This window comes from Sphingopyxis sp. (genome assembly GCF_041916015.1).
Classification (GTDB): Bacteria; Pseudomonadota; Alphaproteobacteria; order Sphingomonadales; family Sphingomonadaceae; genus Sphingopyxis.
Map to the genome: position 1 here is coordinate 1 of NZ_JAYSAH010000009.1, position 54,331 is coordinate 54,331.

Annotated in this window: 60 protein-coding genes (1 of these 60 cut by a window edge); 30 read left to right on the forward strand and 30 right to left on the reverse strand. The window is 66.4% G+C overall.

The genetic code is table 11. From position 1 onward, the window contains the following. From fusA to rpsL, 3 genes are all read right to left on the reverse strand, one after another. On the reverse strand, nt 1-1,449 hold a 1,449-nt coding region (gene fusA / locus ACE3SL_RS01010; protein WP_374523899.1), incomplete at its 3' end, for an elongation factor G. A gap of 96 nt (nt 1,450-1,545) precedes the next feature. Beyond that, complete coding sequence (rpsG, locus tag ACE3SL_RS01015) at nt 1,546-2,016, reverse strand: 30S ribosomal protein S7 (protein WP_350033319.1); 471 nt, start codon at nt 2,014-2,016, stop codon at nt 1,546-1,548. Between the two features lie 135 nt (nt 2,017-2,151). Further along, nucleotides 2,152-2,523: a 30S ribosomal protein S12 gene (gene rpsL, locus ACE3SL_RS01020; RefSeq protein ID WP_374523900.1), complete on the reverse strand. Its 372-nt coding sequence runs from the start codon at nt 2,521-2,523 to the stop codon at nt 2,152-2,154. 306 nt (nt 2,524-2,829) lie between these two features. Here rpsL and ACE3SL_RS01025 point away from each other — a divergent pair, with 306 nt between their 5' ends. From ACE3SL_RS01025 to dapD, 3 genes are read left to right on the forward strand one after another with little or no spacing between them, the layout of a single operon-like run. Beyond that, complete coding sequence (locus ACE3SL_RS01025; RefSeq protein WP_374523901.1) at nt 2,830-3,345, forward strand: DNA-deoxyinosine glycosylase; 516 nt, start codon at nt 2,830-2,832, stop codon at nt 3,343-3,345. A gap of 10 nt (nt 3,346-3,355) precedes the next feature. Beyond that, complete coding sequence (locus ACE3SL_RS01030; protein WP_374523902.1) at nt 3,356-4,033, forward strand: pyrimidine 5'-nucleotidase; 678 nt, start codon at nt 3,356-3,358, stop codon at nt 4,031-4,033. After that, nucleotides 4,030-4,872 (forward strand): 2,3,4,5-tetrahydropyridine-2,6-dicarboxylate N-succinyltransferase, encoded by an 843-nt coding sequence (gene dapD, locus ACE3SL_RS01035; protein WP_374523903.1) that lies wholly within the window; start codon nt 4,030-4,032, stop codon nt 4,870-4,872. Before ACE3SL_RS01030 ends, dapD begins: the two co-directional genes overlap by 4 nt. A gap of 38 nt (nt 4,873-4,910) precedes the next feature. On the opposite strand, the gene gpmA is transcribed toward dapD, so the two are convergent. Continuing rightward, nucleotides 4,911-5,597: a 2,3-diphosphoglycerate-dependent phosphoglycerate mutase gene (gene gpmA / locus ACE3SL_RS01040; protein WP_374523904.1), complete on the reverse strand. Its 687-nt coding sequence runs from the start codon at nt 5,595-5,597 to the stop codon at nt 4,911-4,913. Between the two features lie 192 nt (nt 5,598-5,789). On the opposite strand from gpmA, the gene ACE3SL_RS01045 reads away from it, so the two are divergent. Further along, nucleotides 5,790-6,242, forward strand: coding sequence for an Hsp20 family protein (locus tag ACE3SL_RS01045; RefSeq protein ID WP_374523905.1), 453 nt, complete (start codon nt 5,790-5,792; stop codon nt 6,240-6,242). Between the two features lie 102 nt (nt 6,243-6,344). On the opposite strand, the gene ACE3SL_RS01050 is transcribed toward ACE3SL_RS01045, so the two are convergent. From ACE3SL_RS01050 to ACE3SL_RS01105, 12 genes are all read right to left on the reverse strand, one after another. After that, the gene (locus ACE3SL_RS01050; protein ID WP_374523906.1) at nt 6,345-6,812 is read right to left on the reverse strand and encodes a GNAT family N-acetyltransferase; all 468 of its coding nucleotides are present in this window, start codon (nt 6,810-6,812) and stop codon (nt 6,345-6,347) included. Next, nucleotides 6,809-7,924 carry a M14-type cytosolic carboxypeptidase gene (locus ACE3SL_RS01055; RefSeq protein ID WP_374523907.1) on the reverse strand — a complete coding sequence of 372 codons (1,116 nt, stop codon included), beginning with the start codon at nt 7,922-7,924 and terminating at the stop codon, nt 6,809-6,811. Before ACE3SL_RS01055 ends, ACE3SL_RS01050 begins: the two co-directional genes overlap by 4 nt. Then, a complete protein-coding gene (locus tag ACE3SL_RS01060) occupies nt 7,921-8,532 on the reverse strand; it encodes a DUF4136 domain-containing protein (protein ID WP_374523908.1) in 612 nt (203 codons plus the stop codon). The genes ACE3SL_RS01055 and ACE3SL_RS01060 overlap by 4 nt, the downstream gene beginning before the upstream one ends. 69 nt (nt 8,533-8,601) lie before the next feature. Continuing rightward, nucleotides 8,602-9,261 (reverse strand): cell wall hydrolase, encoded by a 660-nt coding sequence (locus tag ACE3SL_RS01065; protein WP_374523909.1) that lies wholly within the window; start codon nt 9,259-9,261, stop codon nt 8,602-8,604. A gap of 196 nt (nt 9,262-9,457) precedes the next feature. After that, the gene (locus ACE3SL_RS01070) at nt 9,458-9,796 is read right to left on the reverse strand and encodes a DUF1491 family protein (RefSeq protein WP_374523910.1); all 339 of its coding nucleotides are present in this window, start codon (nt 9,794-9,796) and stop codon (nt 9,458-9,460) included. A 143-nt stretch (nt 9,797-9,939) separates the two neighbouring features. Next, a complete protein-coding gene (locus ACE3SL_RS01075) occupies nt 9,940-10,404 on the reverse strand; it encodes a PTS sugar transporter subunit IIA (protein ID WP_374523911.1) in 465 nt (154 codons plus the stop codon). Nucleotides 10,405-10,618: 214 nt separating this feature from the next. Beyond that, nucleotides 10,619-11,194: a ribosome hibernation-promoting factor, HPF/YfiA family gene (gene hpf, locus ACE3SL_RS01080; RefSeq protein ID WP_374523912.1), complete on the reverse strand. Its 576-nt coding sequence runs from the start codon at nt 11,192-11,194 to the stop codon at nt 10,619-10,621. Between the two features lie 43 nt (nt 11,195-11,237). Then, a complete protein-coding gene (gene dnaQ, locus ACE3SL_RS01085) occupies nt 11,238-11,933 on the reverse strand; it encodes a DNA polymerase III subunit epsilon (RefSeq protein ID WP_374523913.1) in 696 nt (231 codons plus the stop codon). A gap of 19 nt (nt 11,934-11,952) precedes the next feature. Then, entirely contained in the window at nt 11,953-12,576 is a 624-nt protein-coding gene (coaE, locus tag ACE3SL_RS01090; protein WP_374523914.1) for a dephospho-CoA kinase, read from the reverse strand. Beyond that, the gene (gene aroE / locus ACE3SL_RS01095) at nt 12,573-13,385 is read right to left on the reverse strand and encodes a shikimate dehydrogenase (protein WP_374523915.1); all 813 of its coding nucleotides are present in this window, start codon (nt 13,383-13,385) and stop codon (nt 12,573-12,575) included. Before aroE ends, coaE begins: the two co-directional genes overlap by 4 nt. Continuing rightward, nucleotides 13,382-13,981: a Maf family protein gene (locus tag ACE3SL_RS01100; protein ID WP_374523916.1), complete on the reverse strand. Its 600-nt coding sequence runs from the start codon at nt 13,979-13,981 to the stop codon at nt 13,382-13,384. The genes aroE and ACE3SL_RS01100 overlap by 4 nt, the downstream gene beginning before the upstream one ends. After that, nucleotides 13,978-14,790, reverse strand: coding sequence for a pyruvate, water dikinase regulatory protein (locus ACE3SL_RS01105; protein ID WP_374523917.1), 813 nt, complete (start codon nt 14,788-14,790; stop codon nt 13,978-13,980). The genes ACE3SL_RS01100 and ACE3SL_RS01105 overlap by 4 nt, the downstream gene beginning before the upstream one ends. Before the next feature lie 341 nt (nt 14,791-15,131). Here ACE3SL_RS01105 and hemE point away from each other — a divergent pair, with 341 nt between their 5' ends. The 7 genes from hemE to ACE3SL_RS01140 all read left to right on the forward strand — a co-directional run bounded on the left by hemE (nt 15,132) and on the right by ACE3SL_RS01140 (nt 20,215). Beyond that, the gene (gene hemE / locus ACE3SL_RS01110; protein WP_374523918.1) at nt 15,132-16,157 is read left to right on the forward strand and encodes a uroporphyrinogen decarboxylase; all 1,026 of its coding nucleotides are present in this window, start codon (nt 15,132-15,134) and stop codon (nt 16,155-16,157) included. A gap of 21 nt (nt 16,158-16,178) precedes the next feature. Further along, a complete protein-coding gene (locus ACE3SL_RS01115) occupies nt 16,179-16,622 on the forward strand; it encodes a CopD family protein (protein WP_374523919.1) in 444 nt (147 codons plus the stop codon). 194 nt (nt 16,623-16,816) lie between these two features. Next, nucleotides 16,817-18,073: a transcription termination factor Rho gene (gene rho / locus ACE3SL_RS01120; protein ID WP_136176184.1), complete on the forward strand. Its 1,257-nt coding sequence runs from the start codon at nt 16,817-16,819 to the stop codon at nt 18,071-18,073. 9 nt (nt 18,074-18,082) lie between these two features. Next, nucleotides 18,083-18,376: an antibiotic biosynthesis monooxygenase gene (locus ACE3SL_RS01125; protein ID WP_374523920.1), complete on the forward strand. Its 294-nt coding sequence runs from the start codon at nt 18,083-18,085 to the stop codon at nt 18,374-18,376. Further along, nucleotides 18,376-19,044, forward strand: coding sequence for a YjbE family putative metal transport protein (locus tag ACE3SL_RS01130; protein ID WP_374523921.1), 669 nt, complete (start codon nt 18,376-18,378; stop codon nt 19,042-19,044). The genes ACE3SL_RS01125 and ACE3SL_RS01130 overlap by 1 nt, the downstream gene beginning before the upstream one ends. Nucleotides 19,045-19,048: 4 nt before the next feature. After that, nucleotides 19,049-19,762 (forward strand): TerC family protein, encoded by a 714-nt coding sequence (locus ACE3SL_RS01135; RefSeq protein WP_374523974.1) that lies wholly within the window; start codon nt 19,049-19,051, stop codon nt 19,760-19,762. Between the two features lie 51 nt (nt 19,763-19,813). Then, nucleotides 19,814-20,215, forward strand: a complete 402-nt coding sequence (locus tag ACE3SL_RS01140; protein ID WP_374523922.1) for a DUF1489 family protein — start codon at nt 19,814-19,816, stop codon at nt 20,213-20,215. Here ACE3SL_RS01140 and ACE3SL_RS01145 read toward each other — a convergent pair. From ACE3SL_RS01145 to ACE3SL_RS01155, 3 genes are read right to left on the reverse strand one after another with little or no spacing between them, the layout of a single operon-like run. Further along, nucleotides 20,212-21,789: an FMN-binding glutamate synthase family protein gene (locus ACE3SL_RS01145; protein WP_374523923.1), complete on the reverse strand. Its 1,578-nt coding sequence runs from the start codon at nt 21,787-21,789 to the stop codon at nt 20,212-20,214. The two genes, ACE3SL_RS01140 and ACE3SL_RS01145, sit on opposite strands and share 4 nt — an antisense overlap. Nucleotides 21,790-21,801: 12 nt before the next feature. After that, nucleotides 21,802-22,200, reverse strand: a complete 399-nt coding sequence (locus ACE3SL_RS01150; RefSeq protein WP_374523924.1) for a nuclear transport factor 2 family protein — start codon at nt 22,198-22,200, stop codon at nt 21,802-21,804. Next, on the reverse strand, nt 22,197-22,898 hold the full coding sequence (locus ACE3SL_RS01155) for a dienelactone hydrolase family protein (RefSeq protein WP_374523925.1): 702 nt from the start codon (nt 22,896-22,898) through the stop codon (nt 22,197-22,199). The genes ACE3SL_RS01150 and ACE3SL_RS01155 overlap by 4 nt, the downstream gene beginning before the upstream one ends. Before the next feature lie 96 nt (nt 22,899-22,994). On the opposite strand from ACE3SL_RS01155, the gene ACE3SL_RS01160 reads away from it, so the two are divergent. From ACE3SL_RS01160 to ACE3SL_RS01200, 9 genes are all read left to right on the forward strand, one after another. Continuing rightward, nucleotides 22,995-23,303, forward strand: a complete 309-nt coding sequence (locus ACE3SL_RS01160; RefSeq protein ID WP_374523926.1) for a DUF6489 family protein — start codon at nt 22,995-22,997, stop codon at nt 23,301-23,303. A gap of 35 nt (nt 23,304-23,338) precedes the next feature. Continuing rightward, a complete protein-coding gene (gene mnmE / locus ACE3SL_RS01165; RefSeq protein WP_374523975.1) occupies nt 23,339-24,643 on the forward strand; it encodes a tRNA uridine-5-carboxymethylaminomethyl(34) synthesis GTPase MnmE in 1,305 nt (434 codons plus the stop codon). A gap of 75 nt (nt 24,644-24,718) precedes the next feature. Beyond that, complete coding sequence (gene mnmG, locus ACE3SL_RS01170) at nt 24,719-26,581, forward strand: tRNA uridine-5-carboxymethylaminomethyl(34) synthesis enzyme MnmG (RefSeq protein ID WP_374523927.1); 1,863 nt, start codon at nt 24,719-24,721, stop codon at nt 26,579-26,581. After that, nucleotides 26,578-27,228: a 16S rRNA (guanine(527)-N(7))-methyltransferase RsmG gene (gene rsmG, locus ACE3SL_RS01175; RefSeq protein ID WP_374523928.1), complete on the forward strand. Its 651-nt coding sequence runs from the start codon at nt 26,578-26,580 to the stop codon at nt 27,226-27,228. Before mnmG ends, rsmG begins: the two co-directional genes overlap by 4 nt. After that, nucleotides 27,228-28,010 carry a ParA family protein gene (locus ACE3SL_RS01180; protein WP_374523929.1) on the forward strand — a complete coding sequence of 261 codons (783 nt, stop codon included), beginning with the start codon at nt 27,228-27,230 and terminating at the stop codon, nt 28,008-28,010. Before rsmG ends, ACE3SL_RS01180 begins: the two co-directional genes overlap by 1 nt. Nucleotides 28,011-28,043: 33 nt before the next feature. Beyond that, nucleotides 28,044-28,964 (forward strand): ParB/RepB/Spo0J family partition protein, encoded by a 921-nt coding sequence (locus ACE3SL_RS01185; RefSeq protein WP_374523930.1) that lies wholly within the window; start codon nt 28,044-28,046, stop codon nt 28,962-28,964. A gap of 309 nt (nt 28,965-29,273) precedes the next feature. Then, entirely contained in the window at nt 29,274-29,768 is a 495-nt protein-coding gene (locus tag ACE3SL_RS01190; RefSeq protein WP_374523931.1) for a DUF4402 domain-containing protein, read from the forward strand. A 215-nt stretch (nt 29,769-29,983) separates the two neighbouring features. Continuing rightward, nucleotides 29,984-30,814 carry a molecular chaperone gene (locus ACE3SL_RS01195; protein ID WP_374523932.1) on the forward strand — a complete coding sequence of 277 codons (831 nt, stop codon included), beginning with the start codon at nt 29,984-29,986 and terminating at the stop codon, nt 30,812-30,814. A 22-nt stretch (nt 30,815-30,836) separates the two neighbouring features. Further along, the gene (locus tag ACE3SL_RS01200) at nt 30,837-33,638 is read left to right on the forward strand and encodes a collagen binding domain-containing protein (RefSeq protein WP_374523933.1); all 2,802 of its coding nucleotides are present in this window, start codon (nt 30,837-30,839) and stop codon (nt 33,636-33,638) included. A gap of 8 nt (nt 33,639-33,646) precedes the next feature. On the opposite strand, the gene ACE3SL_RS01205 is transcribed toward ACE3SL_RS01200, so the two are convergent. Together ACE3SL_RS01205 and ACE3SL_RS01210 are read right to left on the reverse strand one after the other, a co-directional pair. Continuing rightward, a complete protein-coding gene (locus tag ACE3SL_RS01205) occupies nt 33,647-34,015 on the reverse strand; it encodes a glycine zipper 2TM domain-containing protein (protein WP_374523934.1) in 369 nt (122 codons plus the stop codon). A gap of 128 nt (nt 34,016-34,143) precedes the next feature. After that, entirely contained in the window at nt 34,144-34,770 is a 627-nt protein-coding gene (locus ACE3SL_RS01210) for a glutathione S-transferase family protein (RefSeq protein ID WP_374523935.1), read from the reverse strand. 79 nt (nt 34,771-34,849) lie between these two features. Here ACE3SL_RS01210 and ACE3SL_RS01215 point away from each other — a divergent pair, with 79 nt between their 5' ends. The 4 genes from ACE3SL_RS01215 to ACE3SL_RS01230 all read left to right on the forward strand — a co-directional run bounded on the left by ACE3SL_RS01215 (nt 34,850) and on the right by ACE3SL_RS01230 (nt 39,476). After that, a complete protein-coding gene (locus ACE3SL_RS01215) occupies nt 34,850-35,575 on the forward strand; it encodes a helix-turn-helix transcriptional regulator (protein ID WP_374523936.1) in 726 nt (241 codons plus the stop codon). 77 nt (nt 35,576-35,652) lie between these two features. Continuing rightward, nucleotides 35,653-37,167 (forward strand): NAD(P)/FAD-dependent oxidoreductase, encoded by a 1,515-nt coding sequence (locus tag ACE3SL_RS01220; RefSeq protein ID WP_374523937.1) that lies wholly within the window; start codon nt 35,653-35,655, stop codon nt 37,165-37,167. Nucleotides 37,168-37,191: 24 nt separating this feature from the next. Continuing rightward, nucleotides 37,192-37,626 (forward strand): GtrA family protein, encoded by a 435-nt coding sequence (locus ACE3SL_RS01225; RefSeq protein ID WP_374523938.1) that lies wholly within the window; start codon nt 37,192-37,194, stop codon nt 37,624-37,626. Then, nucleotides 37,623-39,476, forward strand: coding sequence for a hypothetical protein (locus ACE3SL_RS01230; RefSeq protein WP_374523939.1), 1,854 nt, complete (start codon nt 37,623-37,625; stop codon nt 39,474-39,476). The genes ACE3SL_RS01225 and ACE3SL_RS01230 overlap by 4 nt, the downstream gene beginning before the upstream one ends. Before the next feature lie 2 nt (nt 39,477-39,478). Here the strand turns inward: ACE3SL_RS01230 and msrB are convergent, their stop codons facing one another. The 4 genes from msrB to ACE3SL_RS01250 form a co-directional block, all read right to left on the reverse strand. After that, the gene (msrB, locus tag ACE3SL_RS01235; RefSeq protein ID WP_374523940.1) at nt 39,479-39,967 is read right to left on the reverse strand and encodes a peptide-methionine (R)-S-oxide reductase MsrB; all 489 of its coding nucleotides are present in this window, start codon (nt 39,965-39,967) and stop codon (nt 39,479-39,481) included. Nucleotides 39,968-40,025: 58 nt separating this feature from the next. Next, nucleotides 40,026-41,282 carry a cytochrome P450 gene (locus ACE3SL_RS01240; RefSeq protein ID WP_374523941.1) on the reverse strand — a complete coding sequence of 419 codons (1,257 nt, stop codon included), beginning with the start codon at nt 41,280-41,282 and terminating at the stop codon, nt 40,026-40,028. A 68-nt stretch (nt 41,283-41,350) separates the two neighbouring features. Further along, nucleotides 41,351-42,646: an ABC transporter permease gene (locus ACE3SL_RS01245; RefSeq protein WP_374523942.1), complete on the reverse strand. Its 1,296-nt coding sequence runs from the start codon at nt 42,644-42,646 to the stop codon at nt 41,351-41,353. Continuing rightward, entirely contained in the window at nt 42,643-43,605 is a 963-nt protein-coding gene (locus ACE3SL_RS01250; RefSeq protein ID WP_374523943.1) for an ABC transporter ATP-binding protein, read from the reverse strand. The genes ACE3SL_RS01245 and ACE3SL_RS01250 overlap by 4 nt, the downstream gene beginning before the upstream one ends. A gap of 66 nt (nt 43,606-43,671) precedes the next feature. Here ACE3SL_RS01250 and queG point away from each other — a divergent pair, with 66 nt between their 5' ends. Further along, nucleotides 43,672-44,724, forward strand: a complete 1,053-nt coding sequence (gene queG, locus ACE3SL_RS01255; protein WP_374523944.1) for a tRNA epoxyqueuosine(34) reductase QueG — start codon at nt 43,672-43,674, stop codon at nt 44,722-44,724. A gap of 12 nt (nt 44,725-44,736) precedes the next feature. Here queG and ACE3SL_RS01260 read toward each other — a convergent pair whose 3' ends face one another. Together ACE3SL_RS01260 and ACE3SL_RS01265 are read right to left on the reverse strand one after the other, a co-directional pair. Next, nucleotides 44,737-45,087: a hypothetical protein gene (locus tag ACE3SL_RS01260; RefSeq protein WP_374523945.1), complete on the reverse strand. Its 351-nt coding sequence runs from the start codon at nt 45,085-45,087 to the stop codon at nt 44,737-44,739. A gap of 26 nt (nt 45,088-45,113) precedes the next feature. Then, on the reverse strand, nt 45,114-45,791 hold the full coding sequence (locus ACE3SL_RS01265; RefSeq protein WP_374523946.1) for an EI24 domain-containing protein: 678 nt from the start codon (nt 45,789-45,791) through the stop codon (nt 45,114-45,116). Between the two features lie 222 nt (nt 45,792-46,013). On the opposite strand from ACE3SL_RS01265, the gene ACE3SL_RS01270 reads away from it, so the two are divergent. After that, complete coding sequence (locus ACE3SL_RS01270) at nt 46,014-47,012, forward strand: adenosine kinase (protein ID WP_374523947.1); 999 nt, start codon at nt 46,014-46,016, stop codon at nt 47,010-47,012. 3 nt (nt 47,013-47,015) lie between these two features. On the opposite strand, the gene ACE3SL_RS01275 is transcribed toward ACE3SL_RS01270, so the two are convergent. From ACE3SL_RS01275 to tsaD, 3 genes are all read right to left on the reverse strand, one after another. Next, nucleotides 47,016-48,494: a lipopolysaccharide biosynthesis protein gene (locus ACE3SL_RS01275; protein WP_374523948.1), complete on the reverse strand. Its 1,479-nt coding sequence runs from the start codon at nt 48,492-48,494 to the stop codon at nt 47,016-47,018. A 130-nt stretch (nt 48,495-48,624) separates the two neighbouring features. Beyond that, nucleotides 48,625-49,617: an NAD(P)H-dependent glycerol-3-phosphate dehydrogenase gene (locus ACE3SL_RS01280; protein ID WP_374523949.1), complete on the reverse strand. Its 993-nt coding sequence runs from the start codon at nt 49,615-49,617 to the stop codon at nt 48,625-48,627. Beyond that, entirely contained in the window at nt 49,614-50,648 is a 1,035-nt protein-coding gene (tsaD, locus tag ACE3SL_RS01285) for a tRNA (adenosine(37)-N6)-threonylcarbamoyltransferase complex transferase subunit TsaD (RefSeq protein ID WP_374523950.1), read from the reverse strand. The genes ACE3SL_RS01280 and tsaD overlap by 4 nt, the downstream gene beginning before the upstream one ends. Nucleotides 50,649-50,709: 61 nt before the next feature. On the opposite strand from tsaD, the gene hemC reads away from it, so the two are divergent. The 4 genes in view from hemC to ACE3SL_RS01305 are tightly spaced (at most 35 nt apart) and all read left to right on the forward strand, a layout consistent with a single transcriptional unit that may run on beyond the window. Next, a complete protein-coding gene (gene hemC / locus ACE3SL_RS01290; protein WP_374523951.1) occupies nt 50,710-51,663 on the forward strand; it encodes a hydroxymethylbilane synthase in 954 nt (317 codons plus the stop codon). Further along, nucleotides 51,660-52,346 carry a uroporphyrinogen-III synthase gene (locus ACE3SL_RS01295; RefSeq protein WP_374523952.1) on the forward strand — a complete coding sequence of 229 codons (687 nt, stop codon included), beginning with the start codon at nt 51,660-51,662 and terminating at the stop codon, nt 52,344-52,346. The genes hemC and ACE3SL_RS01295 overlap by 4 nt, the downstream gene beginning before the upstream one ends. 22 nt (nt 52,347-52,368) lie before the next feature. Next, nucleotides 52,369-53,268: a hypothetical protein gene (locus tag ACE3SL_RS01300; RefSeq protein ID WP_374523953.1), complete on the forward strand. Its 900-nt coding sequence runs from the start codon at nt 52,369-52,371 to the stop codon at nt 53,266-53,268. A 35-nt stretch (nt 53,269-53,303) separates the two neighbouring features. After that, nucleotides 53,304-54,331 carry the 5' portion of an acyl-CoA dehydrogenase gene (locus ACE3SL_RS01305; RefSeq protein ID WP_374523954.1) on the forward strand. The gene runs 175 nt beyond the window's last position, so the window shows 1,028 of its 1,203 coding nt (coding positions 1-1,028); the start codon lies at nt 53,304-53,306; its stop codon lies off the right edge, out of view.

Here is a 54,331-nt window from a genome sequence, read left to right on the forward strand (position 1 = left end):
CGCGCCGACGTTCGCTTCGACCTTGAATTCGCGCTTCATGCGATCGACGAGGATGTCGAGGTGAAGCTCGCCCATGCCCTTGATGATCGTCTGGCCCGATTCATGGTCGGTCGACACGCGGAACGAGGGGTCCTCGGCGGCCAGGCGGTTGAGCGCGATGCCCATCTTTTCCTGGTCGGCCTTGGTCTTCGGTTCCACCGACAGCTCGATGACCGGCTCGGGGAATTCCATCCGCTCGAGGATGATCGGCGCGTTGTTGGCGCAGAGCGTGTCCCCGGTGGTGGTTTCCTTGAGGCCGGCGAGCGCGACGATGTCACCCGCGAATGCTTCCTCGATGTCTTCACGCGAGTTGGCGTGCATCAGGAGCATACGGCCGATCTTTTCCTTCTTGTCCTTGACCGAGTTCAGATAGCTGCCCTTGGTCAGGGTGCCCGAATAGATGCGGGCGAAGGTGAGCGAACCGACGAACGGGTCGTTCATGATCTTGAACGCGAGCATCGACAGCGGCGCGTCGTCGGCCGTCGCACGCGAATCGGGTTCGTTCGTGTCGGGGTTGATGCCCTGAACGTCTTCGATGTCGAGCGGCGAAGGCAGATAGTCGACGACCGCGTCGAGCAGCGTCTGGACGCCCTTGTTCTTGAACGCCGAGCCGCAGAGGACGGGCACGAAAGCCTGGTTCAGCGTGCCCTTGCGGATCAGCGCCTTCAGCGTCGCGACGTCGGGCAGCGTGCCTTCGAGATAGGCTTCCATCGCATCGTCGTCCTGTTCGACGGCGAGTTCGACGAGCTTTTCGCGATATTCGGCAGCCTTGTCGGCGAGTTCGGCCGGGATGTCTTCATAGAAGAATTCGGCGCCGAGGCTTTCATCCTTCCAGATGATCGCGCGTTCGTTGACGAGATCGACGAGGCCCTTGAAGTCCGATTCCGCGCCGATGGGCAGATAGAGGACTGCCGGAACCGCACCCAGGCGATCGATGATCGTCTGGACGCAATAATAGAAGTTCGCGCCGGTGCGGTCGAGCTTGTTGATGAAGCACATCCGCGGCACCTTGTACTTGTCCGCCTGGCGCCACACGGTTTCCGACTGCGGCTCGACGCCGGCAACGCCGTCGAACGCAGCGACCGCGCCGTCGAGGACACGCAGCGAGCGTTCGACTTCGATGGTGAAGTCAACGTGGCCGGGGGTGTCGATGATGTTCAGGCGATGCTCGGGACCCTTGCCCTCATCGGCCTTCCACAGACAGGTCGTGGCGGCCGACGTGATCGTGATGCCGCGTTCCTGTTCCTGCTCCATCCAGTCCATCGTTGCAGCGCCGTCATGCACTTCGCCGATCTTGTAGGACTTGCCGGTGTAATAGAGAATGCGCTCGGTCGTCGTGGTCTTGCCGGCGTCGATGTGCGCCATGATACCGAAATTGCGATAGCGTTCGAGCGGATGGCTGCGTGCCATGATCTTTTCCTTGGATTTGGGGGGAGGCCTTTGGAGCCGCCCCCGATATAGGAAGTTTTGTTGCGATTGCGAGACGGGCCAGAGACCCGCCTGCGCTTACCAGCGGTAGTGGCTGAAAGCGCGGTTCGCTTCCGCCATGCGGTGCGTGTCTTCGCGCTTCTTGACCGCGTTGCCGCGGTTGTTCGACGCGTCGAGCAGCTCACCCGACAGGCGCGCGGCCATGGTGGTCTCGCTGCGGTTGCGCGCCGCGGTGATCAGCCAGCGGATCGCGAGCGCCTGCGCGCGGTCCGGACGAACCTCGACGGGAACCTGATAGGTCGCACCGCCGACGCGGCGGCTGCGGACTTCGATGTTCGGACGGATGTTCGCGAGCGCTTCGTGGAACACGCCGAGCGGTTCCTTCTTGGCGCGGGCTTCGACCGCTTCGAGCGCACCGTAAACGATGCTTTCGGCAACGGCCTTCTTCCCGTCCAGCATGACGCTGTTCATGAACTTCGAGAGCACGACATCCCCGAAACGGGGATCGGGCAGGATTTCGCGGCGTTCAGGACGACGACGACGAGCCATGGGATATTTCCTTTACAACAGCATCCCGGCGCAGAGCGCTCACGGGATGATCGATTTCAGCTTCAACCGAGGGACTGGATCCCGGACAAAATCGCCTGTCGCGATTTTTCCGGGATGACCGTCACCCCGTGACGGTCACTTCGGACGCTTGGCGCCGTACTTCGAACGGCTCTGCTTGCGGTCCTTCACACCCTGGGTGTCGAGCACGCCGCGCAGGACGTGGTAGCGCACGCCGGGAAGGTCGCGCACACGGCCGCCGCGGATCAGCACGACGCTGTGTTCCTGGAGGTTGTGGCCTTCGCCGGGGATGTAGGAAATGACTTCGCGGCTGTTGGTCAGACGGACCTTGGCCACCTTGCGGAGCGCCGAGTTCGGCTTTTTCGGGGTCGTCGTATAGACACGGGTGCAAACGCCGCGCTTCTGCGGGTTCGCTTCCATCGCCGGGACCTTGGACTTCGCCTTCTGCGGCGTCCGGCCCTTGCGGACCAGCTGGTTGATCGTGGGCATGAATGCTTCACCTTCAAGTGTCCGCCCATAAGAGCGAACGGTTACTGTACCGCGGTGGATGAAGCTCCGGCCGATAACCCGCCAAAAATGGCGAAAAGCGGCAGACCTTATAACAGCAAAAGACCCCGGCGGACTCTTGTCGTCCTCCGGAGGCTCCATCCGCGCCAGCAATGTTCAAGCGCTGTTGTAACTGAAAGAGGCGGCAGACCGCCCTTTTCGGTCGAGCGCGCCCCTAGCGGCGATTCCCGTCCGGGTCAAGGGGCAGGCAATATTGTTGCGCCGGACCGAACATCCTATCGATCGCCCATGACCGCCATCCGTCACGCCAGCTTTGCCCCGCACGTCGCCGCCGACACGCGCCTGCTGATCCTCGGCAGCCTGCCCGGCGCGCGGTCGCTCGCCGAACGGCAATATTATGCGCATCCGACAAACCAGTTCTGGCGGCTGCTGGGCGCGGTCGTCGAACGGCCGCTGGCCGACATGGCCTATGGCGACCGGCTGGCCGCGCTGCGCAGGGCCAAGGTCGGCCTGTGGGACGTGATTCGCACCGCCCGGCGGCGAACGAGCAGCGATTCGGATATCCGCGAGGCCGAGGCGCACGATCTTGCCGCGCTGGTCGCCGGCTTGCCCGACCTTCGCACGATCGCCTTCAACGGCGGCAAGGCCGCGGCGATCGGGCGCCGCCGGCTCCCGCCGCTCGAGGCTATTGCACTCATCGACCTGCCATCGAGCAGCGCCGCGCACACGATCGGCTTCGCGGCGAAGCTGACGCAATGGATGCGCCTTCGCGCCGCGCTTGCCGCCACCCGACCGAGCGGGTAAGCGCCGCGCCATGCCCGTGCCGATCGACCATATCGACAGCTGGATCTTCGATCTCGACAACACGCTCTATCCGCCGTCGGCAAAGCTGTTCGACCTGATCGACGAACGCATGGGCGCCTTCATCATGCGGCTGCTGGACGTCGATGCGGTCGAGGCGCGGCGGGTGCAGAAGCAATATTTTCACGACCATGGCACGACGATGGCGGGGCTGATGCGCCATCATGGGATCGATCCCGAGACGTTTCTGGTCGATGTCCACGACATCGCGCTCGACCGGCTGGCGATCGACGCGCGGCTGCGCGCGGGGCTCGAGCGCCTGCCGGGACGCCGGCTGGTCTTCACCAACGCCGACGCCGATTATGCCGCGCGCGTGCTCGAAGCGCGGGGGATCGCCGATCTGTTCGACGGCATCTGCGACATCCGCATCACCCGTTACACGCCCAAGCCCGAACCGGCCGCCTATGCGATGATGGTCGATCATCTCGGGGTCGATCCGCGGGCCAGCCTGTTCGTCGAGGATATGGCGCGCAACCTGACGCCCGCCAAAGCGCTCGGCATGACGACCGTGTGGCTGGACAATGGCAGCGAAAGCGGCCATCGCGGCCATCTGCCAGACCATGTCGATTTTCACGTCAGCGACATCGCCGACTGGCTCGATACGCTTCCGGAACATTGGGGAATTTCATGACCACCGACCTGCAATCGACGATCGAAGCCGCGTGGGATGCGCGCGACACGCTGGGGCTGACCACGGCCGGCGCGGTGCGCGAGGCAGTCGAAGCCGCGATCGCCGGGCTCGATAACGGCAGCTATCGCGTCGCCGAACGGGACGCGGACGGCGCGTGGCAGGTCAACCAGTGGCTCAAGAAGGCGGTCCTGCTGTCGTTCCGCCTCAATGACATGGAGATCATCGAGAGCGGGCCGGGCGGCGCGACCTGGTGGGACAAGGTGCCGTCGAAATTCGCCGGCTGGGACGCGAACCGCTTTCGCGACGCCGGTTTCCGCGCGGTGCCCGGATCGATCGTCCGCCGCGGCGCCTATATCAGCAAGGGCGCAGTGCTGATGCCGAGCTTCGTCAACATCGGCGCTTATGTCGGCGACGGGTCGATGGTCGACGCCTGGGCGACGGTAGGAAGCTGCGCGCAGATCGGCGCGAACGTCCATCTGTCGGGCGGCGCGGGGATCGGCGGCGTGCTCGAACCGTTGCAGGCGGGGCCGGTGGTGATCGAGGACGGCGCCTTCATCGGCGCGCGCGCCGAGGTCGCCGAGGGCGTGATCGTGCGCGAGGGCGCGGTGTTGTCGATGGGTGTCTATCTCGGCGCCTCGACCAAGATCGTCGACCGCGCAACGGGAGAGGTGTTCGTCGGCGAGGTGCCGGCCTATTCGGTCGTCGTGCCGGGTTCGCTGCCGGGCAAGCCCCTCCTTGACGGGACGCCGGGGCCGTCGCTTTACTGCGCGGTAATCGTCAAGCGCGTCGATGCGCAGACGCGCGCGAAGACCGGGATCAACGAGCTGCTGCGCGACTGATCCTGTCGTCGCCCCCGCGACGGCGGGGGCGACGATTCTTACCGCTCGCTGAGATAATAACGTTCGCGCGCGGTCAGATCGTCGTCGAGATCATAGACGATCGGTTGTCCGGTCGGGATTTCCAGCCCGGTGATGTCGGCGTCCGAAATACCCGACAGATGCTTGACCAGCGCGCGCAGGCTGTTGCCGTGCGCCGAGATCAGCACCGTCTTGCCGGCCTTGAGCTCGGGCGCGATCGCGCTTTCATAATAGGGCAGGACGCGGGCGATCGTGTCCTTGAGGCTCTCGGTGTTCGGAATCGCGATGCCCGCGTAGCGTGGATCGGCCGACAGGTCATAAGGCGAATCGGCGGCGAGCGGCGGCGGCGGAGTGTCGAAGCTGCGCCGCCAGATCTTTACCTGTTCGTCGCCATGCTTCGCCGCGGTCTCGGCCTTGTCGAGCCCGGTGAGCCCGCCATAATGGCGTTCGTTGAGGCGCCAGTCCTTGGTGACCGGCAGCCACAGCCGGCCCATCGCCTCGAGCGCCAAGTTGAGCGTCTTGATCGCGCGCGTCTGAACCGAGGTGAAGCAGGTGTCGGGCGCGATGCCCTTTGCCTTCATCAGCTCACCCGCCGCCCACGCCTCCGCCGCGCCCTTTTCGGTGACATCGACGTCCCACCAGCCGGTGAAGCGGTTTTCGAGATTCCACTGCGACTGGCCGTGGCGGATGAGGATGAGCTGCGGCATGTTCGGTCCTTCGGCTGGAGGGGATTCGCCGCGCCCCATAGCGCGGGTTTTTGCCGAACGCCAATCGCCCCCTTGAAATGGTTTCGGCCGTTACCAGATTCGCCTCATCCGGCCGCCGATACGGGGCCGGGTGGCGATCGCGACGGCATGTCGTGATCCCGTGACTTCGCTTTGCAAGGAAGGAATGACATCATGCGTAACAGCTTCGACTGGACCCCTTATCGCCGCTCGACCGTCGGCTTCGACCGACTGTTCGATTTCCTCGAATCGAGCGGTTCCGCGGACAATTATCCGCCCTTCGATATCGAGAAGATCGCCGACGACCATTTCCGCATCACGGTCGCGGTCGCGGGCTTCAAGAATGACGAGATCGACATCACCGCGCAGCAGAACATGCTGACCGTCAGCGGCCGCAAGGCGCCGGCGAAGGAAGGCGAAGGCCGCCAGCTTCTCTACAGCGGCATCGCGACGCGCGCGTTCGAGCGCCGCTTCCAGCTCGCCGACTTCGTGCGGGTCGATAAGGCCGATCTCGCCGACGGGCTGCTCATCATCGACCTGGTGCGCGAAGTGCCCGAGGCGATGAAGCCGCACAAGATCGCGATCGGCGGCACATCGCCGGTGATCGAGGACAAGAAGGCCGCCTGAGGCCTTTGAACCTTGCCCTTCGGGGCATCAGAACGGGGTCCGGCTCCCTCTCCCGGACCCCGTTTTCATAGGGTGTGTTCGCGTCTTCGCGGGGACGCCGCGTTAGAGCCGCCGGGTCATGAAGCGGCTGAACGGGTCCGGCCGATAATCGGCGAAGGGCTCGCAATCCTCGAAACCGTAACGCCGATAGAGCGCCAGCGCGGGTTCGAAGGCCGCGCCCGATCCGGTTTCGAGGCTGAGCCGCTCGACGCCGCGCTCCCGCGCTTCGGCGATGATATGGCCGAGCATCCGCGCGGCGACGCCCTGGCGGAGGAAAGCGTCGGCGGTGCGCATCGACTTGATTTCGCCGTGCGCGCCATTCAGCATCTTGAGCGCGCCGCAGCCTGCCAGCACCCCCTCCTTGTGGATCGACCAGAAGGTCACGCCGCCCGCGCGCAGCCCGTCGAAATCGAGGAAGTGACAGCTTCCGGCCGGCGAACTGGCAAGCATCCCCGCGAAATGCCGTTCCAGCAGCGCCCGAACGGGCGCGCCCGACAGATCATCCTCGACGATCCGCCAGCTATCGATCACAGCATCTGGTCGAGCGTCTGCAGGCAGGCGTGCGCGAGCAGCTTCGAACGTTCGGGCGACCAGCCCTGCACCGGATCGGGGAGGTCGCGATTGTCCTTGAACGGCATTTCGAGCGTCATCGACACCGCACCGAAGCGCTCGGCGAGTTGCGTCGTCGACATCGTCAGATTGGCCTGCCCCGGCGCCGACAATTCATAACCGAGATCGACCTGGAAATCGGGCGTGTTCGCCGCGAGCGCGGTCTGGAACGCCTGATATTTGGCCGCCTGCTCCGCTTTGAGCGAGGGAATACCCTCAAACCCCGCGAGAAAAACCGCGGGAATCGCTTCGTCGCCATGGACGTCCATCGCCCAGTCGACGCCGCTTTCGTCCATCGCGTTCCGCACGCACAGCACTTCGGGGCTGCGCTCCGCGGTCGGATTGTCCCATTCGCGGTTGAGGTTCACCCCGGCATAGTTGGTGCGCAGATGCCCGCGGCGCGAACCGTCGGGGTTCATGTTCGGAACGATGTGGAAACGGCACTTTTGCAGCAGCGAGCGCGCCCACGGGTCGGCGGGATCGGTGAGCTTGTCGAGCGCGCCCTCCATCCACCATTCGGCCATCGACTCGCCCGGATGCTGGCGCGCATAAAGCCAGACCTGCGTCGCGCCGGTGCCCATCTCGATACAGTCGATCGGCTGGCCTTCGAGGCTAGTGCCGAGGCAGCGATAGGTCACGCCTTCGCATGTCGCGACCGACGCGATCAGATCATGGTGCCTTTCCATCGAATAGGGCGCGAAATAGGCGAGCCAGAGGATCGGGCTTTCGGCGGTGTGGCGGACGGTCAGCGTCCCCGCCGCCGAATCATAGTCGGTATCGAGGCGGAACCAATGCTCGCGATCGTGGCTTGCTGAGACGGCATAGCCCGGCCAGCCGTCGGGATAGGCCGACCCGGCAAGACCGCCGATCGCCAGCTCGAGCGCGTCGCCGACCCGGCACGCGACGCGAAAGTGGAACCATTGGTAGAAATCGGATTCGCGATCCTTGCGGATCGACAGGCGCGCCGAGGTGCCGTCGACCGATTCCACGACGATATTGCCGCTGTCGAAGGCGGCGTTGATGCTGATGGTCATGGGACGCTGATAGTGCGTCCCGATTCGCCGGGGAAGTCCTTGAATAGAGCTTCGGCCAATTTAGCGGCGGCGAGCGACGGCTGCGCGGCGGGCGCCTTCACCGGCACCGCGGTCAGCGCGCGGCCTTCCCAGATCGCCTGTCCGGTCGCGGCATCGTCGATGCGCACCGACAACTGGAGATCGGCCATGCGCTTCGGTCCGCCGCCGAGATTGATCCCGAGCCCGAGCCCGACCCCCGATCCATAGCTGCCGGTCGAACCGCCGACCCCGACCGAGACGGGCGAGCGGCGGGCGGCGGGCGCCTGCTCGCTGCGCTCGAACGCGATGCGGACGAGCAAGGGCGCCTTTTCGTTGCTGCCTGCCGCGACGAGTCCCTGCCGCTGGAGCTGCTGATCGACCGCAGCACGGTAGCTGTTCCATTCGAGCGAGGGCATGGCCGCCGCTGCGCCGTCGAGTGGCGCCGTCGCAACAGCGTAGCGCGTGCCCGGCGCCCAGCCGGGAACGGCGTTATGGAAGCGGGTGACTTCGACGGGCGGGACCGCGGTCGCGCAGCCGCCGAGCGCAAGCGCCGCTGCACCGAGCAGGGCGACGGAAAGATGACGCATCATCTGCGCATCATGCGCCACAAAAAATGGCCTGGCAATGAACGGGATGCGGGTCGCACCCCGTTCAGGGAATCAACGATAGAAGATATGATTGTCGATCGACGCGACGCGCGTCTTGCGCCAGCCCGGCGACACATAGCGCGCGTGGAAGAAGAGTGCGCCCGGCGCCTGCGTCTTCCAGCTGCCGTCGCGCGCGATCTGGGCGATGGCGACGGCGTTGGTCCACTGGGCCGCGTTGCGGATCGCGGGCATCTTGCCGCCGCGCACGAAGCTGAACTGGCTCGGCTGGTGGACCACGCCGCACAGGCTCCTGGGGAAGCGGCCCGACTTGGCGCGGTTGATCACGACATGCGCGACCGCGAGCTGGCCCGCGAGCGATTCGCCGCGTGATTCGAAATAGACCGCGCCGGCGAGGCAGCGCAGTTCAGGGTCGATGTCCGCCGGACGATCGGTCGCGGCGACGAGCTCGGCAAGCGAATCGACGTCCAGCGCCGGCTTCACATCGGCGGCGGGTTCATCGCTATTCTGGGGAAGGGTGACGACCGGCTGTTCGCTTGTCGTCGTGGCATCCGCCGGGTCCGCGGCCGACGCATCGGCGCCCGGCAGGGTGATGGCGGGAATATTCGCGCTTTCCGCGAGATCGCTCGCGAAGCCCGGTTCGGCCAGCAGCAGCATGGCGGTTGCGGTCATGCCGACGGCAGCCATGCTGGCGGCGTTCAATATGCGACTCATATTATCCGTCAAAAGGGCGGCTGATGGACCGAAATCTCAAGACAGGCGGGTGAGCTAATCCGGCTCTATGCCGCCTGGGGCCATCATCCGACTGCGTGTCCGAAGCGTTTTTCGGGGCACCCCGCCAAGCAGGGCAACCCACGCAACGACCTACGCGTTATGGAATGCGCGCCAGTTATTGTGCAGCGCAACAGAGTCAAGTTAACGCAGCCCACTCCGCGACGAGCCGTGGCGCATCTGCGATATCCAGTTCGACCATCCACAGGTCGGGATCGGCGTGGCGCCGCCTTGACTGGTAGTCTGCGCGCGATTCCCCATCCTTTGGGTCGTCGGGGCCGACCGCCTCCCAGATATAGTTGCCATCAGGGCCAAACCTCCGCTCGAGCAGGGGACCGGGCGTACCGCGTTCGCTGCATTGAACGAGGATGATGCCCGAAGTTTCATCGCCTTTCGCCAGCACGGTAGCGAAGCCCCCGGCGCTTTCAGTCCGGCGGAGCAAGAGATCGACAAGAAAACGGCTTGTAAGCCGGGTCATGAGAAAAGTCTCTTGTCTGTGTCAGCTACGCTGAAACGATACGGCACCGGCCCGCTCCCCCACCCGGCCTCCCTACTCTAGTAATCTATGGGAGGCCGGGTGGGGGGAGCGGGCCGGTGCCGTATCCACGTCAGTGGATCAATCTACGCCGCATCGCGCGTTTCGGTGTCGAGCAGCATCGCATAGAGCGCTTCGTCGCTCTTCGCGCCGCGCAGCCGTTCGGCGATGCTTTCGTTGCGGAGCATCCGCGAGACGCCCGCGAGCGCCTTCAGATGATCGGCGCCCGCATCGAGCGGCGACAGCAGCACGAAGAGCAGGTCTACGGGCAGGCCATCGACCGCCTGAAAATCGATCGGCCGCGCGAGTTGCAGGAACAGGCCGCGCACGCCCGACAGATCGGCCATCTTGGCGTGGGGCAGGGCGATGCCGCGCCCGAAGCCCGTCGATCCCAGCCGTTCGCGTTCGAGCAGCGCCTCGCTGACCTCGCCCGCGTCGAGCCCAAGCGAACGCGCGGCAAGATCCCCGACGAAGGGGAAGAGCGCCTTTTTCGAGTCGAGCTGCACATGCGCACGCACGGTCGCAGGATAGAGAAGGGAAGATAGATTCATCGTCAGGTCAAATCTGCATAGCCGCCGGGACAGGCACCCGGGTCTTCAAAGTTCGCGATCGATCGGGGAATGTGCTGGCCCCGGCACCCGGCCCGCGATCGAGCATCGGGCTTCGTTGGGCGCGGCCCTTAGGCCGGATGGCGGAGAAAATCCAGCCCCTATCGCAAGGCTTTCGGTGGAACCGGGCCAAAGGAGGCCCGGTTTCCCGACCAGCCTAGCGGGGTTCGACCCAGCCGATCGTCCCGTCGTCGCGGCGATAGACCATATTATGGCTGCCCGTCTTGCTGTTCACGAACAGCAGCGCGTTGGTGTTGCGAAGATCGAGCATCATTACCGCGTCGGACACGCTGCTCGTCGGAATATCGACGCGCGTTTCGGCGATGATCGCGGGCGCATCGCCGGCCTCATCCTCGTCGGCGCCGCCGTCGAAGACGACATAGCTGGCATTGTCCTCGATATCGTCGATCGAGGGTGCCGACTGGCCATTGGCACCGTTGCGGTCCTTCAGCCGCCGCATATAGCGTCGAAGCTGTTTCTCGATGCGGTCGGCGGCACCTTCGAAGGCGACGTGCGCGTCCTGCGCCTGGCCATGACCCTTCAGCACCAGTCCCTGCATCACATGCGCGACGATGTCGCACTGAAAGCTGTCGTGCGGCCCCTTGCCGAAGGTCGCGTGCGCGCCGATCGCGCGGGAGAAATATTTGTCGGCAATCGCGTTCATCCGGTCCGACACATGCGCCTGCAGCGCAACGCCGGTTTCGATCTGGTGCCCAGAGACGCGGATTTCCATTTTTCTTCTCCTTCCAGAATCATGACGGCGGCCGGGACCGCCGTCACGGACTATCGTGCCACAAGGCTCCACTGAGCGTGGCGACGAATTCGGCGTGCCGCGCCAGCTCGGCGGCGGTCGCGGCGTGCGGGCGGGGTTCGCGAAAGGCGCGTTGCGGCGCCGCGGCGCGAACCGGATCGGCGGACAGGGCGCATGCAGACGCGCTCGCCGCAAGACCGAGGCCGATCTGGCGGCCGCCGGTCATTTCGATGTAGAGATGCGCGAGCAGTTCGGCGTCGAGCAGCGCGCCATGCTTGATCCGGTGGCTGCGGTCGATGCCGTAGCGCGTGCAGAGCGCGTCTAGGCTGTGCTTCGCACCGGGATGAAGCTTGCGCGCCATCTGGACGGTGCAGCACATGCGGCCCATGTCGATCGCCGGACGGCCGGCGCGCGCGAGCTCGGCATTGATGAAGCCGAAGTCGAAGGCGGCATTATGCGCAACGAGCGGCGCGTCGCCGAGAAATTCGATCAGCTCGTCGGCGCGAGTCGCGAAGAGCGGCTTGTCCGACAGGAACTGGATCGACAGCCCGTGCACCGCTTCCGCCGCGGCGGGCATGTCGCGCTCGGGGTTGAAATAGGCGTGAAAGGTAACCCCCGTCTCGCGGCGGTCGATCAGCTCGACGCACCCGATTTCGACCAGCCTGTCTCCGGCTTTGGGATCGAATCCCGTGGTTTCGGTATCGAAAATAATCTCGCGCATTGAGCGGTCAATCTGGACCCTATCGGGCGCGGAAACAAGAGGCGATGGCGCGAATCTGGCGGTGCGTCTCGCTTTTCGGGCGGCCCGTTTCGATGATGAAATCGGCGCGCGCGCGCTTCACCCGGTCGGGCACCTGCAGGCGGCGGATCGCCTTCAGCTTGGCGCGGGTCATCCCCGGCCGGCGCATCACCCGCTTCGTCTGCATCCACGCCGGCGCCGATACCACCGCGATCGCACCGACCCTGCGCCAGCCGCCTTTTTCAAAAAGCAGCGGAATATCGAGAATCACGACATCGCGCGCGCGGTGGCGCATCAGGAACTTGCGCTGCGCCTTCGCTACCGCCGGATGAACGATCGCTTCCAGCGCCGCGAGCTCGTGAGTGTTGCCGAGAACGCGGGCACCGAGTTTTTGCCGGTCGACGCCATTCGGTCCGGTGGTGCCGGGAAAGCGTTCCTCGATCGCGGCAACGAGCGCGCCGCCATGCCCTTGCAGCTTGTGCACCTCGGCATCGGCGTCGAACACCGGCACCCCCTCACGCTCGAACATCGCCGCCGCGGTCGATTTCCCCATGCCGATCGATCCGGTAAGCCCGAGGATGAACGGGCGGCGGAGCCGCGCGCCGGGATGGCCGAATCGGCTCATGCGGTCAGCAGCGCGCGCAGTTCCTCGTCGCGGCCTTCGGGGGGCGAGCGGCCGAAGAAGAGTTCGAAGGCGAGCGCCGCCTGGCCGATCAGCATGTCGAGCCCGTCGATCGTGTCGAGCCCGCGCGCCTCCGCGGCTTTCAGCAATCCGGTTTGCAGGGGCGAATAAACAAGGTCATAGACGATCGCATCCTCGGGAAGCGGCGACAGGTCGAGGTCGAGCGGCGGCTGGCCGGTCATGCCGAGGCTGCTCGAATTGACGAGCAGTGCCGCCGGGGGAAGTGCCGCGTCGAGGCCGGCCACCTCACCCTTGAGGCCAAAGGTCGCGAGCAGACCCATCGCCTTGAGCGGCGAGCGGTTGAGGATCGTCACATGCCCCGCACCAGCCCGTGCCAGCGCGAAGAGTACAGCGCGCGCCGCGCCGCCAGCACCGACGACCGCGACCGGAGCACCTTCGAGATCGAGGTCGGCGAGCGGGACATAAAAGCCCGCGGCGTCGGTGTTGGTACCGATCAGCGAACCATCGGGTTGCCGGACCACCGTGTTCATCGCACCGATCGTCCCGCGAATGTCGCCGGGATCATCGACGAGATCCATCACCGCGATCTTGTGCGGGATGGTGACGTTGCAACCGCGCCAGTCGGGGTCGGAGCGGCGCTCGGCGATATAGGCAGAAAGATCGTCGGGTTTCACATGCGCACGGCGATAATCACCCTCGATCCCGAGCGCCTTTAGCCAGAAGCCGTGAATCAGAGGCGATTTGGATTGTGCAATCGGATCGCCGATCACTTCAGCAAACGGGACACTCATGAGGGCGCCAGCCCGGTCGCGCGCAGCCACGCCAGCAACGGCAGCATCGGCATCCCGATGATGGTCCAGGGGTCGCCCTCGACCCGGTCGAATAATTGCACACCCGCTCCCTCGATCTCGTAGCAGCCCACGGTCCAGCGGATGCTGTCCCAGTTCCGCGCCACATAGTCGGCGATGAACCCCTCCGACAAGGGGCGCACCCAGAGCTTCGCCTCGCCGATCGCGCGCCAGACCGGCGCCCCATCCCGTGCGGCGACCGCGGCGCTGAACAGGCGGTGCCGGGTTCCTGCCATGCGGCGAAGATGATCGGCGGCTTCTTCGGGACTTGCCGGCTTCGCCAGCATCGACCCGTCGTCGAGCGCAAGCGTGGAATCGGCGCCGAGCACAGTCACCCCCGGCAGCCGCGACGAGATCTTGACCGCCTTCGCTTCGGCGAGCGCGTCGGCGATGTTGCGCGGGGTCTGGCCCGCAGCAAGCAACGAAGCCGTCAGCGCCTCCTCGTCGACATGCGCAGCGCTCGTCTCGAAATCGAGCCCGGCGGCGCGGAGCATCGCGGCGCGGCCGCTGCTTTGCGAAGCGAGCAGGAGTTGTGTCATGCGTCGGCGCGATCTTCGACCAGCTTGATCACCGCCGCGGCGGTTTCCTCGATCGAACGGCGCGTCACGTCGATCACCGGCCAGCCATTGTCGGCGAACATCCGCCGCGCATAGGCGATCTCGGCCTTCACCCGCTCATCGTCGACATAGGCGGTCTCGGGCGCCTGGTTGAGCGAGAGCAGCCGGTTGCGGCGCACCTGGACGAGCCGGTCGAGCCCCGTCGTCAGCCCGACGACGAGCGGCCGCTTCAAATTGTAGAGCGCTTCCGGGGGCGGCGATTCGGGCACGATCGGGATATTCGCGGTCTTGTAGCCGCGATTTGCGAGATAGATGCTCGTTGGGGTCTTCGAGGTGCGCGACACGCCGGCGAGGACGATGTCGGCCTGCTCCCAATTCTCCCAGCCGATGCCATCGTCGTGCGCGACAGTGAACTGAATCGCCTCGACCCGTGCGAAATAGGCGGCGTCGAGCTGGTGCTGGCGGCCGGGGCGCGCCTTCGCTTCCTGCCCCAGCATTCGCGACAGCGCATCGGTCACCGCGTCGAGCGCCGGAACGACCGGCAGGTTGAGTGCAGCAGCGCGCCGTTCGAGGCTCGCGCGAAGCTCGCCGCTGACCAGCGTGAACAGGATCATGCCCGGGCTCGCCTGCACTTCGGCGATAATCCGGTCGAGATGCGATTCCGAACGGACCATCGGCCAGAAATGGCGCACCACCTCGACATCGTCGAACTGCGCGATCGCCGCCTTGGCGATATTTTCGAGCGTCTCGCCCGTGGAATCGGATATGAGGTGCAGATGGAGCCGGCTCATCGCACCATCCTTTCGCCGCGGCGGAGGAAAAGGCAAGCGGCGCTTTGTCGTCATCGCGCTCTGTGGATAAGTATCGGCATAACCGCCGGGACAAGTTCGGCAGCGAAGATTCCTCCCCGATGCTGCCGATTCCGCTCCATGGCTTGTCCACAAGGGATGAAATTTATCCACAGGCTGTGAATTAGGGGAACAGACACCAGCGACTCCGCGACGTTACCCGTGACGCAGGGAGTCAAGCTGTTGGCAAAAGGGACGCCCGCGCCTAAAGCCCACGCTGTCCGCCGACCAACAATCCACCACAATTATCTTTAAATATATATGAAGAGAGAAAGAGGGGCCGCGTGAAGGCGTCGTCGAAGAACCTGCTGGCAACGCTGCGCGGGGTGCCGCAGGAGCAGCCCGCACTGTGGCTGATGCGCCAGGCTGGACGTTATCTCCCCGAATATCGCGCGCTCCGCGAAACCAAGGGCGGCTTCCTCGAGCTTTGCTACGACAGCGAAGCCGCGGCCGAGGTCACGCTCCAGCCGATCCGCCGGTTCGGCTTCGACGGAGCGATCCTCTTTTCCGACATTCTCGTCGTCCCGCACGCGCTCGGGCAGAATTTGTGGTTCGAGGCGGGCGAGGGGCCGCGGCTCGCGCCGCCGCTGGTCGACAGCGCGCTCGCGGCGCTCGAAGCGATGCCACAGCGGCTCGACCCGGTGTACCGTACCGTCGCGCGCGTCGCCGGCGCGCTGCCGTCCGAAACGACGTTCCTCGGCTTTGCGGGCAGCCCGTGGACCGTGGCGACCTATATGGTGGGGGGGCAGGGGTCGAAGGATCAGGCCGCGGCGCGGCGGATGGCTTTCGGCGATCCGGCTGCGTTCGGTGCAATCATCGACGCGATCGTCGATCTTTCGGTGACCTATCTGTCGGGGCAGATCGAGCAGGGCGTCGAGGCAGTACAGCTTTTCGACAGCTGGGCGGGCAGCCTCAGCCCCGCGCAGTTCGAGCGCTGGGTGATTGCGCCCAATGCCGAAATCGTCCGCCGGCTGAAGGCGCTCCATCCCGACACGCCGATCATCGGTTTTCCGAAGGGGGCGGGCGGCAAGCTCGCATCCTATGCGAACGAGACCGGGGTCGATGCGATCGGGCTCGACGAGACGGTCGATCCCGTCTGGGCCGACAGCGTCCTGCCGTCGCATCTGCCGGTGCAGGGCAATCTCGACCCGCTCGCGCTCGTCGCGGGCGGTAAGGCGCTCGACGCCGCGATCGATCGCATCCTTGCAGCTTTCCCGTCGCGGCCCCATATCTTCAATCTCGGCCATGGAATCGTGCCCGATACGCCGATTGCCCATGTCGAGCATCTGATCCGGCGCGTTCGCGGCTAGTTCGAAATTTGGGCGGGGTTTATGGCAGGTTTTCTGGGGGTAACGATGCTCTGGGTCAAAGCGGCGCACGTCATCTTCGTGATCTTTTTCATGGCCGGCCTGTTCATGATGCCGCGCTTCTTCGTCTATCATCACCAGTGCGCGGTCGGGTCCGACGAGGACAGGAAGTGGATCGAGCGCGAGGATCGGCTGCGCAAGATCATCCTCAATCCCTCGATCATGCTCGTCTGGATTCTGGGGCTGATGCTCGCTTTCAACGGCGATTATTGGCGCGAAGGCTGGTTTCACGCCAAATTGCTGCTCGTCATCCTGCTGTCGGGCTATCACGGCTGGCTGATCGGCTATTTCAAGAAATTGAAGCGCGGCGAACGTCCGCTGACCGAACGGCGGCTGCGATTGCTGAACGAGGTCCCTGGTGTCGCCGCGGCGATCATCGTCATACTGGTGATCGTGCGTCCCTTTTAACCCACCGTCCCGGCGCAGCGCAGATTGACTTGCGCAAAAGCCGGTTCTAGGGGCCGATCGAACCCGCTTTCCGCGGGCGGCGCGCCTTGCGTCGAAGCTATCGATAACGGCCGTCCCCCGGCCGGATAGGCACCTGCCGGTGCGACGAACTTAAAGTCTATTTTTCTCCCGATTTTTCTACCCGGAATCCATCCATGCATCTTAAAGAACTCAAGACCAAAGCCCCCGCCCAACTCGTCGAAATGGCTGAGGAACTGGGCGTCGAGGGCGCCTCGACGCTGCGCAAGCAGGACCTGATGTTCTCGATCCTCAAGGAGCTCGCCGAAGAGGGCGAGGAAATCATCGGATCGGGGACGATCGAGGTCCTCCCGGACTCGTTCGGTTTTCTGCGCTCGTCCGACGCCAATTATCTCGCGGGCCCCGACGACATCTATGTCTCGCCGAACCAGGTTCGCAAATATGGTCTGCGCACCGGCGACACGGTCGAGGGCGAGATTCGCGCCCCGCGCGACGGCGAGCGCTATTTCGCGCTGACCAAGCTGATCAAGGTCAATTTCGACGATCCCGAGGCGGTGCGTCACCGCGTCAACTTCGATAACCTGACGCCGCTCTATCCGAACCAGAAGCTGTCGCTCGATACGGTCGATCCGACGGTGAAGGACAAGTCGGCGCGCGTGATCGACCTCGTCAGCCCGCAGGGCAAGGGCCAGCGCGCGCTGATCGTCGCGCCGCCGCGCACCGGCAAGACGGTGCTGCTGCAGAATATCGCCAAGGCGATCACCGACAACCATCCCGAGGTTTATCTCATCGTCCTCCTGGTCGACGAACGTCCCGAGGAAGTCACCGACATGCAGCGCAGCGTGAAGGGTGAGGTCGTGTCCTCGACCTTCGACGAACCCGCGACGCGCCACGTCCAGGTCGCCGAGATGGTGATCGAAAAGGCCAAGCGCCTCGTCGAGCACAAGAAGGATGTCGTCATCCTGCTCGACTCGATCACCCGCCTCGGCCGCGCCTACAACACCGTCGTGCCGTCATCGGGCAAGGTGCTGACCGGCGGTGTCGATGCCAATGCTCTGCAGCGGCCAAAGCGTTTCTTCGGCGCCGCGCGCAACATCGAGGAGGGCGGTTCGCTCTCGATCATCGCGACCGCGCTGATCGATACCGGCAGCCGCATGGACGAGGTCATCTTCGAAGAATTCAAGGGCACGGGTAACAGCGAAATCGTCCTCGACCGCAAGGTTGCCGACAAGCGCATCTTCCCGAGCCTCGACGTCGGCAAGTCGGGCACCCGCAAGGAAGAATTGCTCGTCGAGAAGGACAAGCTCAGCAAGATGTGGGTGCTGCGCCGCATCCTCATGCAGATGGGCACCGTCGATGCGATGGAGTTCCTGCTCGACAAGATCAAGGACAGCAAGACGAACGAAGATTTCTTCGATTCGATGAACCAGTAGTCCGCGCGCGTGGCTGTGGTCGAACTTGCCTTGCTGCCGGTTCGACCGGGCCATGAAGCGGCGTTCGAATTGGCGGTCGCCGAGGCGCGGCCGCTCATCACCGCGTCCCCGGGTTTCCTCGGCCTCGAAATCCGCCCGCCGCTCGAAGCAGGCGGGCCCTATCTGCTGATCGCGCATTGGCGCTCGGTCGCGGACCATCGCGAGGGGTTCCGGCGTTCGGACCGGTACGAGCGGTGGCGTGCGCTGCTCCATCCCTTCTATGACCCTGTGCCTGCGGTCAGCTATTTCGGAGAGCCGCTGTAATGGATTTTTCGGCGATGGACTTTTCGGCGATCTTTACCGGCCCCGGGCTTATCCTGCTCGGGCAGATCATCCTCGGCGACCTCACCATGGCGGGCGACAATGTTCTGATCATGGGCACGATCGCCGGTCGCCTTCCCGAGCGCGATCGCAAGCGGGTGTTGATGCTCGGCGTCGGCATGGCGCTGATTTTCCTGATCAGTTTCGCGCTGGTCGCGACGCAACTTCTGAAGATCACCGGCCTCGTCTTCGCAGGCGGGCTGCTGTTGCTGTGGGTCGCGTACAATATGTATCGCGAGATCCGGCCGGCCAAGCCCGAGGAAGCCATCGACGATCCCGCGACCCCCGAAGTCGAGGGCCCGCCGGCGCGCACGACCTTCTTCAAGGCCGCGGTTGCGATCATGATCGCCGACCTGTCGATGAGCATCGACAATGTCCTGCTCGTCGCATCGATCGCGCGCGAAAATCCGGCCTTGCTGTTCGTCGGCATGACCTTCACGGTGATGGTCATGGGGCTGGCGGCGAACTATGTCGCGAAGCTCTTGCAGCGCTATCACTGGATCGCCTGGGTCGGGTTGGTCGTGATCCTCTATGTGGCGCTGAAAATGATTTATGACGGCTGGGTCGATCCCGAGATCGGTCTTGGCCATTTGTTCGGATGGGTGCGTTGACATGATGCTGGAGATATTGGCGTCCGCCGCGAGTGCGGCCCCGGCGGGAATCTGGGACGCGATCGTCCATGATTTTTCGAACATCACCGAACCCGCGGCTTTCACCGCCTTTCTTCAGGTCTTGCTGATCGACCTCGTTCTCGCCGGCGACAATGCGATCGTCGTCGGCGCGCTCGCGGCGGGTCTGCCGGCCGATCAGCGCCGGAAGGTGATCCTGATCGGCGTCGGCGCCGCGCTGGTGCTGCGCATCGGCTTCGCGCTTGTCGTTCAGCAACTGCTTGGTATCGTCGGGCTCGTCCTCGCGGGCGGCATCCTGCTGCTCTGGGTGGCGTGGCGCATGTGGCGCGATATCCGCAGCGGCCATGGCGAATCGGCCGGATCGCCCGAGATCGAGGGCGACGAGGATTCGGGCCTGAAACCCGCCAAGAGCTTTGCGTCGGCAGCGTGGGGCGTCGCGATCGCCGACGTATCGATGAGCCTCGACAATGTCCTCGCGGTCGCCGGCGCGGCGCGCGAGCATCCGGGCATCCTCATCGTCGGTCTGGTCTTCGCGGTCGCAATGATGGGTGTGGCGGCGAATGTGATCGCCAAATATATCGAGCGCTATCGCTGGATCGCGTGGGTCGGCCTGCTCGTCATCCTCTATGTTGCGTTGAAGATGATCTGGGACGGCTGGCACGATGTCCATCCGCATTTCATGAGCCTGATCGGCGGTTGATCGAGCCGGGAGCGGCTTGAAAGGCGGGGGCTCGCGCCCATCTAGGACGTCATGTCCCAGCTTCACATGACCCGCGTTGCCGTCGGCTGCCCCGACTATCCGTCGCTCGCCGACCGGATCGCGTCGCGGGCCGAAGGGGGCGAGATCCGCTTCGCCACGCGGTTCAAGCCGAAGCGTGCGGACGAACTCGTCGGCGGAAGGCTACATTTCATCGTTCGTCACACGCTCGTCGGCCGGGTCGAAATATTGCGCTTCGAGGATCGCGACGACGGGCGGATCGACATCGTCTGCGCGGGACTGCTCGAACGCGTCCACCCGCAACCGAAGCGCGCGCATCAGGGCTGGCGCTATCTGACCGACACTGACGCCCCGAAGGGCGTCGACAATGGCGACGGGATCGGCGACCTGCCGCCCGAGCTCTACCGCGAGCTTGCCGAACTGAGTCTGATCTAAAGCGCCGCGCGAAAGCTGTTTGCGCGCGCCATTGCCCAGTAGCGCGCGCCCGAGACCGACTCGGGGTCTTCCAGAAGCACGCCGCGGTCATAGAATTTATAGATGCGGTCGATCGAATCCGACCGCGCCGAATTGACCCGTTCGCTCAGGTGATGTGGCTGGATTTGCCACGGGCTGTCGAGCCCCATCGCGCAGCTGATGTCCCACAGCGCCGACACCGTCGCGGCCTGAAAGCGGCGGACGCGTTCGGCCTTGTCGGCGACGACGAGGCCGCGCTGGCGGCCGGGGTCCTGCGTCGCGATGCCGGTCGGGCATTTGTCGGTATGGCATTTGAGCGACTGGACGCAGCCGAGCGTGAACATGAAGGCGCGCGCGGCGTTCGACCAGTCGGCGCCGAGCGCGCAGTTGGTCGCGAGCCCCGCCCCCGAATGCACCTTGCCCGACGCGGCGAGCTTTATCTCTTCCTTGAGCCCGCAGCCGACGAGCGCGTTGCGCACGAAGATCAGCCCCTCGCGGAGCGGCATGCCGAGGCTGTTCGAAAATTCGACCGGCGCCGCGCCGGTGCCGCCCTCGGCGCCGTCGACGACGATATAGTCGAGCCGGACCCCGGTCTCGATCATCGCCTTCATGACGGCATAAATCTCGTGCGGCTGGCCGACGCAGAGCTTGATCCCGACGGGTTTGCCGCCCGCCAGGTCGCGCAGTTTCGCGGCCCATTCGACCATCTCGATCGGCGTTGAAAAGGCCGAGTGGGCGGCAGGGGAGATGCAATCCCGCCCTTCGGGGACGCCGCGCGTCGCGGCGATCTCGGCGCTGACCTTGGCGCCGGGCAGCACGCCGCCGTGGCCCGGTTTCGCGCCCTGGCTGAGCTTGATCTCGACCATTTTGACCTGATCGTCCTGCGCGCGATCGCGAAAGCGTTCGGGGTCGAAGCGGCCGGTTTCGTCGCGGCAGCCGAAATAGCCGCTACCGAGCTCCCACACGATGTCACCGCCGTGCATGGCATGATAGGGGCTGAAGCCGCCTTCGCCGGTGTCCTGATAGAAATTGCCGAGCTTCGCGCCGAGGTTGAGCGCCTCGATCGCGTTGGCGCCGAGCGAACCGAAGCTCATCGCCGAGACATTGAGCAGCGCGGCGTCATAGGGCCGCGAGCATTGCGGGCTGCCGACCTTTACCCGTTGGGTACGGTCATGCGCGTGCTTCGGCGCGATGCTATGGCTCATCCATTCATATTCGTCCGAATAGACATCGAGCTCGGTGCCGAAGGGATGCGAATCGAGATCGCCCTTGGCGCGGGCATAAACGAGGTCACGCTCGTTGCGGGAGAAGGGCCGGCCCTCGAGCGGGCTTTCGACGACATAGGAATAAAGGAAAGGCCGCAGCGCCTCGAACAGCCAGCGGATGCGTGCGATCAGCGGATAGTTGCGGCGCAGGCTGTGCTTGCGCTGGAGCGCATCGTAAAGCGCAAGCAGCAGCAGCGGCACCCAGATAAGCAAGGTCCAGCGCGCCGGTCCCCACCAGACAGAAAGTGCCGCGAGCAGGGCAAGAATGGGGAAGGCGATCCAGCGGCGCATTGCGGACCGGGATCAGTTCGCCTGCGCCGCGAGCATCGCCGCCATCTTCTCCCACACTTTGTTGATCGCTTTGAGTGGGCGAACCATCACCTTGAAATCACTTATCTTTCCTTCATCATTCCAGCGAATGATATCGACGCCGTTGATCTGGATGCCGTCGAGTTCGGTCGCGAACTCCAGCATCGCCTGATCGCCGTCGACGATCTCGCGCAGATAGCGGAAATCGTCGCCGCCGAGGGCATGGCTCGCGGCGTGGAGATAGGCGAAGACCTTGTCGCGCCCCTCCTGCGGGGTGTGGACGACGGGCGAATGGAAGACTGCGTCGTCGGCGAGCAGATCGCGCAGCGCCTGTGGGTCGCCGCCGCCCGCCATATAGGCATGCCAAGCGACGACTCCGTCGCGCGCCTTCATGCGAGTTTCTCGGCAAAGAAGGCGCGGGTGCGGCCATCGGCGAGCTCTGCGCCCTCTTTGTTGCGGCGGTTGCCTGAGGTTGCGGCGAAACCATGGTCGAGCCCCGGATAGTCGTGGAGCGTCACCTTCGGATTGGGGTCGAGCGCCTCGTGGATCTTCGCCTGCGCCGCGGCATCGACGAAATGATCCTCGGTCGGAATGTGGAGCATCAGGGGGTTCGAGATCGCGTGGCTTTCGTTCAGCATCTGATCGATCATCACGCCATAATAGCCGACCGAGGCGTCGATGTCGGTGCGCGCGGCGGCCATATAGGCGAGGCGGCCGCCGAGGCAAAAGCCGACGCAGCCGACCTTGCCGGCGCCTTCGCCGCGCGCCCAGCGGATCGCCGCTTCGATATCCTTCACACCCGTGTCGGCATCATATTGGCCGAAATAGCCGAACGCCTCGTTCATTTCGGCCTCGACATCGGGATTGAGCTCGACGCCGGGAGCGAAGCGCCAGAAGATATCGGGGGCGATCGCGAGATAGCCTTCGGCAGCCCAATCGTCGCATTTCTTGCGGATGCCCGCGTTCACCCCGAAGATTTCGGGGATGACGATGATCGCGCGCGACGAATCGGCGTCGGGGCGCGCGACATAGGCGGGAATATCGCCTTCGCCGTTCAGCGCGGCGATGGTCGTGTTCGTCGGTGCAGACATTGGGGGAGCTCCTGTCTCTTGCTTCTTGGCTGTGAAAGCGCGAAGCTAGCCGCCGTCAGGGCGCGGCTCAAGCGCCGAAAAGGGGAAGGGCGGACGATGAAGTTCAATATCGAGATCGATTGTACCCCCGAAGAAGCACGACGGCTGTTCGGGCTCCCCGACCTCGAGCCGCTGCACGACATCTATCTGTCGCGCGTCAAGGAATTGATGGCGAAAGGCATCACCCCCGACATGGTGCAGGCGATGGTCAAGAGTTGGGTGCCGATGGGCGAAAGCGGGCTTGGCCTCGTCCAGTCGCTCCTGGGGCAGTTCGGCGGCGGATTGATGGGCGGCACGGCGAAATCGGCGGGAAAGAGCGCCGATGCGGGCGATGACGACAAGGCCGCCAAGGGGCGCAAGAGCTGAACCAAGCCCCTATCCAACTCTTTGTAAGCGACACGATTTTCGCGCTGTCGAGCGGGATGCCGCCGGCGGCGATCGCTGTCGTGCGGGTGAGCGGACCGGCGGCGGGCACGGCGCTTGAAACCTTGGCCGGGCGGTTGCCGGCGCCGCGCCACGCTTCGTTAGCCGCGCTAAAGGATAGCAAGGGAGCGCTGCTCGACCGCGCATTGATCTTCTGGTTTCCGGGTCCGGCAACCGCGACGGGAGAGGACCTTGCCGAACTGCATCTGCACGGCGGCCGCGCGGTGGTGGCGGCGGTCGAACATGCGCTTGCTGCGATGCCCGGCCTGCGCCGCGCCCAGCCGGGCGAGTTCACGCGGCGCGCCTTTCTGGGTGGCCGGATCGATCTCGCCGAGGCCGAAGGGCTTGCCGACCTGCTCGCGGCCGAGACCGAAAGCCAGCGCGTGCAGGCGCTCGGGATGGCGAGCGGGCATGTCTCGCGCGCGGTGGCGGGCTGGCAGGAGCGGCTGATCGGGCTGATGGCGGGGGCAGAAGCCGAGCTCAACTTCGCCGATGAGGATGATGTCGAGGTCTATGAAGGGGCGGGGGCACGCCTGATGGACGGGATGAAGGCGCTCGCGGCGGAGCTGGGCGAATGGCTGGCGCGGCCCGCGGCGGAGGTGATCGCCGAAGGACTGTCGGTGGTGATCGCCGGGCCGCCGAATGCAGGAAAATCGACCCTGATCAATGCTTTGGCCCGGCGCGAGCTGGCGATCGTATCGTCGGTCGCGGGAACGACGCGCGACATAATCGAAACATCGCTTGCGCTCGACGGGATTGCGATGCGCTTTTCGGACACGGCCGGGATTCGCGGCGAGGGTGGCGATGCGATCGAAGCGATCGGGATCGATCGCGCGAGGGCGGCGGTCGAGGCGGCTGACATATTGCTCTGGCTCGGACCGGTAAAGGAGGCGCCCAACCATCCGCGTGCGATCCTGATCGCGGCACAGGCCGACCGCTGGCGGGGCGACGCCGGGGCGGAAGCCGAGGCGGCGCATTGCGACCTCGTCCTGTCGGCGGCGACGGGTGGGGGGATGGACAAGCTTCACGCCATGATCGTGGAAATGGCGCGAACCTTGCTGCCGCGCGAGGGCGAACCTGCGCTGCGCCAGCGCCAGCGTGCGGCGCTTACCGAAGCCAAACAATGGCTTGCGATCGAGCCGGGCACACGCGAGGCGGACGATCTGATCCTGATTGCCGAGCGGCTCCGGCTTGCGGCAACCGCGCTCGACCGCATCACCGGGCGTGCGGGAGTCGAGGATATGCTCGACGCCTTGTTCGGGCGCTTCTGCATCGGCAAATGATGTTCCACGTGAAACATTCTATCGGTCGCAGCCCGGTGGATTTGCCGGGTGCATTGCGCTAAGGGCGCCGCAATCATGCAGAATAGCGCAACATTCGATGTCATCGTTATTGGCGGCGGGCACGCCGGCACCGAGGCCGCCGCCGCCGCCGCGCGGCTTGGTGCGCGCGTGGCGCTTGTCAGCTTCGACCCCGCGCTGATCGGCACAATGTCGTGCAACCCGGCGATCGGAGGGCTCGGTAAAGGGCATTTGATGCGAGAGGTCGATGCGCTCGACGGCTGGATGGCGCGCGCCGCGGACCGCGCGGCGATCCATTACCGGATGCTCAATGCGTCGAAGGGTGCGGCAGTGCAGGGACCGCGCGTCCAGGCCGATCGTACACTGTATCGCCATGCGATTCAGGAGCTGCTTGCGGGTGAAGAGAATATCACGGTTGTTTCCGGCGAAGCAGCGGCGCTCAAGCTGTCGGCCGATGGCGCCCGCATCGAAGGAATTGCGCTCGGCGATGGCACCGTCCTTTTTTCCGGTGCTGTCGTGCTTGCGACGGGCACCTTCCTCGGCGGTCGTTTGTTCCGCGGCGAGGAGCGGATGGAAGGCGGACGCATCGGCGAGGCCGGCGCGCACCGGCTTGCCGAGCAGCTACGCGCTGCGAAGTTGCCGATGGCGCGCCTCAAGACGGGAACGCCGCCGCGGCTCGACGCGCGGACGATCGACTGGGCGCGGCTCGAAGAACAGCCCTCGGACGGCGGCGACTGGACCTGTTCCACGTGGAACAGCAAGCGGACGGTGCCGCAGATTTTCTGCGCGATCACACGCACCAACGCCGAGAGTCATGCAATCATCGCGGCGAATCTTGATCGCTCGCCCTTGTTCACGGGTGCGATCGGTGCGGCGGGTCCGCGCTATTGCCCGTCGATCGAGGACAAGATTCATCGATTCGCCGATCGCGACGGGCACCAGGTGTTCCTCGAGCCCGAAGGGCTCGATTCGCACCTCGTCTACCCGAACGGAATTTCGACCTCGCTGCCCGCCGATGTTCAGCTTGCGATGCTGCGCACGATGGAGGGGCTCGAACGCGTCGAGATGACGGTTCCCGGCTATGCGGTCGAATATGATCATATCGATCCGCGCGTGCTGGACCGCGCCCTGCAGGTTCGCGCGATCGGCGGGCTCTATTGCGCGGGGCAGATCAACGGCACGACCGGCTACGAGGAAGCGGCGGCCCAGGGACTCGTCGCGGGGGCCAATGCGGCGCTCGCAGCGCAGGGGCGCGAGCCTTTGATTCTCGATCGGTCCGAATCCTATATCGGGGTGATGGTCGACGATCTGGTGCTGCAGGGGGTGACCGAACCCTATCGGATGCTCACCGCGCGCGCCGAATATCGGCTGCGGCTGCGCGCCGACAATGCCGCGACGCGGTTGACGCCAAAAGGGATTGCGCTGGGCCTCGTGCGGCCGGCGACCGCCGCGCTGTTCGCTGCGCGGCAGGCCGGGCGGGTGAGGGCCGGGGCGATACTCGACGTGCCGGTCGTGTCCGCGGACTATGCCGCCATCGGGTTGGCGATCCCGGGCGACGGCGTCGTTCGCAAACGGGTCGAGCTGCTGCGGTTTCCCGAGGTCACGATGGCGACGCTCAAGCAGTTCGCGCCCGAACTCGAGGCGATCGACGACGATATCCTGACCGAACTCGCCGAGGACGCGCATTACGCGCCCTATGTTGCACGGCAGGAGGCCGAGCTTCGGTCGCTCGCGGCGAACGAGGCGATCCTGCTCGACCCGGCGCTCGACTATCGCGCAATCGGCGGGTTGTCGCGCGAGATGGTCGAGCGGTTGACCAGGGCGCGACCCGAAACACTGGGGCAGGCGGGACGGATCGATGGAGTGACCCCGGCGGCGCTGACTGCGATCATGGTGCATAGCCGGCGGCGCGCAGCGTGACCCTTTTGCTCGATAGCGAAGAGGGCGCGCGCGCCTGGATCGGCGAGGCCTTCGCTCCCACGGCGCGGCAGTGGCAACAGCTCGATCGCTTTGGGGCGATGCTGGTTGCCGAGAATGCGCGGCAGAATCTGATCTCGGCCTCGACGATCCCGACCTTGTGGGTGCGGCACATCGCCGACAGCGCGCAGCTTTTGTCGTTCGATCGCGACAATGAAGGGCTCTGGATCGATCTCGGCAGTGGGCCGGGCCTGCCGGGGCTTGTTGTTGCAATCTTGTGTGATCGACCGATGTTGCTCGTCGAATCGCGCAAGCGGCGGTGCGATTTCCTGCGGGCGGTCGTTGCCGAATTCGATCTGCGGCATGTCGAGGTTGCTGAAGCGCCGCTTGAGCGGATCGAGACACGCCCGGCGTCGACCATAAGCGCCCGAGCCTTCGCGCCGCTCGACAAGCTGATCGGCTTATCCACCCGTTTTTCCAACGAATCGACGCGGTGGCTGCTGCCAAAGGGCCGAAACGCGGTTAAGGAACTGGCATTGCTGCCCGAGGCATGGCAGAGAATGTTTCACGTGGAACAGAGCCGCACCGACGCGGAAAGCTGGATTTTGGTTGGTGTCGGGCAGATCGGCGCAAAACAGCGAGGAAAGTGATGATCCGTATCGCGGTGGCGAACCAGAAGGGCGGGGTCGGCAAGACGACGACCGCGATCAATCTGGCAACCGCGCTCGCGGCGACCGGCTGGCGTACGCTGATCATCGATCTCGATCCGCAGGGCAACGCTTCGACCGGGCTCGGGATTTCGCAGGCGCAGCGCGAATATTCGAGCTACGATCTACTCCGCGGAGAGGCGCCGCTTGCCGATTGCGCGGTGCATACCGCTGTCCCGAGACTCGACATCGTCCCCGCTACCGTCGACCTGTCGGGCGCTGAAATCGAGCTGATCGAGTTCGCCGACCGCTTGCACCGGCTGCAGCAAGCACTGTCGAGCGCCGAGGCAGGGCAATGGGACATCTGCTTGATCGACTGCCCGCCGTCGCTTGGGATGCTGACGCTCAACGCGCTGATCGCGGCCGAATCGCTGCTCGTGCCGCTGCAATGCGAATTTTTCGCGCTCGAAGGGCTCAGCCAGCTTCTGACCACGGTCGAGCGCGTGCGCGGGCGCTTCAATCCGCAGCTCTTCATTCTCGGCGTCGCGCTCACCATGTTCGATCGCCGCAACCGGCTGACCGATCAGGTATCCGACGACGTGCGCGAAGTGCTCGGCCCGGTGGTTTTCGAGACGGTGATCCCGCGCAATGTTCGTCTGTCGGAGGCGCCGAGCCACGGGTTGCCGGCGCTGATCTATGACCATCGCTGTGCGGGATCGGCGGCCTATATCGCGCTCGCCCGCGAGCTGATCGATCGCCTTCCCAATATCCGTAAGGCCGCATAAGTGTCTGATAATGAAAAAGAAAATGGTAGTTCGATGCCGCGCAAGCGGCCCTCCGGGCTTGGGCGCGGGCTGAACGCGCTGTTCGGCGACGCGGCGGTCGAGGCGCCGGTGCTCGCGACTCCGGGAGCGGCGACAAAAGCGGCACCGGTGTCGGGCGACGCGGTCCAGCATGTTTCGGTTGGCGCGATTCGCCCGCTGCCGAACCAGCCGCGGCGCCATTTCGACGAGGCGGCGATCGCCGAACTCGCCGATTCGATCGGCGCGCGCGGGCTGCTTCAGCCGATCATCATCCGCGCCTCGCCTGACGGACAGGGCTATCAGCTTGTCGCGGGCGAACGGCGCTGGCGCGCGGCGCAGCGCGCAGGGCTGCACCAGATTCCGGCGCTCGTGCGCGACCTCGACGATGCCGCGACCTATGAGATCGCGCTGGTCGAGAATATCCAGCGCCAGGACCTGAACGCGATCGAAGAGGCGGGTGCTTATCGGCGCCTGATCGACGATTTCGGCCATAGCCAGGAGGCGCTCGCCAAGCTCGTCGGAAAATCCCGCAGCCATGTTGCAAATCTGATGCGGCTGCTCGACCTGCCGCAGAGCGTGCAGGATCTGGTCGGCGACGGTGCGCTGTCGATGGGACATGCACGCGCACTGGTCGGCATCGACGGCGCCGAGGAAATCGCGCGCCGGGTCGTGAAGGACGGCCTGTCGGTCCGCGCGGTCGAGGCGCTGGTGCGCGAAGGCAAGGGCGGGGGCCGCAAAGCGCCGCTTGAATATAAGGGTCTCGACGGCGGGCGCGATCCCGATATCGTCGCGGTCGAGCGCCATCTGTCCGAGCTGCTCGGCATTGGAGTCGCGATCCAATATGCCGGCGGTGGCAAGGGAGCGCTGACGCTGAAATTCGCGTCGCTCGACCAGCTCGACATGATTTGCCAGCGGCTGAGCGGCGAGGGAATCTAGGCGCTCCTTTCTTCGCCGGTCCAAGGCATCCGCGATTCGCCCGGATTTTTTCCTGCCGCTCGCTTAATTTGTCCCGCACCGGGCCGTTAAGGACGGCAAGGCGATCCCCACGATCCGCCAAACTGTGGCCCAAGGCCTTGTTTTCGCTCGCTTGCACCTCGCAACGCGGGCCAATCTTATATGACTTGTTAACCATGCTTGTTGGGCAAAGCCTGAACGGGTCGCCCGCTAAGGGGGTTGGCGAATGGGGTGGGATTTCCATTCGAGTTTCGACTTGTACGTTTCGACTTGTTCAAGGGACCAAATCATATGCGCACCACTGGAATGAAGCGCGTCCTCGCCGGCGCCGCGATTGCTGCTCTTGCGATGAACGCCTCGGCGGCACACGCCGCCTCGGCCACCGCGACCGCGAAGGCGAAGATTCTCGCGCCGCTCACGATCGCCAACAACAGCGACCTCGATTTCGCGACGATCGTCAGCGGCACCGCCGCTTCGACCGTCACGGTCACGCCTGCCGGCGGCTCGACGTGCGGCAGCGGTCTGACCTGCATCGGCACGGTTTCGGCCGCCGGCTTCACGCTCGGCGGCACGAGCGGCGCGGCGGTCGGCATCAGCGGCCCCGCGACGGTCACGCTGACCTCGGGCAGCAACAATATGACCGCTTCGCTCGCATATTCGGCGACCAGCGTGACGCTCGGCGCCACCGGCGGCACCTTCTCGGTCGGCGGCACGCTGAACGTCGGCGCCAACCAGGCAGCGGGCAATTATTCGGGGACGTTCAACGTCACCGCCAATTATCAGTAATCGCTAACCGGTTACGGGTGGGGGGCGGCGGGCTTGGCTCGCCGGCCAGACAAAAGGGCTTCGGAGCGCCAGCCTCCGGAGCCCTTTTTCGTTGGGTTCGCCAGCCCGACTTCGGCCGATGGTTAGCAAAATATCAACCATGATGGCGCAACAGGGAGGTGACCAACCAAAGGGGCGGCCGCCGCCGTCCCGGAACGATTGTGGGGATCGTATCTATGTTGCGCTTTTGGAAGGGCTTTTGCCTGTTCTCGGCGGCCGCGCTCGGCGCCGCCGCTTCGCCGGCCTATGCGGCAGGCGACCTGCTCGTCGCACCGACGCGCGTGATCCTCGACGGATCGCGCGGCACCGAAGTGGTGCTCAACAATATCGGCGATGCGCCGGCGACCTACCGCATCAGCCTCGAGGTCAAGCGGATGACCCCCGAAGGCGGGCTCGACGAGATCGACGAGGCCAATGCGTCGCCTGCCGAGCGCGCCGCGCTCGACATGATCGCCTTCAGCCCGCGGCGCGTGACCTTGCCGCCGAACCAGCCGCAGGTGATCCGCGTCGGTGTCCGCATTCCCGAAGGCCTCGCGCCCGGCGAATATCGCGCGCACATGCTGTTCCGCGCGGTGCCCGATGCGGCGCCTGCGGTGGCCGCCGACCCTGCGAAGCCCGCGCCGACCGGCGTGTCGATCGCGCTGACGCCGATCTATGGCATCACTATCCCGATCATCGTCCGTGTCGGCGACCTTGGCGCCACCGCGAAGATCGGCAACGCCTGGGTCGGCGAGACGAAGGACGGCCCCGCGTTCGAGTTCGACCTGACGCGTAGCGGCGACCGCTCGGTTTATGGCGATATCGAGGTCACGCGGCCGGGAATCGCCGAGCCGCTGCTGCTCGCACGCGGTGTCGCCGTCTATCCCGAGGTCGGGGCCCGCAAGGTATCGCTCCGCATTCCGCCCGACCTTGCGGCGAAGCTGAAAGGGCCGGTGCAGATCCGCTATAGCGAGGATCGCGAGCTCGGCGGCGGCACGATCGACCAGGCCGACCGGGTGGTGAAATAGGCCAGGGGAAGGCGCCGAAACGATGGGCGGACGGATGCTCCGCGCCGCGCTCCGCCGATGGTTTCCGGTGCTTGCTGCCGGACTGGCGCTGATCGGGTTTGTCCCGGCCGGCGCTGGCGCCGTTGAAGAGAAGCCGGTTGCTGCGGCCGCGGACAATTGGAAGCCGAGTGAGGACGACCGCTGGCTGTTCGATCTGCGCTCGGGTCCATATCGCCTCGGTGACGGGGTGCGCGGCTATCAGACGCCGCAGGGAATCTGCGTCGATCTGTCGGACATGGTGCTGGCGCTCGACCTGCCGGTGCGCGTCGACCGGAAGTTGCGCCGCGCAACCGGCTGGGTGTTCGACGAGCGGCGCAGCCTGCTGATCGACCGCGAGGCGGGCGAGGTGCGGGTGGGGAGTCAGAGCTACAAGCTCGGCGCCACGACGATCCGTGACACGCCCGCGGGCTGGTGCGTCGATCTGGACAGCCTGAACCAATGGCTCGGCGTGCCGGTTGCCGCCGACCTGTCGAATGCGGTTCTGCGTGTCGATACCAAGGAAAAACTGCCTTTCCAGCTCGCCGCCGAGCGGCGCGCACGCGCGGCGGGGCTGCGTCCGCAGGCATCGTTCGATCTCGCGAGCCTGCCGCACGCCGCGCGCCCCTATCAGATGTGGGCGACGCCATCGGTCGATGTCGTCGCCTCGGCGGGTGTGGTGTCGGACGAGAAGGGCGGCTCCTACGCACAGGCGCGCTACGAGATTTTCGCGGCGGGCGAGGCGCTGGGGCAGAGTTTCGACGCGCGACTGTCGTCCGACGACAAGGGCGTGCCCGACAGCCTCCGGATGCGCCTCTATCGCACCGATCCCGAAGGGCGGCTGCTCGGTCCGTTGCGCGCGACGCATTATGCGGTCGGCGATGTCAGCCTGCTGTCGACGGGACTCGTCGCGCAATCCGTTCCCGGGCGCGGCGCGGTCGTCACCAACCGCCCGGTCGAGCGGCCCGACAGCTTCGACAAGACGAGCTTTCGCGGCGACCTGCCCGCGGGCTGGGATGCGGAGCTCTATCGCAACGGACAATTGCTCGCTTTCACCGCCCCGAATGGCGATGGCCGCTACGAATTTCTCGACGTGCCGCTGCAATATGGGGCGAACCGCTTTGAGATTGTGATGTACGGGCCGCAAGGCCAGATCAGGCGCGAAATCAGGCAATTGCAGGTCGGGATCGACTCGATTCCGCCGCAGCAGACCTGGTATTGGGCCGGGATCGCGCAGGAAGACACCGATCTGATCGGGTTCGGGAAGCGCGGCGGTGCGTTCCGGCGCGGCTGGCGCGGGACCGCAGGGATCGAGCGCGGGCTCGACACCCGGACATCGATCGCCGCCTATTTTCACAGCCTGATGATCGAGAATGTCCGCCGCAACTATGGTGAAGTGGCGCTCCGGCGCTCGATCGGGCCGTCGCTGCTCGAGGTCGCGGGCGGCTACGCGGACAATCGGGCCGGGGCGCTGCGCGCAAGCTGGCTCGCGGCGTTCGGCGGCACCAATATCCGCGCCGATGCGATGCGCGGCTGGGGCGGGTTCGTCTCGGACCGCTTCGTCGGCGGGGTCGAGGGGCTTTATTCGCTCGCGATCGATCAGTCGGTCAAGCTCGGGCGGACGGTGGTGCCGCTGCATTTCGATCTTGCCGAGGTCGATCGCGCGTCGGGGGTATCGAACCTCCAGGCGTCGGGCCGCGCCTCGCTGAGCTTTCGTGCGCTGAGTGTCACCGGCCAGCTCGACTGGAGCCGGACGAAGATCCCGGTCGGGCCCGACCCGCCCGACAATCTGACCGCGACGTTGCTCGCCAATGCCCGAATCGGGCGCGTCCGCCTCCGCGGCGAGGCGCGCTTCAACCTGTCGGGGCAGGACGCCGACACGCGCGTTGCGATGATCGGTGAATGGTCGGGGAAGGGCGATGCCGAATGGCGCGCCGAGCTCGGCTATGACAAGGGGCTGGCGCGGGGGCGCGCTGGCCTGGGTTATACAAGGCGTTTCAACAAGTTGCAGCTATCCGGCTTTGGCGAGGTAGCGACCGATGGGTCGGTCGCGGCGTCCTTGTCGCTCGCCTTCAGCTTCGGGCCGAAGCCGGGCAAAAGCGAGGGAGAGGGAGGCGGCTGGCGCCTGTCGAGCGAGAAGCTCGGCGGCCGGGGGCAGGTGATCGCCGACGTCTTCATGGACGACAATGGCGACGGTATCCGCCAGCCCGGCGAAGCGGCGCTGAAGGGGGTCCCGCTGACTGCGGGCAACGCGCTCGTCGAGGCATCGACCGACGGCACGGGACGCGGGACGATCGACGGGCTCGAGCCCTTCCGTCCGGTGATGATCGGGATCGACGCGGGCAGCCTGCCCGATCCCTATGTCCAGCCCGCGCTGCCTGGGGTCGTCGTCACGCCGCGCCCGGGGGTCGCGACGCGCGTTGCGCTGCCGATGACGGCGGCAGGCGAGATCGAAGGCGCGATGATCCGCGATGGCGGCAATCCCGTCGAGGGAGTCGCGCTCGAACTCGTCGATGCCGAAGGGCGGGTGCGCGCGACCGCGCTGACCGAATTCGACGGCTATTTTCTTTTCGAGAGCGTGGCTTACGGTCGCTATACGGTGCGATTGACGAAAGCTTCGGCGACCGCGCTGCGACTCGATCCCGGCTTTGTGATCGGAGCGATGCCGGGCAAGGCATCGCCGCGCGTGCGGCTCGGCACCTTGGCGTTGAAGCGCGTGGAGGCTGGCCTCACCGGTGCCGTAGCGACCGGCGACGGCACCAGCGCGCGCGGACCGCCGGCGGAAGGGGAAACCGGCGGCCCGTCGTAGTGGCGGGTCTAGCAGCGGCCGCCGCGGTCGATTTCGCGGCCGATCAGCGCGCCCGCGGCGCCGCCGATGATCGTTCCCGGGGCGCGATCGCCGTAGCGATCGACCTCGCGGCCGAGGAGCGCGCCCGCTGCGCCGCCGACGATCAGCCCGGTCGTCCCGCTGCCGCGACGGCAGTAATAGCGGTCACGATCGCGATAATGGCTGCGCCGATAGTCGCGGCGGTAATCGCGCCGATAGTCGCGATAGCGATCATGGTCGCGGTCACGATAGCTGTAGTGGCGATGATGGCGGTCGCGCGCGTCGGCCTCGGCGGGCAGGGCGGCGATGGTGCTCGCGCCGATCAGCGCGGTGAGCGCCAGTTTCTTCATCCAGATCATGGTTTGCGTTCCAATAGTTTCGGTCCCGGTGCCCATAGTAGGATAGAAAGCTGGCGCCCCGCTGAACCCGCCGTTCAGCTTGGCCGCCGGCACCTCGGCTCGGCGACGGCGCAAGGCGTTTCGTCGCGTCAGGCGGGCAATCGCGCGCCGGCGCCCTGCGCGCCGGACGCTTCATCGAGCGATTGGCCGCGCAGGATCGCGGGGCGCGTCGTGCAGCGTTCGATATAGGCGTCGATCGCCGCGCTTTCGGGAAAGGCGTGGCGGCCAAAGGACAATGCGCTGGCGACGAGGAAATCAGCGGCAGAATAGGCATCGCCGAGCAGATAGGGGCTCTTGGCGAGCGCAGCCTCGATCCGGTGGATCGCCGCATCATAGGCGCGGCGCTTGAGCGGCGAGGCATCGAGTTCACCGGCGAAGGCCGCGAACATGGCGGGCTCGAATTCGGCCGCATACCAGGCGAGCCAGGTCAGATAGGCGCCACGGCGCGGATCGCCGGGCTGCGGGGCGAGGCCACGCTCGGCGAAGGCGTCGCCCAGATAGAGAACGATCGCGACGGATTCGGCGAGCAACTGGCCATCATGCTCGATCGCGGGCACCCGCTTGTCCGGGTGCGGGTTGGCGGCATCTCCCTTTCCTTCGCCGGTCATCGGGCGAAAGATCGACACCGGACGGATGGTATAGGGAACGCCGAGTTCCTCAAGCAGGCCGATGATGCGCGTCGAGCGGCTTTGAGGTGCGTGATAGAGGGTGATCATCGATAGTCTCCTTTTCGGCAAAGCCCGGACGGGCTTGCGGCCCGCGGCGGCATCTTTGTAGAAGGAGCCTGCTGACAGCATGATGTCAGCAGGAATCGCGAGGCAGGACATGCGGCGGGCCGACAGGCTGTTCCAGATCATCCAGCTGCTGCGCCGTTCGTCGCGGCCGGTCACCGCGCGTGAAATGGCGGAAGAGCTCGAAGTCTCGGTTCGCACCGTCTATCGCGACGTTGCCGACCTGATCGGCCAGCGCGTGCCGGTTCAGGGCGAGGCGGGCTTCGGCTATGTGCTCGGCGCCGGATATGACATGCCGCCGCTGATGCTGACCGCCGACGAGATCGAGGCGGCGGTGCTCGGCGCGCAATGGGTCGCGGGGCGCGGCGATCCCGTGCTCGCCAACGCCGCGCGCGACCTGATCGCAAAGATCGCCGCTGCGATTCCCGACGAGTTGCGGTCGATCCTGACCGAGCCGACGACGGGTACCGGGCGCCCCGGCGCGCAAGTCAGCGATGGCATCGACATCGCCCGCACCCGGCAGTGGATCCGCGAGGGGCGCAAGATCCGGCTCGATTATCGCGATGAAAGCGGCGCCCCGAGCGAACGGGTGATCTGGCCGGTCGTCATCGGCTATTTCAACGACCGCCGGACGCTGGCGGCCTGGTGCGAGCTGCGTTCCGATTTTCGGCATTTCCGCGCCGACCGCGTCGCCGCCGCGGTCTTTCTCGACGATCGCCATGGCGAACGGCCCGCGGCGCTGCGTCAGCGCTGGATGCGCACGATCCGCAAAAGCCGCGGCAGCGCCTGATTCCTCCGGCGAATTAACCAGTTCTTAGCCATGTTTGGGCACAGCGGTCGGCGAACAGATTTTGCTGTGGGGGATTTATGACCAGTTCGACCAGCGCCGACGTGGCGATCATCGGTGCCGGCCCGGCGGGGCTGACCGCCGCTTATCTGCTGACCAGGCAGGGGTATCGGGTGACGGTGATCGAAAAGGATCCCGTCTATGTCGGCGGGATCAGCCGCACGGTCGAGCATGAGGGGTTCCGTTTCGACATCGGCGGCCACCGCTTTTTCTCGAAAAGCCAGGAAGTCGTCGACCTGTGGAACGAGATCTTGCCCGACGATTTCATCCAGCGCCCGCGGATGAGCCGCATCTATTATGAAGGCAAATTCTACAGCTATCCTCTGCGTGCATTCGAGGCGCTGTGGAATCTGGGCCTCATCCGCTCGACCCTGTGCATGGCGAGCTATGCGCAGGCGAAGCTGTTTCCGAATCGCAAGGTTCGCAGCTTCGAGGATTGGACGATCAACCAGTTCGGGCGGAAGCTCTATTCGATCTTCTTCAAGACCTATACCGAGAAGGTGTGGGGGATGCCGTGCGACGAAATGTCGGCCGACTGGGCGGCGCAGCGCATCAAGGGGCTGAGCCTCGGCGCCGCGGTGCTCGACGGGCTGAAGCGCAGCCTGGGGCTCAACAAGCGTCCGAACGACGGCATGGCGACCAAGACTTTGCTCGAAACCTTCCGCTATCCGCGGCTCGGCCCGGGCATGATGTGGGACGCCGCGCGCGACAAGGTTGAGGCCGGCGGCAATCATGTGCTGATGGGGCACGGCTTCAAGCAGCTGGTGCAGGATCAGGTCAGCGGCCGCTGGCGGCTGACCGCGAACGGGCCCGACGGCGATGTCGTGATCGACGCCGCGCATGTGATCAGCTCGGCACCGATGCGCGAACTCGCGGCGCGCATCCATCCGCTGCCCGCCTGTGCGCTCACCGCGGCGCCGAAGCTCAATTATCGCGACTTCCTGACCGTCGCGCTCAAGATCCGCTCGGACGATCTGTTTCCCGACAACTGGATCTACATCCACGACAGCAAGGTGCAGGTCGGCCGGGTGCAGAATTTCCGCAGCTGGTCGCCCGAAATGGTCCCCGACCCCGACCTTGCGTGCGTCGGCCTCGAATATTTCTGTTTCGAGGGCGATGGGCTCTGGACGTCGAGCGACGAGGATCTGGTGACGCTCGCGACGCGCGAGATGGCGATCCTCGGCCTCTGCGATCCCGCCGATGTCGTCGGCGGCGCGGTTGTGCGGCAGGAAAAGGCCTATCCGGTCTATGACGATGATTATGCCGCGCATGTCGCGACGATGCGCGAGGAACTCGAGGCGCGCTATCCGACCCTGCATATGGTCGGGCGCAACGGGATGCACCGCTACAACAACCAGGATCATGCGATGATGACCGCGATGCTGACGGTACGCAACATCGTCGCCGGCGAGCGCATCTATGACATCTGGGGCGTCAACGAGGACGCCGAATATCATGAGAGCGGCACCGAGGGCGAACAGGCCGCACTGGCGTCGGTCCGCGACGTCCCGGCGCGCGTCGCAAAGGCGGCCTGAGGGCCGGCGGTGGAGACCACGACCATGTCGCAGTTGATCGCTGACCTGATTGTCACCCTGCGTCGCGGCGAGGCACGCTGGCTGAATTACCTGATCGCCAGCGGTCTTGCTCTCGGTAGCGACGCCGGACTGTTCCTGTTGCTGCTCGACGCCGGATTGCAGCCGATGGCGGCATCGGCGATCGGCTATTGCGCGGGCATCCTCGTGCACTGGCTGGTGTCGAGCCGCCTCGTCTTCGCCGATGGCGCCGCTGCGCGCGGGACCGGCGAACGGCATCGCCAGAAGCTGCTGTTCGTCGGGTCGGCCCTGATCGGCCTGGCGATCACGACGGCGATCGTCGGGATCGGAACCGCGCTGGGACTCGACCCGCGGATCGCCAAGCTCGCGGCGATCGCGGTTAGCTTCCAGACCACTTACCTGCTGCGCCGTCACATCGTCTTCCGCACGGCCGCGGCATGACCGAAGCGGCCGTGCCCGCTTCCGCCGATATTGGTCAGCCCGTCTCCAGGCCGGGCGGCGCGCGCCTGTCCTGGTTCACGCCAGTCCGGGTAGCGCTGATCGTCTGGACCGCGCTGAGTATCGTCCTGATCGTCGCGCGCTGGCACGCGATCGTGACGATCGAGCTCCGCGACACTGACGATGCGATGCGGATGGTGCAGGTGCGCGATTTGCTTGCCGGACAGGGCTGGTGGGATCTGACCCAGTATCGCGTCAATCCGGCCGGCGGCGGCGTGCTGATGCACTGGTCGCGGATCGCCGATGCCCCGCTTGCCCTAGGCATTCTGCTGCTTCGTCCTCTCTTCGGCCAGCCGCTCGCCGAACAGATCGTGATGACGCTATGGCCGCTCATGCTCGGTGCGGCGCTCTCCGTCGCGTGCACGCTCGGCTACCGATCTCTCGGCGGCCGGCGCTTTGCCTGTGCGGTGCCCTTCTATCTCGTGGCGGCCGGGTTCATCATTCTCCAGCTGCGGCCGCTTCGGGTCGATCATCACGGCTGGCAGATTTTTTTCGCGATGCTGATCATGGGGCAGGCGCTGCGACCGGCGAGCGGGCGGGCCGGGCTGTTCGCCGGGCTAAGCGCGGCGGCCTTGCTCGCCATATCGATCGAAGGCCTTCCGATCGTGGCCTTGTTCGCGGGGCTGGCCGGGCTGCGGTGGGCGCTCCACGCGCGCGATGCGGATCGCGCGCGGCTTGTCGGTTATCTAGGGGGGCTCGCGGGCGGCGCGTTGCTGTTCCAGTTCCTGACTCGCGGACCGGCGGGCCTTGCCGGTCGCTGGTGCGATTCGCTTTCGGCGCCGTACATCGCTGCCTTTGCCGTCGCCGTCCTGGCGGTCTTTCTGATCGCGCGCGCCGATCCATCGCGACGGTGGGTTCGCGTCCTGACGCTTGGAGGCGCGGGCGCGATGTCGGCCGCGACGCTGGTCGGCGTCGAACCGCTATGCGCTGCCGGGCCCTTTGCCACCCTCGATCCGATCGTGGTGAAATATTGGTACGCCGGCGTTCTCGAGGGGCAGCCGCTCTGGGCCTCGTCGATTACTACCGCGATTTTGGTAGTGGTCCCGTCGGCCCTCGGGCTCGCGGGCGCGTCGTTGGCATGGCGCGCAAGCGCCGGCGCTGACGATCGGCGGAACTGGACGACGGTGATCGTTGCATTGGCCGGCGCGGCAGCTTTGTCGCTGCTCGTGCTGCGGAGCGTCGGTACCGCGCATCTCTTTGCCCTGCCGGGCTGTGCCTGGCTCGGTCTCCGCATATGGGACCGCGCGCGCCGGATCGCCTCGCCCCTGCCGCGTGTGCTCGCGTCGGCGTCGGTGGCGCTCACGCTGCCCTTGCCCGGCGGCATGGCGGTCGCCGGGGCCGCGAGCCTCGCTCTGCCCCAGCTGAAAGCCGAACAGCAGGAAGAGGTGAAGGGCGTTCCGGATCTGAACTGCCTCGACCCTGCAACGGTCGCTGCGTTGAACCGCCTGCCCCAGGCGACGATCCTGACCCCGATCGACCTCGGTGCGCCGCTGCTCTTCTGGACGCATCATGCGGTCGTGGCGACGCCGCATCATCGTGGCCGCGAGGCGATGGCCGACACGCTGCGTATCTTCATCGGCGATCCGGCGAAGGCCGAGGCGCTGGTTCGCAAGCAACAGGCGACTTTGGTCGTCTATTGTCCGACCGCGAATGATTTTTCGACTTACCGCCGCGCCAGCAACGCCGACCTCGCGGCACGGCTCTATGCCGGCCGGGCGCCCGACTGGCTCGAACGCATGCCGATTCCCGGCAACAGGCGGCTCGCCGTGTGGCGAGTCAAGTCCGAGCGATAAGATCAGGAGGGCGTGAAGCGCAGCGCCGCACCGTTCATGCAGTAACGCTTCCCGGTCGGCTTCGGCCCGTCGTTGAAGACATGGCCGAGGTGGCCGCCGCAGCGCCGGCAATGTACTTCGGTGCGCGCCACACCAATCTCATAATCGGTCGAGGTCGCGACCGCACCTTTCAGCGGTGCCCAGAAGCTCGGCCAGCCGGTGCCGCTGTCGAACTTGGTCTTGCTCGAATAAAGCGGCAGCGCGCAGCCGGCGCAGGCGAAAAGGCCCGCGCGATGCTCGTTGTTGAGCGGATTGGTGAACGGCCGCTCGGTCACCGCCTGGCGCAGTACCTTATATTGCATCGGCGTCAGCCGCTTCTGCCATGCGGCGTCGGACAGCCGCCAGCCGGGCTCGGCGAGCGGGCGCTTTCCGGGCTTGGCGAACAGCATCGGCGCGGCGATCATCGCGCCGCCGAGTGCAAGACCGGTCACGATATAGCGGCGTTCGATCATGTCGGGCTTCCTCATGCCCCTTATGCGCACCGGGCTCGCGCCCGGTTACAGCTGCGCGTCAATAATGCTCCAGCTCGACCTGCATGTGACGATAGCCGTGGACGAAGCTGGCGTTGACCCGCTCGGGTTCAGACAGCACGTTCACGCGCAGGCGGCGCTTCTGCATTTCGGAGATCAGGGTCGTGAGCTGGAGTTCGGCGACACGCGCGCCGACGCATCGATGGATGCCGTAACCGAAGGCGAGGTGGCGGCGCGCATTTTCGCGGTCGACGATGATCCGGTCGCCATCGGGGAAAATATCCTCGTCGCGGTTCGCCGACGCGTACCAGAGCGCGAGCTTGTCGCGTTTCTTGATCTGGTGCCCGAACAATTCGGTGTCTTCGGTCGCGGTCCGCCGCATGTGCGCGAGCGGGGTCTGCCAGCGGATGATCTCGTGCATTGCATTGACCGCGAGATCGGGGTCATGGTTCGCCTCGAGCTTCGCGCGCTCCTCGGGGAAGCAGTGAAGGCCATAGGCATAGGCCGACATCGAATTGCGCGTCGTGTCGTTGCCGCCGACGATGAGCAGGATGAGGTTCCCCATGAATTCTTCATGGCTCATATGATTCATCGCGTCGGACTGGAGCATGATCGAAATCAGGTCGTGCTTGCCCGGATTTTGCGCCTTGTGGTCCCAGAGCTCCTTGAACGCGGCGCCCATTTCGAAGGCGGTGGCGAGGCGCGCCTGGCGTTCCTCGAGCGTGTTGAAGCTTTCGATGTCGCCCAGCGCGTCGGACCAGCGGGTCAGATTGTGGCGATTTTCCCACGGGAAATCGAACAGGATCGCGAGCATGTCGGTCGTCAGTTCGATCGAGAGCTTCTCGACCCAGTCGAACGGCTTACCGATGGGCAGCGTGTCGATCAGCGCCGCGGTGCGCGCCTGCGTGTCGGCGCGCATCCGCTCGATCTCCGACGGGCCGAACGCCGGCGCGACGGTGCGGCGCTGCGCGGTGTGCTGCGGCGGGTCCATCGCGATGAACATCGGCATCGCCATCTCGCCCTCTTTCAGATGCTCGACCCCGTCGCCGGCGACGGTGATCCCGCCATATTCCCACGAGGAGGAGAAGATCTTGGGCAGCGCCTCGATATGCTGGATCGGTTTGTAGGTCGTCACCGACCAATAGGGGCCGAACTTCGAATCCTCGCAATAATAGATCGGCGCTTCGGCGCGGAGCTGGCGCATCGGTTCCTGCCAGCGATCTTCGCGCCACAGTTCGGCGCGGCTGACGTCGAGGGGATTGGTGATGTCGGGGTCTTGGCGAATCACGGTAGCCATGGAGCACTCCTCTCAGGGCCGTCGTTCGCGGCCGATTCAGTTGCAGAATGCCACTATTTACAGCTTTGTCAATGATGGTCGGATGCGGCTTCGGCGGCAACAGCGGTGACCGCTGCCGCTGCTGCGGCGGGGCGAGAGCGCTTCCAGAATTTGAAGCCGCCGCCGCCGCTCAGTACCCCGGCGCGGAAGAGGCGGACCGACAGATAGACCACCAGCGCGACCCAGATCGCCTGCCAGCCGAGCGCGAGCAGGTGGATGCTGTGCGCCTCATCGGTCGCGGCGCGGGCGGCCATCGCGAAGGGCGAGGAGAAGGGGAAAATCTGCGCGAACCTGGCGAGCCCCGTCGCGGGCGCGCTCGCGGCGGCGGCCGACAGGCTGAACATGCCGACCTGAAAGATGGTGATCGGCAGGCTGAGCATCTGGATTTCGCGCACCGTCCCCGCCTGCGCGCCGACCCCGAGGAACACCGCGCCGAGCAGCAGGAAGGCCATGACGAAATAGGCGAGCCCGATCCCGAGGAAGAAAGGCCAGCCGCTCGCCGGCGCGACCGCGAGCGCGGCGGCGGGCTTGCCCGCTGCGGCGATGGCCGCGGGATCGACCTGCGTCAGGGCGACGAAGCCGCCGCCGATCGCAACGATGGTCCAGAAGGCGATGAACAGCACCGCGACCCCGAGCATGCCGAGCAGCTTGCCGAGGAATACGCTTTCGAGCGGCACCGCGGCGGCAAGAATCTCGATGACCTTGTTGCCTTTCTCCTCGGCGAGCGAACTCACCGTCTGCCCGGCGAGGAGCAGGGTCATCAGGAAGATGATGAACACCGCGCCGAAGCCGAGCGATTGCTGCGCGGCGATGCTGGTGCCGCCCTGTGCGATCGCCTCGAATTTGGGCGTGACCGGCGGAACCGCGCCCGCGGCCCGGTGGAGCAGGACATCGCCGGCCAGCAGCGCAAGATAGCGGCCGGCGCGGCTGCCTGCTTCGCGTTCGACGATGTGCGGCGCGGTCAGATCGCCGCTCAGCACCGCATAGGTATCGGCGCCCTTCTCGCGCGCGACCGCGAGCGGATCGGGGCCTCCGGCCGCCGGGCGGAACTCGAGCGCCGGCAGCCGCTCGCTGCGCGGCATGGCCTCGCGAAGCCTGCCATCGGCGGCACGCAGCGCCTCGGTGTCGGCGGGGTTCGCGATCGCGACGATGCGTCCCGCGCCGCGCGCGCTGTCGGCGAGTTGCGAGGCGCCCATGCCGCCTGCCAGCCCCATCCCGACCATGAACAGCGGTGCGAGCAGGAAGAGCAGGAAGGTCGGCGTGGCGACGATCGCGACGAAATCGCGGCGCGCGATGACGAACATATTCCGAAGGAAGGGGGTCATGCCGCGTCCTCCTCGATCGCGTCCTCTTCGGGCGTCGCGTCGAAGCCGGCGTCGAAAGTCGAGTCCACTTGGCGGACGATATGGACGAAAGCGTCGTGCAGCGCGGGGCGTGCGATCGAGAGGCCCGCGACGCCATGCCCGCTCGCGGTGATGCGCGCGAGCAGCGGTTCGACATCGGCTTCCTCGACGGCGAAATGCCACGCCTCGCCGCTCTGGGTCGCCCCGGCGGGAAGCAGGGCAGCGACTGTCTCACCGCCGTCGCGCGGCGTGTAGCGCACCTGCATCGGCAGCAGCGCGCGCGCCTCGTCGACCGTGCCCTCGAAGCGACGCTGCGAGCGCGCGATGATCGCGAGCCGGTCGCACAGCCGCTCGGCATGCGCCATGACATGGGTCGAGAAGAGGATCGTCGCGCCGCGGTCGCGCTCGCGCCGCACCAGCATTTCGAGCCGCTCCTGATTGACCGGGTCGAGGCCGGAGAAGGGCTCGTCGAGCACGATCAGGTCGGGGGCATGGACGATCGATCCGATCAGCTGGACCATCTGCGCCATGCCCTTCGACATCTTACGGATCTTTTCGTCGATCACGCGTTCGAGCCCGAGTTCGGCCATGAAGGTCGCGGCGCGGCGGCGGCCCTCCGACCAGTCGAGCCCGCGCAGCGCGCCCATGAAGACGATCGCCTCGCGCGCCTTCATGCCGGGATAGAGCCCGCGTTCCTCGGGAAGATAGCCGATGCGGTGGCGCACCGCCTGCGGCTTGTGGCCGCCGAGCAGCCGGCTGATCCCTTCGTCGGGGTCGATGATGCCGAGCATCATGCGCAGGCTCGTCGTCTTGCCTGCGCCATTGGGGCCGAGCACGCCGTAGATGCTTCCCGCGGGGACTTTCAGGCTGACATGGTCGACCGCCTTGAACGCGTCGAAATATTTGGTGAGGCCGGTGGCCTCGACGCTGAAATCGGTCAAGCTCTGGTCCCTGGATTGGCTTCGCCGCACTATGGCACGAAGACGGCGATCCCGTATAGAGCGCCAATGGTTGCCGAAGCCTTGCCTTCTTTGGAACAGCGACTCGAGGCGGTCGCGCGTGCGCATGGCTTCGCCGCGTTCGGGATCGCGCGCGCCGACGCTGCGCCCGAAACCGCGGCACGGCTGAACCATTGGCTCGCCGAGGGCTGCCACGGCGACATGATCTGGATGGAAAGCCGTGCCGTGCAGCGGGGCTCGCCACAGGGATTGTGGCCCGAGGTGCAGTCGGTGATCGCGCTCGGCATGAGCTATGCCCCCGAACAGGATCCGCTGGCGCTGGCCGATGTACCCGACCGCGGCCGGATCTCGGTCTATGCGCAGGGCGCCGACTATCATGACGTCGTCAAGAAGGCGCTCAAGCATGTCGCGCGCTGGTTGGTCGCCGCGGCGCCGGAAGCCGAGGTCAAGGTGTTCGTCGACACCGCCCCGGTGATGGAAAAGCCGCTGTCGGCGGCGGCGGGGCTCGGCTGGCAGGGCAAGCATACCAATATGGTCAGCCGCGAGCATGGCAGCTGGCTCTTTCTCGGTGCGATCTACACGACGCTTGATCTTGCGCCGTCGGCGCCGGTGCGCGACCGCTGCGGCAGCTGCAGCGCGTGTCAGGAGGCGTGCCCGACCGCGGCCTTTCCCGCACCCTATCGCCTCGATGCGCGGCGCTGCATCTCCTACCTCACGATCGAGCATGACGGGCCGATTCCGGTCGAACTGCGCCGCGCGATCGGCAATCGCATCTATGGCTGCGACGATTGCCTCGCGGTCTGCCCGTGGAACAAGTTCGCCGATGCCGCGGCGCGGAACCGAGCCTTCCTGCCGCGCGCCGAGCTTGCCGCCCCCGCGCTCGCCGACCTGCTCGCGCTCGACGATGCGGGCTTTCGGGAGGTGTTCGCCGGCTCGCCGATCAAGCGGATCGGGCGCAACCGCATGGTCCGCAATGCGGCGATCGCGGCGGGGAACAGCGGCGATCGCCGTTTTGCCGCGCGACTGGAGGAGCTGCGAAGCGACGAATCGCCGATGGTGGCCGACGCCGCCTCATGGGCGCTTGCCGAATTGGCGCTATGACGTCGCCGCCCTCTATTTGCCGAGCGCGCTGATACAGCTGTCGATATTCGCGTCGCGTCCGTCGGGCGTGCGCGCATCGACATGGGTCGCGATCGGCTCGGCGCCCTGCTTCGGCGCGTAATAATAGACGTCGAGAATGCACGGGCTTCCCTCGAACTGCAGCTTGCGGCCCATGCCCTCCTTGATGTCGAGCCGCGGCTTGCCGAACAGCGAAAGCGCGGTGTTCGCCGGGTGGCCGATCAGGCTGTTGCTTTGCGTGATACGCGGCGCGGTGGGTGGCGGAACGGGGCGCGTCATGGGCTGCACGGGGCGCGGCACGGCGGTGGCTCCGGCGCAGCCGCCAAGCGCCGAAGCAAGCGCCACGATAGCGATCAACCTGATAGGGTTCGTCATTCTTCCCCGTCCCTGAGATGCAGCAGGTGGACGGCCATAGCCGCGCTCGCGATAGGGGCCAACAAATTGGCGACGGGCACCAGAAAGATTGCGGCGGACAGCGCGCCGAGCGACCAGCGCGCGCCGCGATCGAGGCGTGGCCGGTCCGGATGGCGCGCGAGCGCCATCGCTTCGAGATCGCGGCCGAGCAGCGCGGCGTTGATCGCGAAGGCGAGCAGGGGCGCGCCGACCCCGGTGAACAGCAGTGGAATATAGAGGGGTAGTGCAAGCAGATTCACCCCGATGAGCCGGCCGACCGACGCGAGGCCGAGGCGCAGGCTTCTGGCAAGGCTGACCGGCACCGCGCGCGCGGCGGCAGCAGGATAGTGCCGCCCCTCGACATCGGCGACGATTCCGTCGGCGAAGAGTCCGACGACAAGGATTGCGACCGCGCGGAACAGCAGCCAGCTTCCCCCGATCAGCAGTAGCGCGACGAGCACCCCCGCCATGTCGAGCGTCGCCCCGTCCAGCCACTGCCAATGTTCGAGCGCCCAGCGTACCGTGAAGAAGATCGCGGCGCCCGCGCCCGTGAAGATCAGCAGCGTCAGTGCCAGGCTCGCCGCGAGCACGCGCAGCACGCGCGGGTGCGGGAGGTCTTTCAGCGCGAACAGCAGGGCATGGACGGCGCGGGCCATGCTCATGGGATGGCTTGCGGGTGCGGGGTCCGTCAAGCGCCAGAGTCACGGTTTCCTGCTTCGTCACCCCGGACTTGATCCGGGGTCCATTCTTCGCTCACTGCATGGATGCCGGATCAAGTCCGGCATGACGAAACAGAAGGGAGATTCGCTCGACTTGCCTTGCGGTCGCCCGGCCCCTAAAGGCGCGCGCAGCTTTTCCCATCCAACACAGGAATTTTCATGGCCTCCACCGCCCGTTTCGAAGTCGTCGCGATCGGCAATGCCATCGTCGACGTGATTGCCCGCGCAGACGACGCGCTGATCGACGCCGAGGGTCTGACCAAGGGATCGATGCGGCTGATCGACGCCGACGAGGCGGCGCGGCTCTATGCGGCGATGGGTCCGGCGGTCGAGATGTCGGGCGGTTCGGCCGCGAACACGCTCGCGGGCATGGCGGCGCTCGGCCAGCGCTGCGCCTTCATCGGCCAGGTCGCCGACGATCAGCTCGGCCAGGTCTTCACCCATGATCTGCGCGCGCTCGGCGTCGCTTATGAAACCCCCGCGCTCAAGGAAGGCGCGCCGACCGCACGCTGCCTGATTCTCGTCACTCCCGATGGCCAGCGGACGATGAACACCTTCCTCGGCGCGAGCCACCTGCTCGAACAGGCGATGATCGCCGAGGACTGGATCGCCGATGCCGACATTCTCTATCTTGAGGGCTATTTGTGGGATCCCGAACTGTCGCGTGCGGCGATGCGGCGCGCGATCGACGTGTGCCGCGCGGCGGGGCGCAAGGTTGCGTTCACGCTATCGGACGCCTTCATCATCGACCGCCACGGCGCCGATTTCCGCGCCCTGATCGCCGAGGGGTTGTTCGACATTCTCTTCGCGAACGAGGTCGAGATTCAGGCGCTTGCCGAAACGGACGATTTCGAGGCGGCGGTCGCGAAGATCGCACCGCAGGTGCCGCTGCTCGTCGTGACGCGCGGATCGCACGGCGCGATCGCGCTGCAGGGCGGCGCGCGCACCGAAGTCGACGCCGAGCCGATCAATCAGGTGGTCGATACGACGGGCGCGGGCGACCTCTTTGCCGCCGGATTCCTTTCGGGTCAGGCGCAGGGCCGGTCGATTGCCGATTGCCTGACCATGGGCGCGGTGTGTGCGCGTGAAATCATCGCGCAGGTCGGCCCGCGGGCGCAGACCGATCTCAAGGCGAAGGTCGCCGAACGGCTGGGTTGAGTTTCAGCCCGTCGGCGCCGCGGCGTCGGGGTGCTTGCGAAACAGCGCGCGGTCGGCGGGGCCGAAGCCGCGCGTCCAGATCAGCCAGGCGTAGATGCCCAGGATGACCGGGACCCCGATCAGCAGCTCGGCCCATTCGGGAAGCTGCGTCGCGCCCCAGCCGAGGATGGCCGCGCCCGCGGTTGCCCAGACAAGCGCCCAGCGCAGGCTGTTCACCGGCGCGCCGAGGACATGCGCAAGCAGCCGCGCCTTGACGACCGACGCGAAACCGAGCGCGAGCATCAGCGCGAGCGCGACCGCCATCGCGTAATAAATGGGGTCGAGCCCCATCGAGCGCGCGACGAGGATGAGCGTGACGCTCAGCACCGCCTGCAGCGCGAGCGTCGCGAGGCTGATCAGCAGATTGCGGTGGCGCGCGACATAGACGAGCGCCGCCTCGCTCACGACTGCCGTGGCCGCGACGACCTCGGCGGCGAGCAGGAAGGCGAGCGCGCCCGATCCGCTGACGAACTGCGGCCCGACAAGGCCCATGACCGCCTCGCCGGGGATGCCGAGCGCGAGCGCGATCCCCGCCTGGGCGGCGATGATCCAGAAGCCGACCTGGCTGACCTGCGCCGCGACCGCCGCGAATTTATGCTCGGCGAGATTGCGCGTGATCACCGGGCCGAGGATCGGCTCGAAACTGGTCTTGAGCTTCTGCGGCAGCGAGGCCACCTGCTGCGCCATATAATAGATGCCGTAGATCGTCGGCGAGGTGAACTGGCCGAGGATGAACAGGTCGAGGCGGCGGGTGCCCCATTCGATCGCGTCGGCGGCTGCGAGCGGCGCATTGCGCCGCGCGACCATGATCAGGTGCGACGGCTGCGGCCGCCAGACGCCGGGGCCACCATAATGGCGGATCATCGGGACCAGCGCGGTCAGGAACGCCCCGACCATCGCCGCGGCATAGGAGAGCATCAGCCCGTCGCGTGGCGAGACATACCAGAAGCCGGCGGCGGCGACGCTGATCACCCACGGTTCGACGATCGCGCGCGCGCGCACCGTCGCGCCGATGTCGAAGCGATAGGCCGAGGCGGCGAGCGCGACGTCGGTGCCGGCGATCGCGAAGACCAGCAACGCCATCCAGCGGTCGGTGCCGTCGATGTCGCCCGCTGGGAACATGATCTGTGGTAGCAGCAGCAGGATCGCCGAACCGATCGCCGAGGCGAGGAAGGCGACGAACATGCCGTCCCAGACGACGTGCCGCTGGTCGGCGCCCTCGGCGCTGAGCTGCTCGGCGAGGCCGCGCTTGAGGCCGAGCGTCGCGAGTTGCGCGACCAGTTCGATGACGAGCACCGCGAAGGCGAAGCGTCCGACCGCTTCCGGCCCGTACCAGCGGCCCGCGAAATAGAGGAAGGGCAGGCGCGCGACGAGGCGCATAATGAAGCCGAGGAAATTGGTCCGGCCGCCCTTGGCGAGCGCGGCGGTGTCCGCGTCGGCCATCGCCGGCGCCGCGGAATCCGGGGTGCGCGCTGCTGCGCTGTCCGACTGGCTCAAGCCTCGCGCCCCTTTTCCATTGCCCCGGCGCGCAATTTAGCGCGGCGAGGGGGGGCAGGCAATTGGTTGAACGCGCTCATCGGCCTTCGGATCGCAGCGGCCGGCTGAGCAGAGCCTGAATCGCTTCGCCCGCGCGGATTTCGCCCGCGACGATCTGCGCCACCGCATCGGTGATCGGCATGTCGATGGCGTCGGCGCGCGCCGCGGCGGCGACCACGGGGGCACTGAACGCGCCCTCGGCGACGGTCCGGCGGTCGGCCATCAGCTTCGCCGCCTCTTCGCCGCGCCCGAGCCCCTGGCCGAGCGCGAAGTTGCGCGAGTTCGACGAGGTGCAGGTGAGCACCAGATCGCCGAGCCCGGCCAGACCCGCGAGCGTTTCCGCCTGTGCGCCGCGCGCGAGGCCGAAGCGCGTCATCTCGGCAAAGCCGCGGCTGATCAGTGCTGCGCGCGCGTTGAGACCGAGCCCGGCCCCGTCGACGATCCCGCACGCGATCGCGAGGATATTCTTGACCGCGCCGCCGATCTCGGCGCCGATCATGTCGGTCGAGACATAGGGACGAAAATGCGGCCGCGCGAGCGACCCGGCAATGGCTTCGGCGGTTCGGGTATCGGCGGCGGCGAGGGTGATCGCGGTCGGCAGGCCCGCTGCGACCTCGTGCGCGAAGGTCGGGCCCGAGAGCACCGCGAGCGGTCGGTCGGGACAGATGGCCTGCGCGATGTCGATCGGAAAGGCGAAGCTGCCGGCCTCCATACCCTTGCTGCAGAAGATCAGCGGTGCGGTGCCGGCGGGAAGGTCGGTCAGCACGGCGCGCAGGAAAGGGACGGGGACAACGACGAGCAATGCGTCGCACTTGCCGAGATCCGCAAGGTTGCCCGTTGCCATGAGCGACGGCGACAATGCGGAGCCTGGAAGGAAGAGCGGATTGCGATGCTCGGCATTGATCGCTGCAACGACCTCTTCCTCACGCGCCCAGAGGCGCACGGGGGCGCCCTCGGCGGCGAGCAGCTGCGCGAGGGCGGTGCCCCAGGCGCCGCCGCCGACGACGCCGAAATGTCTGTAAGACGTCATGCTTTCACTCCGGCGCCGCGCACCGCCTCAGCCGCGGGATCGAGCGGCCAGCGCGGGCGCGCGGCGGTGTCGAGCGGATCGGTCAGCCCAGCCGCGAAACGCTCGGCCCCCGCCCACGCGATCATCGCGCCATTGTCGGTGCAGAGCCACAGCGGCGGTGCGACGAAGGGCTTGTCGAAGCGCGCCGCGAGCCCGGTCAGCGCGCCGCGGATCGCGCCGTTCGCGGCGACGCCGCCCGCGACGACGAAAGCACTGGCTTCGGGGCAGGCGGCGAGCGCGATGCGGCTGCGATCGACGAGGCAATCGACCACCGCTTGCTGAAACGACGCCGCGAGATCGGCGACCTCATGCTCGCCCGATGCCGCGGCGCGCGCGACCGCGCTCTTGAGGCCCGCGAAAGAAAAATGCGGCTCGGCGCTGCCGACGAGCGGGCGGGGGAGCGGCACCGCCCGCGGATTGCCGGCCTTCGCGATGCGCTCGACCGCCGGACCACCGGGATAGCCGAGCCCGAGCAGCTTCGCGGTCTTGTCGAACGCCTCGCCCGCGGCGTCGTCGATCGTGGTGGCAAGGCGGCGATAGGCGCCGACGCCCTCGACGAGCAGCAACTGGCAATGCCCGCCCGAGACGAGCAGCAGCAGATACGGAAAATCGAGACTTGCGTCGGTGAGCCGCGGGCTCAGCGCATGCCCTTCGAGATGATTGACCGCGACCAGCGGCTTGCCTGCGGCATGAGCAAGCGCCTTGCCGGTGACGAGTCCGACCATCACCCCGCCGATGAGCCCCGGACCCGCGGTCGCGGCGATCGCATCGACCTCGGACAGCGATACGCCCGCGTCCCTCAGCACGCCCTCGACGAGCGGCGCAAGGCGATCGACATGCGCGCGCGCCGCAATCTCGGGAACCACGCCGCCATAAGGCTTATGCTCCGCCTCCTGCCCCGCGACGCGGTGCGCGAGGATGCGCCGGTCGCTGTCGACAAGCGCTGCCGCGGTTTCGTCGCAGCTCGATTCGAGGCCGAGGATCAGAGTCATATTATTGCGTGTCCCTTACCCGCCCCTTTATCGGAAGGGCAAGGGACGCTAGCAGGCTCGCATGGCTTCCATTCCGCTTCCCACCCCCGCGAATCCGCTTCGCATCGGCACCCGCGCTTCGCCGCTCGCGCTCGCGCAGGCGCATCTGGCGGCGGCGGCGCTGACGAAGGCGCATGGGCTCGATCCCGCGGCGCTCGAAATCGTGCCGATGACCGCGACCGGCGACCGCATCCAGGACCGCGCGCTTGCCGAGGTCGGCGGCAAGGCGCTGTGGACGCGCGAACTCGACGCGGCGCTCGATGCGGGCGACATCGACATTGCGGTCCATTCGCTGAAGGATGTCGAAACGCTGCGCGATCCGCGCTTCGTCCTCGGCGCGATGCTCGAACGCGCCGACCCGCGCGATCGGCTGGTGGTGCGCGACGGGCTCGATGCGGCGACGATCGCCGATCTTCCGCACGGTGCAAAGCTGGGGACGAGCAGCCCGCGCCGCGCCGCGCAGGTGCGCCGGCTGCGCCCCGACCTCGTTACCCCCTTGCTGCGCGGCAATGTCCAGACGCGGCTCGCCAAGCTCGAAGCCGGTGAGGTCGATGCGACCTTGCTCGCCGCCGCCGGGCTCGACCGGCTCGAAATGTACACGATCGGCCGCGCGCAGCCGATTGGCCTGCTGCTACCCGCCGCCTCGCAGGGCGCGATCGGGATCGAGTGCCGCAATGACGATGCGGCGACCTTCGGCCTACTCAGGGCGATCGACCATGCACCGACGCATCGTGCCGTCGCCGCCGAACGCGCGCTTCTCGCGGCGCTCGGCGGCGATTGCCGTTCACCCGTCGCGGCGCACGCGCATTGGCGGGATGACGGCACGTTGCGGCTCGATGCCGAGATTTATTCGGACGACGGCGCCGAGCACGTCGCGGGCCACGCGACTATCACCGGCGAGCGCGACGCCGAAGCGCTTGCGCACCGCCTGCTCGCCGAGGCCCCCGACGCGGTGCGCCGCCTTTTCATGGCATGACCGGCGATCTGCCGCTCGTCGTCACCCGCGCCGATCCCGGCGGCGCGGCGACGGTTGCGCGGGCGCAGGCGGCGGATTTCGATGCGCGGCATATGCCGCTGTTCGCGGCGCAGGCGCTGCCATGGGTGCCGCCCGATCCGGCCGGATTCGACGCGCTGCTCCTGACGAGCGCGCAAGCGGCGCGGTTCGGCGGGGCGGGATTGACCGCGCTGGCCGCCCTGCCCGTTTGGGCGGTGGGTGAGGCAACCGCTGCCGCTGCGCGCGTCGCGGGGATGCGTGTCGCCGTCATCGGACCCGGCGACGGGCAGGGCCTGGTCGACGCCATGGCGGCACAGGGTCCGGCGCGACTCCTGTGGCTGTGCGGGCGCGACCGCTCGACCTTCGGCGCGCCGGGACTCGCGATCACGCCGCTCGCCGTCTATGCGGTCGATGCCGCGCCGCCGCCGTCTGGATGGGACGCGCTCATTGCCGCGCCGGCGGTGGTGATGGCGCATTCCGCTCGCGGGGCGACCCGCGTTGCCGAGCTCGCGGGCGATCGGCGTAAGCATTTGACCTTGCTGGCGATCAGCGCGTCGGTCGCGGCGGCGGCGGGTGACGGTTGGGCCGCAAAGGCGGTTGCGGCGCGTCCCGACGATGCCGCGATGTTGGCAGAGGCGGCGGCTTTGTGCCACAAGGGGCGGTAACAGGGTCGTTCGAAAGAGACATATGACAATCGACAGCATCGACAGGCCGGCGCCCGCAGACGGCGCGGCCCCGGTGAAACGGCTTTCGCTCCGCGCGCTTTTCATCGCGGCATTGGTCCTGCTGATCCTCGGTATCGTCGGTGGCGGCTGGGCGATGAGCCGCTGGCTCGCTGCCGATACGCCGCCCGCGACCACGGTGGCGGTCGATTCGCCGGGTGCGGCGTTGAAAGTCGCCGGAGAGGCGCCCGTAGCCGCTTCGGGCAGCCCGCCGCTTGTGGTGGCGCCGGTCGATGGCGCCGATGCACTCGCGGCGCGGGTCGCCGAGCTCGAACAGCGCCTCTCGCGGATCACGCTGCAGGCCGAATCGGCGTCGGGCAACGCCTCGCGCGCCGAGGGGCTGCTCGTCGCCTTCGCGGTGCGCCGCGCGCTCGATCGCGGGCTGTCGCTGGGCTATCTGGAGGCGCAGCTCCGCCTGCGTTTCGGCGACGATCAGCCCAATGCGGTCAAGACGATCATCGAAACCTCGCGCGAGCCGGTGACGCTCGAGCAACTGCGCGCCGAACTCGACGCGATCGCGCCCGAACTCGTCGGGCGCAGCGGCGAAAAGGGCAGTCTGTGGACCGGCCTCCGGCGCGAACTCGGCGAATTGTTCGTCGTCCGCCCCGCCGGCACCCAGTCGCCGCGGGCGACCGAGCGCCTCGACCGCGCGCGCCGCTATCTCGCCGGGGGCATGGCCGACAAGGCAATCGCCGAGGTCGAGGCGATGCCCGGCGCGGCAGCGGCGAATGAATGGCTGATCGACGCGCGGCGCTACAATGAAGCGCGGCGCGCGCTTGACCTCATCGAGACCGCGGCGATATTGGAACCGCGCGACGGTCCTGCCGTCGCGATGGCTCGCAACCCGGCCACAACCAACCCCTGACGCGCCGCGCGCGCCTTCAAGAGAAAGCCCGACCCATGGCCCTCGCCGACCCGCAGCGCATCGAGGCGCTCGACCCGTTCGATCCGCTCCAGCTCGCCGACCAGCTCAGCGAAGAAGAGCGGATGATTCAGGGCGCCGCGCGCGCCTATGCCGAGGGCGAGCTGCTGCCGCGCGTGACCTCGGCCTTTCTCGAGGAGCGCTTCGACCGCGAGATCATGTCGGAGATGGGGCAGCTCGGGCTGCTCGGCGCAACGATCGACCCCGAATATGGCGGCGCCGGGCTGAACTATGTCAGCTACGGGCTGATCGCGCGCGAGGTCGAGCGCATCGATTCGGGCTATCGCTCGGCCTGTTCTGTGCAGAGCTCGCTCGTGATCCACCCGATCAACGCCTACGGCAGCGAGGAGCAGAAGCGCAAATATCTGCCCGGCCTGACCTCGGGCGAACTCGTCGGCTGCTTCGGCCTGACCGAGCCCGATGCAGGCAGCGACCCCGGCAGCATGCGCACACGTGCGGAAAAGATCGCGGGCGGCTATCGCCTCAAGGGCGCGAAGATGTGGATCACCAACGCGCCGATCGCCGACGTCTTCGTCGTCTGGGCCAAGTCCGACGCGCATGACGGCGCGATCCGCGGTTTCGTCCTCGAAAAAGGCATGAAGGGCCTGTCGGCGCCGAAGATCGAGGGCAAGGTCAGCTTGCGTGCCTCGATCACCGGCGAGATCGTGATGGACGGGGTCGAGGTCGGTGAGGATGCCCTGCTGCCGCATGTGTCGGGCCTGAAAGGACCGTTTGGCTGTCTCAACCGCGCGCGCTACGGCATCGGTTGGGGCGCGATGGGCGCGGCGGAATTCTGCTATGAAGCGGCGCGGAATTATACGCTCGAACGCAAGCAGTTCGGGCGCCCGCTCGCCGCGAACCAGATTGTGCAGCTCAAGCTCGCCAACATGCTCACCGAAATTTCGATGGGGCTGCAGACCGCGCTGCGCGTCGGCCGCCTGATCGACGAGGGCCGGCTGGTGCCCGACGCGATCAGCCTCCTGAAGCGCAACAATTGCGGCAAGGC

Bases quoted from the DNA above. Each gene is read 5' to 3' on its own strand.
- ACE3SL_RS01180 (WP_374523929.1), top strand. From the start codon at position 27,228: ATGATCCGTATCGCGGTGGCGAACCAGAAGGGCGGGGTCGGCAAGACG.
- ACE3SL_RS01275 (WP_374523948.1), bottom strand. From the start codon at position 48,494: ATGGCCGACGCGGACACCGCCGCGCTCGCCAAGGGCGGCCGGACCAAT.
- ACE3SL_RS01265 (WP_374523946.1), bottom strand. From the start codon at position 45,791: ATGGCCCGCGCCGTCCATGCCCTGCTGTTCGCGCTGAAAGACCTCCCG.
- ACE3SL_RS01150 (WP_374523924.1), bottom strand. From the start codon at position 22,200: ATGAAGGCGCGCGACGGAGTCGTCGCTTGGCATGCCTATATGGCGGGC.
- ACE3SL_RS01225 (WP_374523938.1), top strand. From the start codon at position 37,192: ATGTCGCAGTTGATCGCTGACCTGATTGTCACCCTGCGTCGCGGCGAG.
- msrB (WP_374523940.1), bottom strand. From the start codon at position 39,967: ATGATCGAACGCCGCTATATCGTGACCGGTCTTGCACTCGGCGGCGCG.
- rho (WP_136176184.1), top strand. From the start codon at position 16,817: ATGCATCTTAAAGAACTCAAGACCAAAGCCCCCGCCCAACTCGTCGAA.
- ACE3SL_RS01060 (WP_374523908.1), bottom strand. From the start codon at position 8,532: ATGATGCGTCATCTTTCCGTCGCCCTGCTCGGTGCAGCGGCGCTTGCG.
- ACE3SL_RS01030 (WP_374523902.1), top strand. From the start codon at position 3,356: ATGCCCGTGCCGATCGACCATATCGACAGCTGGATCTTCGATCTCGAC.
- ACE3SL_RS01160 (WP_374523926.1), top strand. From the start codon at position 22,995: ATGAAGTTCAATATCGAGATCGATTGTACCCCCGAAGAAGCACGACGG.
- coaE (WP_374523914.1), bottom strand. From the start codon at position 12,576: ATGAGCCGATTCGGCCATCCCGGCGCGCGGCTCCGCCGCCCGTTCATC.
- rpsL (WP_374523900.1), bottom strand. From the start codon at position 2,523: ATGCCCACGATCAACCAGCTGGTCCGCAAGGGCCGGACGCCGCAGAAG.
- ACE3SL_RS01190 (WP_374523931.1), top strand. From the start codon at position 29,274: ATGCGCACCACTGGAATGAAGCGCGTCCTCGCCGGCGCCGCGATTGCT.
- ACE3SL_RS01075 (WP_374523911.1), bottom strand. From the start codon at position 10,404: ATGAATCTATCTTCCCTTCTCTATCCTGCGACCGTGCGTGCGCATGTG.
- dapD (WP_374523903.1), top strand. From the start codon at position 4,030: ATGACCACCGACCTGCAATCGACGATCGAAGCCGCGTGGGATGCGCGC.
- ACE3SL_RS01210 (WP_374523935.1), bottom strand. From the start codon at position 34,770: ATGATCACCCTCTATCACGCACCTCAAAGCCGCTCGACGCGCATCATC.
- ACE3SL_RS01200 (WP_374523933.1), top strand. From the start codon at position 30,837: ATGGGCGGACGGATGCTCCGCGCCGCGCTCCGCCGATGGTTTCCGGTG.
- ACE3SL_RS01070 (WP_374523910.1), bottom strand. From the start codon at position 9,796: ATGACCCGGCTTACAAGCCGTTTTCTTGTCGATCTCTTGCTCCGCCGG.
- ACE3SL_RS01130 (WP_374523921.1), top strand. From the start codon at position 18,376: ATGGATTTTTCGGCGATGGACTTTTCGGCGATCTTTACCGGCCCCGGG.
- ACE3SL_RS01220 (WP_374523937.1), top strand. From the start codon at position 35,653: ATGACCAGTTCGACCAGCGCCGACGTGGCGATCATCGGTGCCGGCCCG.
- gpmA (WP_374523904.1), bottom strand. From the start codon at position 5,597: ATGCCGCAGCTCATCCTCATCCGCCACGGCCAGTCGCAGTGGAATCTC.
- ACE3SL_RS01145 (WP_374523923.1), bottom strand. From the start codon at position 21,789: ATGCGCCGCTGGATCGCCTTCCCCATTCTTGCCCTGCTCGCGGCACTT.
- ACE3SL_RS01245 (WP_374523942.1), bottom strand. From the start codon at position 42,646: ATGACCCCCTTCCTTCGGAATATGTTCGTCATCGCGCGCCGCGATTTC.
- ACE3SL_RS01100 (WP_374523916.1), bottom strand. From the start codon at position 13,981: ATGACACAACTCCTGCTCGCTTCGCAAAGCAGCGGCCGCGCCGCGATG.
- ACE3SL_RS01280 (WP_374523949.1), bottom strand. From the start codon at position 49,617: ATGACGTCTTACAGACATTTCGGCGTCGTCGGCGGCGGCGCCTGGGGC.
- ACE3SL_RS01230 (WP_374523939.1), top strand. From the start codon at position 37,623: ATGACCGAAGCGGCCGTGCCCGCTTCCGCCGATATTGGTCAGCCCGTC.
- ACE3SL_RS01300 (WP_374523953.1), top strand. From the start codon at position 52,369: ATGACAATCGACAGCATCGACAGGCCGGCGCCCGCAGACGGCGCGGCC.
- tsaD (WP_374523950.1), bottom strand. From the start codon at position 50,648: ATGACTCTGATCCTCGGCCTCGAATCGAGCTGCGACGAAACCGCGGCA.
- ACE3SL_RS01195 (WP_374523932.1), top strand. From the start codon at position 29,984: ATGTTGCGCTTTTGGAAGGGCTTTTGCCTGTTCTCGGCGGCCGCGCTC.
- ACE3SL_RS01135 (WP_374523974.1), top strand. From the start codon at position 19,049: ATGCTGGAGATATTGGCGTCCGCCGCGAGTGCGGCCCCGGCGGGAATC.
- ACE3SL_RS01045 (WP_374523905.1), top strand. From the start codon at position 5,790: ATGCGTAACAGCTTCGACTGGACCCCTTATCGCCGCTCGACCGTCGGC.
- queG (WP_374523944.1), top strand. From the start codon at position 43,672: ATGGTTGCCGAAGCCTTGCCTTCTTTGGAACAGCGACTCGAGGCGGTC.
- hemC (WP_374523951.1), top strand. From the start codon at position 50,710: ATGGCTTCCATTCCGCTTCCCACCCCCGCGAATCCGCTTCGCATCGGC.
- ACE3SL_RS01205 (WP_374523934.1), bottom strand. From the start codon at position 34,015: ATGATCTGGATGAAGAAACTGGCGCTCACCGCGCTGATCGGCGCGAGC.
- mnmG (WP_374523927.1), top strand. From the start codon at position 24,719: ATGCAGAATAGCGCAACATTCGATGTCATCGTTATTGGCGGCGGGCAC.
- ACE3SL_RS01155 (WP_374523925.1), bottom strand. From the start codon at position 22,898: ATGTCTGCACCGACGAACACGACCATCGCCGCGCTGAACGGCGAAGGC.
- ACE3SL_RS01140 (WP_374523922.1), top strand. From the start codon at position 19,814: ATGTCCCAGCTTCACATGACCCGCGTTGCCGTCGGCTGCCCCGACTAT.
- ACE3SL_RS01270 (WP_374523947.1), top strand. From the start codon at position 46,014: ATGGCCTCCACCGCCCGTTTCGAAGTCGTCGCGATCGGCAATGCCATC.
- hpf (WP_374523912.1), bottom strand. From the start codon at position 11,194: ATGGAAATCCGCGTCTCTGGGCACCAGATCGAAACCGGCGTTGCGCTG.
- ACE3SL_RS01185 (WP_374523930.1), top strand. From the start codon at position 28,044: ATGCCGCGCAAGCGGCCCTCCGGGCTTGGGCGCGGGCTGAACGCGCTG.
- ACE3SL_RS01025 (WP_374523901.1), top strand. From the start codon at position 2,830: ATGACCGCCATCCGTCACGCCAGCTTTGCCCCGCACGTCGCCGCCGAC.
- ACE3SL_RS01115 (WP_374523919.1), top strand. From the start codon at position 16,179: ATGGCAGGTTTTCTGGGGGTAACGATGCTCTGGGTCAAAGCGGCGCAC.
- ACE3SL_RS01105 (WP_374523917.1), bottom strand. From the start codon at position 14,790: ATGAGCCGGCTCCATCTGCACCTCATATCCGATTCCACGGGCGAGACG.
- ACE3SL_RS01065 (WP_374523909.1), bottom strand. From the start codon at position 9,261: ATGAGTCGCATATTGAACGCCGCCAGCATGGCTGCCGTCGGCATGACC.
- dnaQ (WP_374523913.1), bottom strand. From the start codon at position 11,933: ATGCGCGAGATTATTTTCGATACCGAAACCACGGGATTCGATCCCAAA.
- rpsG (WP_350033319.1), bottom strand. From the start codon at position 2,016: ATGGCTCGTCGTCGTCGTCCTGAACGCCGCGAAATCCTGCCCGATCCC.
- ACE3SL_RS01240 (WP_374523941.1), bottom strand. From the start codon at position 41,282: ATGGCTACCGTGATTCGCCAAGACCCCGACATCACCAATCCCCTCGAC.
- ACE3SL_RS01055 (WP_374523907.1), bottom strand. From the start codon at position 7,924: ATGACCATCAGCATCAACGCCGCCTTCGACAGCGGCAATATCGTCGTG.
- ACE3SL_RS01215 (WP_374523936.1), top strand. From the start codon at position 34,850: ATGATGTCAGCAGGAATCGCGAGGCAGGACATGCGGCGGGCCGACAGG.
- aroE (WP_374523915.1), bottom strand. From the start codon at position 13,385: ATGAGTGTCCCGTTTGCTGAAGTGATCGGCGATCCGATTGCACAATCC.
- ACE3SL_RS01295 (WP_374523952.1), top strand. From the start codon at position 51,660: ATGACCGGCGATCTGCCGCTCGTCGTCACCCGCGCCGATCCCGGCGGC.